The organism is Halosegnis longus, from assembly GCF_009663395.1.
GTDB classification, from domain to species: Archaea; Halobacteriota; Halobacteria; order Halobacteriales; family Haloarculaceae; genus Halosegnis; species Halosegnis longus.
The window spans coordinates 768,696-823,461 of sequence record NZ_QKNW01000001.1; the positions used below are offsets into that span (position 1 = coordinate 768,696).

Here is a 54,766-nt window from a genome sequence, read left to right on the forward strand (position 1 = left end):
CGTGTCTCTATATCGGCGAGGCGAAGTGGCTCATCAGTCGGCTGAACGACCACTACAACACCCGGACAGGTAGCCAAATCAAGGCGTTCGTGGAGAACGACGACGAGATCGACATCGATGCCTCGAACGTCTGGGAACGAACCGCCGTCAAGTACGTCAGCGGTATCGACGGCGGGCAGAAGGGCCGCAAGGAGGTCGAATCAGTACTTATCGAGGAGCTAAATCCTCGGTACAACACCCGGTAATCAGTCGGCGCCGACGCCGAACTTCGCCGGATTCTCACTGCCCGCCGGCGACGTGGCGAGACTCACGCCGACCGTGACGACGAGGGAAAGCAGCATACACCACAGCGCGTACTCCCACGTGAGATACGACGCCTTCAGCAGGGTGACGCCGGCGACGGTGACACCCTCCATGCCGAGCACGCTCAACACGCCGACGTGGGCGAGATAGACGACCTGAGAGACGATGATACCGGCGAGCATCCCCGCCTGAGTCGTCCCGCTCCAGTAGAGTGCGAGCAGGAGTGGGAGGGTGAGTTGCGCGTAGCCGCCGAAGGCGGTGTCACCGAGCGCGACAATCGCGCCGAGTCCACCACCCTGCGTCAGGAGTGCGCCGACGAGCGTGGCGGTCGCGAAGACGGCGACGCCGATGCGGGCGACTTTCCCCTCGCGCTCCTCGCTCGCGTCCGGGGCGACGAACGGCCGATAGATGTCCCGGGTGAAGTACGACGACCCCGACAGCAGCATCGAGTCGGAAGAGGACATCATCGCGGCCATCGCGCCGGCGACGACGAGCGCGGCGAACCACGCCGGCGTGTACTCGTTCAGGACGACGGGAATGACGTTCCCCCCCTCGGGAACCGTGACGCCGAGCCCCGACGCCCACGCGCCCAGCAGGAACGCCGGCACGAACAGCAACACGACGAGGACGGGCCACAGCGCGAAGGAGCGCTTGAGCGTCTCGACCCGCTTTGCCATGAAGAACCGCTGGTTCACCTGCGGGAAGGCGGCGACGCCAAAGGCGATGGTGATCGCCGTGCCGAGGATGTACTGGACGGAGTAGGCACCGCCGCCGAGCGCGCCGAACTCCGGATTGGTTGAGACCATCTGGTCGGTGAGCGCGCCGATGCCGCCGACGTTGGTGGCGAGCCACGCGACCGCGACCCACAGCACGCCGAGCATGAACACCCCCTGGAGGGTGTCGGTCCACGCGACCCCGCGCAGGCCCGCGAGGGTGACGTACAGAATCATGAAGGCGGTGATGAGCGCCGCGCCGGCCCAGTAGGGGACCGCGCCGTCGGTGAGACCGACGACCGCCTGTCCGGCACCCTGCTGTTGGAGCATCACGTACGGGAATAACCATAAGAGACCGACGCCGGCGACGAGACCGCGGAGCCGCTGGGAGCCGAACCGGTCGCCCAGCATCTCGCCCATCGTGACGTAGCCGTGTTTCTTCCCCACGAGCCACTGCTTGTAGCCGACGACGTACCAGAGGACGGCAAAGAGGATGCCGTCCATCAGCCCCATGACGAGCAGCCACTCGGGGCCGATGCTGAACGCGACGTTCGGCCCGCCGAAGAAGGTGAACGCCGACAGCAGGGTCGCGAACGTCGTGAACAGCAGGACACCGGTCCCGAGGGTCCGGCCCGCGAGGTAGTAGTCCTCGGCGTCGCTGTCGGTCGCGCGGTAGGCGACGAGCCCGATGCCCAGCGAGGCGACGAGATACACGCCGAGCACGCCGAGCTGGACGGCGAGACTCACAGCTCCACCCCCAGTCCCCACGCGCGGCGGCTGAAGCCGTAGAACACCAGCGAGGCGACGCCCATCCACGCGATGTGCCACCATATCCACGCCGGCAGGCCGGCGATGACCGTCGCGTCACGCCACAGAAACCACGGGACGGCGAGCGCCACGACGACAGCAACTGCGAGCACCCACAGGAGCTTCTCTGCGGTCGACACGTCGACGTTGGTTGCGTCTACCCCCATCTCTGCCACACAGAAGTCGATACGTAGAGGTAAGTGTTGCTCTCCACGCGTTCACACTCGCAAATTGAAGCCGAAATGTCTTCAACACCGGCCCAGGCCGGCAGGGTTTTCCCCACGACACGCGTATCCTTCGTGTTGCGGTCTCTCGCAACGATTCACCATCATTCGCCCCGCGAGGGGCAGTTCATCAATGCAAGACACAGCCAAATATCTCATCCACGCCGACATCACCGCAGACGGGGTGGTCGAGCGCTCCGACGTGGTCGGTGCCATCTTCGGCCAGACCGAGGGGTTGCTCGGCGACGACCTCGACTTGCGCGACCTGCAGGACTCCTCGAAGGTCGGGCGCATCGACGTGGATATCGACTCCGCACACGGACAGTCGTTCGGCGAAATCACCATCGCGACCTCACTGGACAAGGTCAAGACCGCCATCCTCGCGGCGGCGCTCGAAACTATCGACCGGGTCGGCCCGTGTCGCTCCACCATCGACGTGGAGACCATCGAGGACGTGCGCGCCGCAAAGCGCCGCGAGGTCGTCGACCGCGCGAAGGGGCTCCTCCAGGAGTCGTTCGACGGCTCCATCCTCTCCAGCGAGGAGCTGGTCGCCGAGGTGCGACAGGCGCTGCGCGTCGAGGACGTGACCGAGTACGAGGGGTATCCCGCCGGGCCGCGCGTACCCGACTCGGACGCCATCATCGTCGTCGAGGGGCGAGCCGACGTGCTCCAGCTGCTCACCTACGGCATCAAGAACGCCATCGCCGTCGAGGGGACGAACGTCCCCGACCCGATTGCGAGACTCACCAAAGAGCGCACCGTCACCACCTTCCTCGACGGGGACCGCGGGGGCGAACTCATCCTGAAGGAGCTCGCACAGGTCGGCAACATCGACTTCGTCGCGTTCGCGCCCTCCGGTGAGTCCGTCGAGGACCTCTCGCGGTCGGCCGTGATGGCCGCGCTCCGCGAGAAGGCCCCCTACGAGATGGTGGCCGACACCGACGAGGACGGCTCCGTCACCGTCGCGGACGACCCCGAGGCCGTCGCCGACGAGGCGACCATCGCGCCCAAGCGGAGCGACGGCGCGTCGACCGACCCCGACCGCGGCTTCCAGTCGGTGACCGACGACGAGTCCGACGATGAGACCGGCGAGGACACGGAATCAGTAGCGGCCTCGGCCGACGACGACGAGGCGAGCGAGGCGAGCGAGAAATCGACTGACGGCGAGACCGACGAGGAGTCGGACGAATCGCCAGACCAGCAGACGCCCCGCACGCTCGGGGGCCACGTCGACGCCGTCATCGACGGCGACACCGGGCTGGTGCGGCTCCTCGACGCCGATTTCGACGTACTCGAAGAAGGAGAGGCGGCCGACGCCTTCAGGCTCGTGCGCGACGCCGAGCCGGTGCCGGAGACGGTCGTCCTCGACGGGGAGGCGAGCCAGCGGCTGCTCGACGTGGCGGCCCAGCGCGGCGTCGCGGGCATCGTCGCCGCGACGACCGGCGAGTTCGTGAAACAGCCGGCGAACGTCCGCGTCCGGACGGCAGACGAGCTACGACAGCCGGCGGAGCAGTAGGAGGCCGTCCTCGCCGTCGAATCTGTTCTCGATGCGGTCTAACTCCCAGAAGCCACACGCCGTGTAGAAGGCGCGGGCCCCGTCGTCGTCGGCGGCGACCGTCACCCGAAGCTGGTCGAATCCGTCGTAGTTCTCCGACAGCGACGCGACCAGCCGGCGACCGTACCCCTCGCGTCTGACGCCGGGCGCGACCGCCAGCTCCGCGAGGTAGACGGCCTCGTCGCCGGGGACGGCAAGGGCGTAGCCGACGACCGCTCCCTCGTTCGTGGCGACGAGTACGTCGCCGGCACCGGCGTCGAAGGCGGCTTCGAGTAAGGCCGGGGCACGGTGGTCGAGCAGCGACTGGAGTGCGCGCACGGCGGGCTTCTCCGCCGGGCGAGCCGGCCGAATCACAGCAGGACGAAGAGAACGCCGGCGGTGACGCCACCCGAGAGGGTGGCGAGGAAGTTCACCGTCTGGTTGCCGACCCGACCGCCTTCGAGGGTCGCACCGAGCAGGCTGTCGGTCGTCATGCCGACGATACCGCCGAGCACGACCAGTCCCGTCGTCGGGGCGTCGAGCCCGAAGCCGAGCGCCGCGAGCCCGGCGATGAGACTCGCCCCGAGCAGGCCGAACAGCTCACCCTGCCACGTGACCGCGCCGTCGGTGCCGGGTTCCACCCGGCCGAGCGTCGTAATCAGTCGGGGGTTGTCGAACAGCCCGCCGAACTCCGAGGAGAAGGTGTCCGCGAGCGCGGTGGCGACGGAGCCGGCGAAGGCGAGCCGGAACGCGGCCGCGAGCGTCGCGTCGATCCCCATCGTGGCGGCGTAGCCGACGACGGCAGCCAGCGCGACGGCGGAGTTCGCGAGGACGTTCCCGCTGCCGCGGGCACCGTCGTTGGCCTCCGCGATACCGCGGTCCGCCTTGGCGTCGTAGCGATACTTCGAGGCGAGCGCGCCGAGTCCGAAGAAGGTGACGAGCAGCGCGAACCAGCCGTAGCCGCCGAGCACGACGGCAAACAGCGCGAGCAGAACCCCCGTCAGCATTCCGGCGATGCTCGCCGTTCCGAGCCCGTAGGCGACGTAGCCGAGGAGCGTGGTCGCGGCGACGCCGACGAGGAAGCGGACGAGCGGGACCGTCGGCTCGAGGTCGGCACACAGCCAGACGACGATGGCGACGGACACGAGGATGAGCGGGGCGTCGTGGCCGCCGAACATATCGCGCAAGAGCGCGGCGGTGACGGCGGCAGCGGCGGCGAGGAAGCCGACCTGCGTCGGGGCGAACGCGCCGAATGCCGTTCCCTCGGCGAGGAAGCTAGCGGCGACCGCGCCGACGGCTCCCCACGCGAGCGCGGCGGCGAGGAAGCCGAGCATCGAGGCGAACGCGCCTCGGCCGCGGTCGATGGCGACCGCCGCGCCGACCCGCCCGCCGGTGAGCGTGAAGATGGCGGTGACGGCGGCGACGACGGAAAGCGGGGTGCCGACGGCGAAGGCGACGATGGCGGCGGCCGCGAGCGCGAAGGAGCCGAGTCCGAACAGCTGGCCGGATTCGAACTCCTCCGAGCGAGCGAACAGCTCGAAGAACGGACCGTCCTCACCTAACAGGAGTGCGTAGCCGGCGACGAAGAGCAACGGCGACGCCGCGAGCACGGCAGCCGTCGCCGTCTGTCTGGGGTCGAGTTCGGGGGCGGCCAGCGCGAGCACGCCGACGACCGCGAAGGCGACCGCCCGCCTCAGTTCTGACACAGCCGCTCTTGCCGCGAGACGCACTTAACGGTCCCGAACAGCTATGTCCCCGACCGCACCGTCGCCGCCGGGAGATACCGCGAGGCAACGTCGGCTTTCGCCAGCAGGACGGCCGACAGCGTCGGTGGGTTGTCGATGCCCGCGGCGTCGAGCCCGGTCGCCGGCACGCTGAGTGTCCGCGCCGGCACGCCCGCCTCCCCGCGGACGGCGAGGTGCGTCTGTCCGAGCTTCACGACGAGCGGCTGTTGCTCGCCGTAGAGGTCCTCGGTGACGGACTCGTAGGTCCGTTGGCTGATGGTCGCGTGTGGCCCGTCGGTCGGCTCCACGTAGAGCCGGCCGAGGTAGTAGCCGCTGGAGAATCGTTCGAACATCGTTCGGTAGTGTGGTAGTCAATAACACACATAAGCCTTGCGTGCGTCTGTCACGCCCGCCGGTGTCGTTTTATCCTCCCGTGGCTAACGTCAGGTGAATGGACTCCGCCGTACTCCTCGATCTGCTGGGGAACGAGAACCGGCGGCGTATCCTTCGGCTGCTCGCGCGCCGCCCCTGTTACGTGACTGAGATATCGGAGTATCTCGGCGTCAGTCCCAAGGCCGTCATCGACCACCTGCGCAAGCTGGAGGACGCCGGGCTCGTCGAGTCCCGGGTGGACGAGCAACGCCGCAAGTACTTCTCTATCGCCCGGAACCTCCGACTAGAGGTGAACGTCTCCCCCTACGAGTTCGGCACCAAATCCGCGTACCCGGCCTCCCGCTCGCTGGACATGACCCGGTGTCGGTATCTCTCGCTCCACATCGAGCCGGAGGAGGTGGACGAACCGGACGACGACACCCCGACGGTGGAGCCGGTCGACGGCGATGCGGCCGACGGCGAGAATCCGGGTGGCGACGACGTGGACCCGGACGCGGACGAGTCGCTGTCGGACCTCACGGCGGAGTTGGCGCGGCTGGAGACGCTTGAAAACGAGCTGTCGATGGCCCAACGCTGGGTACAGGGGCGCTTGACCGACGTGATGGACTCGCTGTCTGCGGCGTTCGGTGAGCGCGACGGTCGGTTCTACGCGGAACTGCTGGCGGCGGTGGCGAACGGCGCACGGACGACGAGTGCAGTCGCCCGCCGCGTGGACGCGAGTCCGACGGTGACGGCAGACGGGCTTGCACAACTGGAAAGCGAAGGGCTGCTCGAACAGGTCGGCGAGGAGTGGCGGCTCACAGCGAGCGAGTGAGCCCGTCGCGCAGGTCGCGACCGAAGTAGTGGCCGACGACGCCGGAGATGATACCGGCGACGACACCGCCGCCCGCGACGGCGAGTCCGGCGTTGCCGGCCGCCGAGAACAGGAGGAGATTCGAGACGAGCGACAGCGCCGCGGCCGCGCCGCCGGCGATCGCCATCTCCAGATACGACGCCGCCGACCGGACGAGACCGAGGAGGAAGCCGGCGAGTCCGAGCCCGACGAGCGTCGCGACCGACCCCGGCACGAGCGGGACCGTCCCGACGAGCGCGGAGGCGGCGACGGTGACGACGACGGCGAGCAGGAGCGACCGGCCGGTCATCGACGGGGTGACCCGGCGTTTCACGCGCGCGAGCCGCCCGGGCGACTCCTCCGTCGTCGACTCCGGCTCGGACTCCTGTTCGCGTTCGAGGAGCGTCTCGCCGCTTCGTGACATACCCCGGCTTCGGCGTCCAACAGTAACGGTGTTTCGCCCGAATGGGGGTAATTGAAGACGGAGGCGGAGGTAGCGAGCGTATGAACGTAGGCGACCGCGTGCGGGTCGAACGCGACGCGGTGACACACGAAGGTGTACTGTTACCGTCCACCACGGACGAGGAACTCGTCGTCAAACTCGACGGCGGCTACAACGTCGGGCTCGACCGCGAGCAGGCGAGCGTCGAGGTGCTGGAGGAGAACGTCCACACCGTCGGCGAATCCGAAACGGGCGACTCGACCGTCGCCTTCGACGAGGACCTCCCGACGGTCGCGCTCGTCTCGACGGGCGGCACCATCGCCTCCACCGTCGACTACCGAACGGGGGCCGTCACCGCGCAGTTCGACGCCGAGGACGTGCTCCGTGCCGTGCCGGACCTCGCGGGTCGGGCGAACTACCGCGGGCGCGTCGTCGCCAACATCCTCTCGGAGAACATGGACGCGAGCATCTGGCAGGAGCTCGCCGACGCGGTCCACGAGGAAATCGCGAACGGTGCCGACGGCGTCGTCGTGATGCACGGCACCGACACGATGCAGTACACCGCCAGCGCGCTCGCCCTGATGCTCGATACCCCGGTGCCGGTCGTCTTCACCGGGAGCCAGCGCTCCGCCGACCGCCCCTCCTCTGACAACGTGATGAACGCCGTCTGTGCGGTCGAGGCGGCCAAGGCCGACTGCGCCGAGGTGCTCGTCTGTATGCACGCCAGCGAATCGGACGACGAGTGTGCGCTCCACCGCGGCACCCGCGTCCGGAAGGGCCACACCTCCCGGCGTGACGCCTTCGAGACCGTCGGCGCACCCGCGCTCGGCACCGTGGACTACGACACCGCGACCGGCGAGACCCCCGAGGACGCGGTCGAGTTCCGCGGCGACTACGTCGCCCGCGGCGAGCGTGACCTCGCGCTCGCGCCGGCGCTGAACGAGGACGTGGAACTGCTGAAGTTCCACCCGGGGATGGACCCCGCGCGACTCGAATCGCTCTCGGGCGCGGACGGCATCGTCATCGAGGGCACGGGACTGGGCCACGTCCACACCGACCTGATTCCGACGCTCGCGGAGTTCGTCGACGACGGCACGGTCGTCGCGATGAGTTCCGCCTGCATCGAGGGGCGGGTCTGTGACCGCGTCTACGATACGGGGCGTGACCTGCTCGACGCCGGCGTCGTCGAGGCCGAGGACACCCTCCCCGAGACGGCGTACGTGAAGCTGATGTGGGCGCTCGAGAACCACGACGACCCCGCCGCGGCGATGGGAACCGACCTCGCCGGCGAGGCGACCGACCGCTCGACACCATGGCAGGCATGACCGTCCGGCCGGCGACTCACGACGACCACGACGCCGTCGTCGCGTTCACCGAGAACACGTGGCCCGACCGCGAGGGTAGCGACTACATCCCCCGCGTCTACCACGACTGGCTCGACAACGAGGCCGCGGAGACGTTCGTCGTCGACCCGGAGGACGGCGACGACCTCGCGGGCATCTGTCAGGCCGTCATGCTCTCGCCCCACGAGGGGTGGGCACAGGGGATGCGCGTCAACCCCGACTACCGCGGCGACGGCATCGGCTCCACGCTGACGGAGGCGTGTTTCGACTGGTGTCGCGAGCAGGGCGCGACCGTCTGTCGCAACATGGTGTTCTCGTGGAACCAGGGTGGACTCGGCATCTCGCGGGCGGCCGGCTTCGAGCCGGCGGCGGAGTTCCGCTGGATGCAGCCCGAACCGAGCTACGAGGTCGAACCGACCCTCGACGTGTACAACGACCCCGACGCCGCGTGGTCGTGTTTCAAGCGCAGCGACGCGAACAAAGAGCTTCGCGGGCTGGCCCTCGACATCGACGAGACGTACGCGATGGCGGAGCTGACCCGCGAGCGACTCCACCGTGCTGCCGCCGAGACCCGCGTCTTCGCCGTCGGCGACGGCAACGGCACCCGCGCGATGGCCTACCGGACTCGCGTAGGCGAGGGTAGCGACGGTTCCTACGCCGAGTACGGTATCGGCGCGTGGGACGACGTGCCGGCGCTCCGGTCGCTGGTCGCAGCCATCGCCCGCGACGCCGCAGACCACGGTGTCGACTCGACCCGCGTCGCCATCCCCGAGACCGTCCGACACGTCAGCGACGCCTCGCTCGCGCGGGCCGGCATCTCCGACGACCCCGACTTCGTCCTCGAAGCCGACCTGACCGGTCGTTAACCCCCCGAAACGGGTGGGAACAGCGCCAGCGTCTCGTCCTCGCCGACCGGCTCATCGAATCCCCGACCGTCGAGAAACGGATTCGTCTCCCCGCACAGCAGCGTCATATGCTCGCGGAGGTCCCCTTCGTCGTCCAACACCACATCGCTGAGTTCGGGGTGGCGCTCGAATAACGCGTCCAGCGCGTCGCGAACGGTCGCCTCGTCCCCGAGGTCGAGCGTGAGTTCGCGCTCGCCGGCCGCATCCGCGACCGTCGCGAACAGCTTCCAGTGCACACCCGAGCAAGCGCCGCGACCGGCTTAGCGGTGTTCCTCGACGACGGCCGCGCCGAGCGCGTCCCGGTGGCCGGCGTTCGGCCCGCCGGCGATCGTTAACAGCTTGGCGTCCCGGAGATACCGCTCGACGGAGCGCTCGCGGGTGTAGCCGATGCCGCCGTGGAGCTGGAGCGCGTCGTTGGCGTTGTCGACGGCCGCCTCGGTCGCCTCCAGTTTCGCCGTCGCCATCGCCTGCCCGTAGTCGAGTCCGCGGTCGGCGCGGTCTGCCGCCCGGAGGGTCACGGCCCTGGCCGTCTCGACCCGCCGGGTGAGCGACGCCAGCTCCCAGCGGACGCCCTGTCGGTCGGCGAGCGGTGTCCCGCCCTGCTCGCGGTCGGTCGTGTGTGCCGCCGCGGCGTCGCGGGCGGCGCGGGCGATACCGACACCGCGTGCGGGGACGTTCACGCCGTTGGCGACGGTGCTCCGGTGGCGATACCCCTCCCCGACCGCGCCGAGTCGTCGGTCGTCCGAGACGACGGCGTCGTCGAGCGTGACCCGACAGGCCGGGACCGGGCGCGCGCCGAGGGTGTCCCACTCGCGGTCGAGGGTGAACGCCTCGGTGTCGACGAGGAAGGCGGTGATACCGCCCGGGAACGGCTCGTCGCCGGTGCGCGCGTACGTACACACGAGGTCGGCCTCGTGGAAGTTCGACACCCACCGCTTGTGGCCGGTGAGCCGCCACCCCTCCCCGTCGCGCTCTGCCGTCGTCTCGATGCCCGACTTGTCGCTGCCGGCGTTATCCTCGCTCAATCCGAGCGCGGCGACCGTCTCGAAGGTCGCCATCGAGTCGAGCCAGCGGTCGCGCTGGGCCGGCGTCCCGTGTTCTGCGATGAGTTGTGCGACGCCGAGATGGAGATTCAGCGCCGAGGCGACCGGCATCGACGCCGCCGCCAGCTCCTCGGTCACGAGCGCGAGCGCGACGTAGCCGCGGCCGAGGCCGCCGACGGACTCGGGGAGGGTCAGCCCCGTCCACCGGCGGTCCCCGAGGGCCGCCATGATGTCCGCGGGATACCGGGCCTCGCGGTCGAGTTCGTCCGCGACGGGGACGATTTGCTCGGCCGCGAACTCGCGGGCCTCGGTTCGGAGTGCCGTCTGTGCGTCGGTGGGGTGGAATGGCATGCCCCACTCTGGTCTCCGCCCCGGCTTGAACTTCCGGGTCCAGTCGGCGACACGAGAGCATGTGGTCGCGCGCACCGGCGACTAGTGTGTCATTCTCACCCAAACCGATATGTGACGACGGTACCTCTCTCCCCCATGCGCGCACTCGTCGTCGGGGCAACCGGATTCGTGGGGTCGCGACTCGTCGAAGCGCTGGCCGACGCGGGCCACGAGGTGGTGGCCTGCTCGCGGTCGGCGGCGAGCCGTGAGTTCCCCGAGGGCGTCGAGCCACGCGAGGCAGACTTCGCCGAGCCGTCGACGCTCGACGGCCTGTGTGAGGGCATCGACGTGGCCTACTACCTGCTCCACTCGCTGTCGGCGTCGGATTTCGTGGAGCGAGACCGCCGGTACGCCAAGCGGTTCAGACGACAGGCCGACGCCGGCGACGTTGACCGCGTCGTCTATCTCAGCGGCATCACCAGCGGCGAGAAGCAGTCGGCGCACCTCGACTCCAGACGCGAGGTGGAGGGGCTGCTCGCGGCCGGCAGTTACGATTTGACGGTGCTCCGGGCGGCCATCATCATCGGTTCGGGGAGTTCGAGCTTCCGCATCATCGACGATTTGACCGACCGACTCCCGGTGATGATCGTCCCCGAGTGGGTCCAGACGCCGTGTCAGCCCATCTACATCGACGACGCGATACAGTATCTGGTGGGCGTCCTCGACGTGCCGGCGACGCGAGAAGAGACCTACGAAATCGGCGGGCCGACGGTCCACACCTACGAGTCGATGCTGCGGCTGCTCGCCGCACTGAAGGAAAAACACATCATCCTCATCCCGGTGCCGGTGATGAGTCCGGAGCTGTCGGCCCACTGGCTCCGGATGGTGACGGACGTGGATTACAACATGGCGCGCCCGCTCATCGAGAGCATGCGCTACCCGGTGACGGTGAGCGACGAGGCGGATATCCAGTCGGTCATTCCAATCGACCGCACGTCGATTGGGGAGGCGATGGCGACGGCAAGCGGCATCAGGTAGCGTCGTGCACGTCGATCGTGACGCCGCCAGCGCCCCGGAGCACGGTCGCCGCGTCCTCGTCGAGAGTAAACTGGCCGTCGATATCCGCCGGCTTCGAGCCGTGGACGACACGGCCGAAGGAGTCGCCGCCCACGTCGTAGAGTCGCTCGGCGAGGACGGTGAGCCGCTCGCCCGCGCCGTAGCGTTCGAGCAGCTTCGAGATGGCCGTCCCGCCGGCGTAGACGCGGTCGCCCTCGACGAGCAGGAAAGCGAACGGTCGCTCGCCGAACTGCCGGTCTAAGAAGGCCGTGCCCGTCTCGCTTTCGAGCGGGACCAGCGCTAATCCGTCGGCGCGGCGCTCGACGGCGCGCGCGAGCCGTCGAAACAGCGGCCGACTCCCGTCGTACAACAGCACGGACTGCTCGCTCATACCGGAGGAAGGTGTCCCGGCGGCTTGAGTGTCCGGGCGATTGTGGTTTGTTTCTCGCTCGTCTGGAAGATTTAAACGCAGGGAGCCGTGGGAGCGGGTATGGGTTCGGTTCGCGCGCTCGCGCAGCAGGCGTATCCGCGGCGGGTCGCACACGCGCTGTTCGCCCGTCACGCGAGCGACTGGAGACGCGCGCGACGCAGTCGCGGGGAGAGCATCGAGAGATACGTCGTCCGCCTGTACGCCGGTGCGTGGCTCGCCGCGCTCGCCGTCGGAACGGTCGCGGGAGCGATTCGTGGGGGCGTGCTCTCGGGGCTGCTCGTCGGTGTCGCGACCGTAGCCGGCGTACGGCTGCTCCTCGTCCGGGCCGGCTTCGCGCGACTTCGGCTCGCGCGGTGGCGGCGAGCCAGACGGTTGGAGCGTGCACTGCCCCGCGCGTCGGCGACGCTCCGACGCTGTGTCGCGGGCACGACCGACCGGTCCCGACTGCTCGAGGCGGTCGCGAGCGCCGAGGAGGGACCGACGGCAGAGGCGTTCGCGTCGCTCCGGCATCGCGCCGAACTGGAGGGCACAGAGTCGGCGCTCGAAGCGACCGCGCGCACGACCGGGTCGCCCGCGTTCGCCGACTGCTGTCGGGCGCTGTGTGGTCCCGAGCAGACGCTTCCGGCGCGACTCGACGCGCTCGACGTGACGCGAGAGCGAGGACGCGTCGGGCGATTCGTCGAGGCGATGGCGAGGACACTTCGGACGCGAACCCGACCCCGGACGCGACGGAGACAGACCGGCGAGTGTGAGCAATTTCTCGATGCGGTCACAGCCAACCTTCGGGCGGGGGCGACCCTCTCGGACGCTGTCGGGCGGGCGGCGACGGGGGAACACGACGCGCTCGCGCGCGAGTTCGACCGACTGGCCGGCGGTGTCGCGGTCGACGGACCACGGGCGACCCGGCGCGCCTTCGAACAGTTCGCGGCGCGCGTCGACGCGCCGACGGCGAGTCGCGACCTCCGACGAGTCGCTGCCGCGCTGGCGTGTGACTGCCCGCCGGCGGTCGCGGTCGGCGGTGTGTCGGACGCTACCACGACTACATCTGTCGGGGAACGACAACGTTCATAACCGACTGACCAGTTAGTCAGTGTATCAGCAGTTCCGCGCCACGGCGAGCGGTTTCGCTCGCCACACGGGTGTTTCTCTCGGTCCTCGCGTCGCTGCGGGCCGTCGCCAGCGGCGTCGCTTCACGGCTTCCGAATCCGGTTCGCGGTGTCGTCCTCGTGGTCGGTCTCGCGCTCGCGCGGCTCGGACTCGCCGACGAGCGCCGCGTCCGCCAGACGACCGACCTCGCGTGGCCCCGCGTCGTCACCGGCATCGCCCGGATGTCGAAGAACGCGGTCGACGTGGCGATGGTCGGGACCGTGCTCGGCTCGACCGGCGTCGCGGGCGTCGGCTTCGCCGGCCCCTACTGGGGGTTGGCGTTCGCATTCGGCGGCGGAGCCGCCGCCGGCGCAATCGCGCTCGTCTCACAGCGGTTCGGCTCCGACGCCGACAACGACGGACTCGCACAGGCCGTCCGGTCGTCCGCGGCCGTCGCCCTGCTCGTCACGCTCCCGGTGATGGCCGTGCTCGCGACGCAGGCCGAACCGCTCATCCGACTCGTCAGCGACAACGCCGCCGCCGTCCAGTACGGCAGCGAGTATCTGCGCGTCGTCGCCTTCGGCGTCCCCTTCGCCGCCCTGAATCTGGTCGGGTCGCGCGTCTTCATCGGCGTGGACGACGCCCGAACGCCGATGCTCGTGCGCGGCGGCGCGGCCATCGCCAACATCGGGCTGAACGCGCTGTTCATCTTCGGGTTCGGCCTCGGCGCGGCGGGCGCGGGACTGGGAACCGTGCTCTCGAACGCAGCCGGCACCCTCGTGTTCGCGATTATCCTCCTTCACGGCCGGGTGCCGGGCGTCGGCTCCTTCCCCGTTCCCGTCGACGCGCGCGGCCCGTATCTCATCCGCGAGACGGTGCGCGACGTGATCGACATCGGGACGCCCGTCTTCGGCCGCTCGCTCGTCTGGACGGTCGCCGAGTTCCCGATGTTCATCATCCTCGACAGCTACTTCGGCGTCGAGGTGGCCGCGGCGTTCGTCATCGCGCGCCGCATCTGGGGCATCATGAACACGCCGGGGTGGGGGTTCGGGCTGGCGTCCTCCTCGCTCGTCGGGCGGTCGCTGGGCGCGAACGACGAGACGGAAGCCGAGGCGTACGGGCGTGAAATCATCCGCCACGCCGTCGGCGTCTATCTCGTCTCGGCGGTCATCGTCGCGGTCTTCGCCCGCCAGATTGTCGGCTTCTTCGCCGACTCGCCGACCGACCCCGCCATCCCCATCGCTGTCTCGCTGGTGTACGCGGCCTGTGTCGCCGTCATCATGCAGGGAGTCTCGGGCGGCGCGGCCGGTCCCCTCGACGCCAGCGGCGACACCCGGTGGCCCTTCGCCGCGCAGTTCCTCGGCATGTTCTGTTGTTCGATTCCGCTGGCGTACGTCGGCGGCGTCACCTCGCTCGGGATGTGGGGGCTGTATCTGGCCTTCGTCGCCGAGACGACGATTCCGGCGCTCCTGAACTACTACCGGTTCCGGTCGGGTATCTGGAAGCGCGTCAGCGAGCAGTACCGGCCCGACGCCGCGCCCGCAGACGACTGACCGCGCACACGCTTTTGCCCGCGCCCTGCGAGCAGTCCGTATGGACCCGTTCGTCGTCGTCGGTGGAGACGCCGCCGGCCTGAGTGCCGCGAGCAAGTGCAAGCGCGAAGACCCCGACCGCGAGGTCGTCGTCTTCGAGAAAGGCGCGTGGGTGTCGTACGCCCACTGCGGGACGCCCTACTACGTCAAAGGCGAGGTCGAGGAGCTGACCGACCTCATCTCGCTCACGCCCGAGGAAATCGAGGAACGCGACATCGCCCTCCACCGCGACCACGAGGTGACGGCAATCGACCCCGAGGCGAAGACCGTCACCGTCGTCGGTCCCGACGGCGAGCGCGAACAGGCGTACGGCGACCTGCTGCTCGGGACGGGTGCCCACGCGACCCAGCCGTTCGAGACCGGCGAGGACGTGTTCACCCTCCACGGGCTGCCGGACGCAGCGGCCATCCGCGCCCGCGTGGACCCGGACTTTTCCCCCGACAACGCTGCCCTCGGGCCGATGGACCCCGACACCATCCGGCCGTACGCCGAGCGTCCCGCGCCCGAGACGGTCGCTATCGTCGGCGGGGGCTACGTCGGCGTCGAGATGGCCGAGGCGTTCTCTGCGTACGGTATCGAGGTTCATCTGTTCCAGCGGGGCGACCTCCTCCCGCCGTTCGGCCCGGCCGTCGCCGAGAGCGTCGAATCGGCCCTCGACTCCGAAGGGGTCGTCGTCCACACCGGCACCGAGGTCGATGGGTTCGACACCGATGTGGACGGCGTGACGGCGATTCGGTACGGCGACGGCGAACAACTGGATATCGACATGGCCGTCGTCGGAGTCGGCATCGCACCGAACACCGATATCGCCGAGGCTGCCGGTATCGCAGTCGGCGAGACGGGCGCGGTCGCCGTGGACCGCTACGGTCGCACCGACACCGACGGGGTGTACGCCGCCGGCGACGTGGCTGAGTCGCGCCACACCGTCACCGGGGAGCCGACGTGGGTCCCCCTCGGGCTGACGGCGAACCGGGCGGGCAGAGCTATCGGGGAGACCATCGCCGGCGAGCCGACGCCGGTGGGTGACGTGGCGGGGACGGCCGTCGTGAAGGCGTTCGACCTCGGCGCTGGCCGGGCTGGCTTCGTCACCGAGTCCGAGGCGCGCGACGCCGGCTTCGAGCCGGTGTCCGAGACGATTACGGCGGGGTCGCGCTCGGGCTACTACCCCGGCGCGGCCGAGACGACGGTTACCCTCACCGCCGACCGCGGGACCGGGCGCGTCCTCGGGGGGAGCGTCGTCGGGACCGACCGCGCGGCAAAGCGCATCGACACCCTCGCGACCGCGCTCGACGCCGGCCACACCGTCGCCGAGCTCGAACGGCTGGATTTGGCGTACGCACCGCCCTTCTCGCCCGTCTGGGATCCGATTCTCGTCGCGGCGAAGGTGCTCGCTGACGAGGTGTAGCCCCTACACCTTTGGGTCGCGACGCCGTATCTACGGGCGATGATTCCATCATTCGACCCCGCGAAGAGTGCGGCATCCGCAGGCGCGAGCGTCGGAGCCAGCCTCGGAGCGCGGGCCGGCCCGGTCGGAGCCGGCGTCGGTGCGGGCTTCGGTGCGGCGAGTGGCTACATCGCCGGCGCGCTCGCGGTCCCGATTCCCGGCCGGAAGGTTCTGCCCGACGGCGGCGAAGTCGACGAAGACGAGTCGGGCGACGAGGCAGACGGCGTCGCGATTCCCGTCACCGAGGCGTAGACCGACTCGTCGGCCCAGAAGGACTATCATTCTCCACGGGGAGCATCGCGTATGACGCCCCTCCAGTTCGGGATTCCCGGCGGCCAGGAGTTGATCATCGTGAATCTCCTCGTCGTCGTCGCGCTCGTGTACATCGCCTACCGCGTGTTGATCGACTAGCCACCGGTGATTACGGTTCCAACGGCCCGGTGTCGACGTGTTCGCCGACGAGCCGCGCGGCCGCGTCGTACGGATTCGTCCCACCGGCATCGTCGGGCGGTCGCTCGACGCCCGCGGCGGCGAACACGCGGTCGAGAAACGCCGCTCTGACCGGTTCGTTCTCGAACAGCCCGTGGAGATAGGTGCCGAGCACGTCGCCCACACGGGCGCTGTCGGGACCGAGCGGCGCGGCCACGTCGGCCAGCCGTCGGGTGTCGCCGGCGTGAATCTCGTAGCCGGTCGCTTCGCCCGTCGCGCCGGCGAGTGGTCCCGCACCCTCGACCGTCACGGTCGTCTGGGTCACCCGTTTTTCGGGCGAGAATGTCGTCTCGACCGGAAGCAGGCCGAACCCCTCAATCGTCGTCGCCGCCCCGGTTCCCTCCACGTCCGCGCCGAGCAGTCGCTCGCCGAGCATCTGGTAGCCGCCACAGATGCCGAGAATCGGACCGTCGAACTCCGCCAGTCGGTCCCCGAAGCCGGCGGCGTGTAGCTCTTGGAGGTCGTCGACGGTGTTCTTGCTCCCCGGGAGGACGAGCGTGTCGCAGTCGAGCGGGGCGTCGGGGGCGAGATACCGGACCGACACGCCGGGCGCGCCGGCCAACGGCTCCACGTCGGTCGCGTTCGAGATGTGCGGCAGGCGGACGACCCCGACCGTGACGCCGGCGTCGGGGTCCGAGTCGTTCGCCGCATCCGGGATGCCGACGCTGTCTTCCTCGGGGAGACCGGGGTCGTCGTACGGAACTACGCCGAGCACCGGTATCCCGGTCCGGACTTCGAGGTCCTCGATACCGGGGGCGAGGAGGTCGCGCGAGCCGCGGAACTTCGTGATGACGACGCCGGCTACCCGAGAGGTGAGGTCGTCTGGCATGAGTTCGAGCGTCCCGACGACGTGGGCGAAGACGCCGCCGCGTTCGATGTCGGCGACCAGCAGGATGTCGGCGTCGCCGAACCGGGCGGTTTCGACGTTGGCGAGGTCGCGGTGGTGCAGATTTGGCTCGGCAATCGAGCCGGCTCCCTCCGCGACGACGAGGTCGTGGTCGCGCGCGAGGCGGTCGTGGGCGGCGACGGCGGCCTCGCGCGCCGCCTCCCAGTAGTCGTCGTAGTACGCCCCCGAGGCGACGTTCGCGACGGGACGACCGTTCACGACGAGTTGGCTCTCGCCGTCGCCCCGCGGCTTCAGGAGGACGGGATTGTGGTCGGTCGTCGGCGGAGTCTGGGCCGCGCGGGCCTGCACGTACTGGGAGACGCCGATTTCGCCGTACGGCTCCGTGCCGACGGCCGCGGTGACGGCGCGGGCGTTGTTCGACATGTTCTGGGCCTTGAACGGGGCCACGTCGTAGCGGTCGGCGAACAGCCGGCAGAGACCGGCGGCGACGGTGGACTTCCCGACGTGGCTCGCAGTGCCGGCCACGAGCAAGGTTCGGGTCACGCCGCCGAGATGCGCGTGTCGGGCGCGGGCGTGGTCTGGTGCATACCCCCTGTTCGGCCGGGTGGATTTAATCCCTCCCGCGTTGCCCCTCTGTGTATGTACGAGAAGCTACTCGTCCCGGTCGACGAGTCGAGCGTGGAGATGGCGCTGTTGCCACACGCCTGTGAGGTCGCGCTCCGATTCGACGCCGAGGTGCGACTGCTCCACGTCGCAGACACGGCCCGCGACAGCGTCACCGTCACCGACGACGGCCTGGTGGACGCCCTCGAAGCCGCCGGGCGCGACGTGGTCGACGCCGCCGGCGAGGTGCTCGACATCTTCGGCGTCGAGTACACGACCGACGTGGTCCAGGGGAGTCCCGCCGACACCATCGCCCAGTACGCGACCGAGTTCAACTACGACTGCATCGCGATGGCGACCCACGGCCGGACGGGTGTCGCCCGCGGACTGCTCGGCAGCGTGACCGAGAAGGTGGTCCGGCTGGCGGACGTACCGGTGCTCACGCTCCGGGGCGGTGACCACGACCCGCTCACCTTCCCCTACGAGCGGATTCTCGTCGCGACGGACGGGAGCGCGACCGCCGACCGCGCAGCGAGCCACGCGTTTCGCCTCGCAGAAACACTGAATGCATCGGTCCACGTCGTCACGGTCATCGACACGGCGGAACTCGGCCCGGACGTGCGGTCCGTGCTCGACACCAGCGGCGCGCGAGCCGCCGCGCGCGAAACCGTCGATGCCGTCGCCGAGGACGCGCCAGACGGCGTCGAGGTAACCACCGCAGTCGTCGACGGCAAGCCGTCGACCGCACTCGGCGACTACGTCGAAGAGAACGGGATGGACGCGGTCGTGCTCGGAACGACCGGCCGCCGCGGCGTCGACCGCATCCTGCTTGGCTCCGTCGCCGAACAGACCGTCCGCACCGCCTCGGTCCCGGTCATCACCGTCGGCGGGGAGTAGCTCAACAGTCGAACGCCCCGAGCGACTGCCGCTCGGGAGCCGACGGCTCGGGATACATCTCCTGGGTGACGTGAATCAATTCGACACTCGTGAGTTGTGAGTCGTGGTGCCCGTCCCACCGGTCACAGAGGTAGTCGGCGAAGCCGGGCCGGAGCGTCGGCGCGTCGGGGAGGCTGGTGAGATACAGATACCAACTGACGTTCGGATAGGTTTTCCCGCTGTCGTCGACGACAAACTGTGGTTCGCCGCCGCGGAACGCGTCGACGCGCTGGCCGTCGGTCGTCGTTCCGACCGGAACCGACCAGTTGTCCTCGGTCTTCGGGTAGGGCGCGAACATGTCCCACCGCCGCTCCTCGGGGTCGACGGGAGCCGCGGGCACCGTCAGAAACCCGACGCTCGCGAGCGACCACACGAGCACGAACGCGAGCGCGACGGCTGCAAGCGCCTGGGTCGCTGAGTGCGGAACGGTCGGCCAGTCGCCGGGCGTCGGGAGCGCGGCCGCGCGGTCGCGGAGGCGTGCGCGCACCCGTTCTGTCCGTCGCTTGACGCGGTCCCAGACCGACGGCGGGAGGAAGACGAGCAGGCTCGCCACGGAGACGAGCGGGAACACCCCGAGCCGGAGGGTCGCGAACATGAACAGGTGGCCGCCGGCGAGCGCGGCGACGAGGGCGGTCCGGACGCGACCGCGCGCGAGCACGAGCAGGGGTGAACAGACGAGTAACGCGAGCCACGCGTGGCTCCCGACCGAGAGCAGCGGCGTCCCCGCGACGAGGTTCCCGAGACCGACGGTGAGCGAGTCCACTCGATAGATGTACTGGACGGCGCTCCCCTCGACCCAGAGGTCGCCCCGAAGCTTGAGCACGGCGTTGACGGCGTAGACGACGACCACCTGCACGAGGACGCCGAGGGTCGCGACGGAGACGGCGCGGCCGCGGTCGTCGGCGACGCGCCGGGCGTCGAGCGCCCACCGGCGACCGAGCGGGAGGAACGCACACCACAACAGCAGCCGGCGCAGGAGCCAGTTGCCGGCGTTGGCGACGAGCAGATTCCGCGCGTGGAGCGAGAGCAGGAGGACGAACAGGACGAACGCGGCCAGCCGGCTCCGGTAGCCGACGACGAGCGCGACCGCCGCGAGCGCCGTCAGCCCGAACAGGAAGAGCGCCCACGCGAGCGACCCCGAGAGGGTGTACAGCGACAGGCGGCTGATGGTCGGATACGCCGCAGCCAGCAGTGACCGGGGGAGGACGCCGGCGTCGGTGTAGAACGCGGCGATGTCGGGGAGCCGGAGCGCGAGGTCACAGAGGACGAGCAGACCGAGCGCGATGCGGACGGCGGCGAGCCCGCGGGTGTCGATACCGACCCGAGCGGGAAGCGTCTCGCGCAGCGATGCGAGCAGGGACACGACACACGGTGGGGAGACGGCGAGCGCCGTAGCTCTTTGTATCTGTCACACCGGCGACGAAGTTGACGAACGTGCTGTTTTTCGACTGTCGCTACCGAAGGACTAACGCCGAGCGGGAGAAATACGGAGACAATGGACGGTTCACCGCGTGACGAGGCGGCCGTCGGCACCGACGACCGGTACCACCATCTCATCTCACACATCCAGGACGCGGTCGTCGAGTTCAAGTTCGTCGACGGAACGCCAATCGTCCGGGAGGTGAACGCCGCGTTCACCGAGCAGTTCGGCTACGAGGCGGCCGATATCGTCGGCGAACCGCTCAACGACTGGATCGTCCCCGAGTGGCTGGCGACCGAAGCCGAGACGCTCGACGAACAGACTCGGGCGGGCGAGGTGAACTACCAGCGGGTGCGCCGGGAGACGGCGACGGGGCTGCGGGAGTTTCTCTATCGCGGGATACCCTACGCCGACGAGACGGGGCGGCTGGACGGGTTCGCCGTCTACACGGACCTGACGGACGTGACGCGGAGCGAGCGCCGGATTCAGGTGATGAACCGCATCCTCAGACACAACCTCCGCAACCGAGCCAACGTCATCGCGGGCAACACCGCGCGGCTGCTTGCGGACGGCGAGCCGACCGCGGAACGGAGCGAAGCGGCCGCGACGGTCGAGCGAGCGGCCCGCGAACTGGAGACGCTGGCCGAAGAGAGCGCGGACATCCAGCGGATGCTCGACGAGCCGGAGGTAGAGGCGGCGGGTATCGACGCCGTCCCGCTCGTCCGGCAGGTGGCGAGCGAGACGCGCACGAACGCCCCGACCGCGACCGTCGAGACCGACCTCCCCGACGAGCTCGTCGTCTACGCGAACGACTACCTCCGGCGCGCGCTCGACAGCCTCGCGGACAACGCCGTCAGACACAACCCCGACCCGGAGCCGACGGTCAAACTGACCGCCCGCGTTGCTGGCGCCGACGGCTGGGCCGACATCACCGTCGAGGACGACGGACCGATGATTCCGGAAATCGAGCGCGCCGTCGTCGGCGAGGACGCCGATATCACCCCCGTCCGCCACGGCCGCGGGCTGGGGCTGTGGCTCGTCCGGTGGGCGGCGGAGACGTTCGGCGGGACGCTCAGCTTCGAGGAGAGCGACCTCGGTGGCAACCGCGTCCGCCTGCGGCTCCCCCGGCGTTAGAACGTCAACACCTCGATGCCGTCGGTGTCGTACGTCGACATCGCGGCGAGTCGCTCCGACACCGAGTCGAGCGACACCTCCCTCCCGACGAGCGACCCGGGGTCGAGGTGGCCGCTCTCGACCATCGAGAGCAGTTCGCCGAACCTGGTCGGGGGCATTCCGCGCGCGCCGAGCCAATCAATCTCCCACCGGGTCATCCAGTCGGTCGGCAGCGACACCGCGCCCTTCTCCGCCTCGGTCGTCAGCCCGACCTGTGCGTGGGTGCCGCGCTCGCGGAGACACCGGACGGAGTTTCGCGCCGTCTCCGCGCGCCCGAGCGCGTCGACGCTCACGTCGGCCCCGCCGTCGGTGATATCCCGAATCGCGTCGACCGGGTCGGCCTCGACGGTCGCGACCGCGCCCGCACGCTCGGCGCGGGCGAGCGCATCGGCGTCGACGTCGACGGCAATCGCTCGCGCGCCGAGCGCGTCGGCAATCTGGACGGCCGACAGCCCGACGCCGCCACAGCCGTGGACCGCGACCCAGTCGCCACCGGAGATGTCGGCCCGGTGTGCGAGGGTGTGGAAGGCCGTCATGTACCGACAGCCGACGGCGGCCACGTCCCGAAAGGAGACGCCGTCGGGAATCGGCTGGAGGTTGTACGAGGCGTTCGGGACGGCCACCCGCTCGGCGAACGCGCCGGGGACCGGCCGCTCGAAGCCGAGCGCCGACCCGTCGGGACAGGTGTTTCCGTGACCGGCGTAGCAGTGGGGACACGCGCCACAGCCGAGGCTGAACGGAACGACGACGCGGTCACCGACCGAGAAGCCGGTCACGTCGGGACCGGTCTCGATAACCCGACCGGCCGGCTCGTGGCCGAGCACGTAATCGAGAGGGGCCTGGTCGTCGGCCCACTCGCCGTGGCCCTGCCAGGCGTGCCAGTCGGACCGACAGATACCGCAGGCCTCGACTGCGACGACGGCCCCGTCGGCGTCGGGCGTCGGGTCGGGCCGCGTCGTCACGTCGAGCGGTTCGCCGTACTCGCGGAGGACGCCAGCGCGCATACGCGAGGTGTGCGCGAGACCGACAAAAGCGCTCGCCTCAGACGGCGGTGTACCGGTCGCCGCGCTGTTCGACCAGTTCCGCCTCGACCAGCCGGCGACACGCCGGCAACAGCCGGAGCAGTTGTTCGTCGAGGGCGGCCGACAGCTCGTCGGCCGTCGCCGCGCCGCGCTCGCTCAGGTACAGATACACCAGCTTCGCCGTCCGCGAGGACAGCCCTCGGACCGAATCCATACCGGCGGCTGATGACGACAGCTACTAAATGTATCTACGGCGTTTGTCGAACTCAGAAGCCGAGATGCGAACTCGACCCGGGCATGTCGTCGTCGCTGATGCCGCCGACGTGTTCGAACGTGAGGTCGTCGTCGGTGAGATACACGTCATCCCGGTTGACCGTGATGGCGACCTCGGCGAGTGTCGAACCGGCGGCTTTCCCGTTGTCGCAGTAGCCGGTCGACCCGTCGAAGATGGAGCCGTGTTTCGGACAGATGACGCCGCCGTCGCGGGTGGCTGCACCGTTGCCGCGGTCGAGCCGCTGGTCGATTTCGTGTTGACAGAAGTTCTTCCACGCCGCGATCTCCTCTTCGCTGTCGCGGATGAGGATGACCTCCTCCTCGCGGCCGTCGGACTCGGTGACGGTAAAGAGGAACGACCCCTGTTCGGGCACCTCGTCGGTCGTCGTGATGCGTTCCATACCGGGAGTTCACGGCCGAGCGAGGTGTGCGTTTCGCTCAGTCGGCGAGGGCCATCCCCGACAGTTCGACGCAGAGGCCGCCGGCCTCGCTCTCGGACAGCGAGACACCCCAGCCGTGCGCCTCAGCGATGCGGGCGACGATACCGAGTCCGAGTCCCGACCCCTCGCTGCTGGTGGTGTAGCCCGACTGGAGCACGTCCTCGCGCTCGTCGGCCGGGATGCCGGGACCGTCGTCACAGATGGACAGCGTCGCGGTGTCGCCGGTGACGGTCGCGCGCACGTCGATGTGGGGGTCGTCGGCGTGGTCGACGGCGTTGCGGAGCACGTTCTCGAGACACCGCTGGAGCCGCGGCTTGTCGGCCAACACCGTCAGCGACTCGTCGGGGAGCGACAGCGTGGCGTCGCCGGCGAGCACGCCGTGCCACGCGGTCTCGACCAGCGGCGTCAGCTCGACGGGCGACGGCGACTCGACGGTGCGGCCGTCGCGCGCGAGCGTCAGGGCGTCCTGGATGAGCGTCGTCATCCGGTCGAGCGCGTCCTCGGCGGCCCCGAGATGCGAGAGGTCCTCCGTCTCGCGGGCGAGTTCGATGCGACCGCTGGCGACGTTGAGCGGCGTCCGGAGGTCGTGGCTCACGACCGACGCGAACTCGTCGAGTCGCTCGTTTTGCCGGCGAAGCTCCTCCTCGCGGGCCTTCCGCTCGGAGATGTCGCGGGCCACGCCAAGCAGCATCGGCTCACCGTCGTGGACGATACGGCGCGTGTTCAGCTGGTAGGGAGTACACTCCCCGTCGTTGTTCACCTCGATTTCCCCGCGGAAGGAGCCGCCCGAGTCGAGGATCTCCTGCAGTTGGGTCGTGAAGTCGGCCTCGATGGTCTCGTTGGGTATCCCGGTGGCGGACATCGCTTCGAGCTGGTCGCGGTCGTACGGGACCGCCTCGACGAGCGCGTCGTTGACCGTATCGAACCGGAACGACGCATCGAGGATGTACACCGGGTCGGGGATGGAGTTGAGCACCTCCCGGAAAAACCGCTCCTGTTCGGCGATTTCGTCCTCGCGTTCGATACGCGAGAGCGTCTCGGCGAGGTGGTCACACAGCAGAACGGCCGCCTCGTAGTCCTCGGTCGTGAAGACGCCGACGCCGTCACCGACCGCTTGGAAGATGCCGTGTTCGCCGATGGGGACGCTGAGGAGTGCGACCTCGTTGTCGCTCTCGACGTGCGGGTACGCGGCCACGTCGTCGATGAGCAGCGCCTCGCCCGACTGGTACGAGAGCCCGGCGATACCCTCGTCGCTGGGAAGCACGTCGGCCTCGCCGTGTTCGTCGCCGCGCTCCTCGACGACCCGGAGCATCCCGTCGCGCTCGATACCGAAGGAACACCGGTCGAACGCCAGAATCTGCGTCGCGGCGTCTGCCGCCATCTCGATGGCCTCCAGTTCGTCGGTACAGGCGTGGAGGTCGCTGGTGAAGGCGGCGAGCGGTTGCATCCGGGTCGACACGCGGTCGACGGTCTCGCGGTCGTACCGGGTCACGCGACGCTCGATGCGGTCGAGCAGTCGGTCGTAGGCGTCCTCGGCCGTCGCCGAGACGTAGTCGGTCACGTCGGCGCGGATGGCCGCCTCGGCGAACGTCGCGGGGTCGCGGGCGGTGAACAACAGGACGGGTAACAGCGAGTCGTACTCGCGGACCACCTCGACGGTGTCGAAGTCGGTCGCCGCCGGGTCGACGACGAGACAGTCAACGTCGGAAAGCCGGTCGAGAACGTCGGTGGCGTCGGGTGAAGCGTCGAGCGGGATAGCCGACAGCGCGGGGGCCCGCCGGGAGAGTTCCGCCGCCACGCGCGAAGCAGTGTCGGCGACCACGAGAACTGTCGGTCCCGCCGATTCCCCCTTCGCGTTCATCTGTGAGTGAATTGCAGTCTCTGGTATATATACTTACATACACTCGCGTGTATCGCCGGCAAGCGTCCGGTCGCCGCCGGCCCGTCACAACAGCGGCTCGACGGCCGCCATCGTCGCCTCCTTCGCGTCGTCGTCAAGCCCGCTCGCGAAGCCGACCCTGACGGCGTCGACGCCGTCGATATCGCGGAACGTCGAGAGCCGCTCGCGCACCTCCCGCGGGGTGCCGGCGGCCGCAAGCGAATCGAGCAGTTCGTCGGGGAGCGCCGCGGCCATCGCGTCCGTGTCGCGGTCCGACTCCCACGCCTCGCGAATCTCGGCGACGACGTCCGGATACCCCTGTTTCGCGACCGAGTCGCCGTAGAAGGGACCGTACGCGCCGATGAGGAACGCGACCGCCGACCGGGCACTCGCGCGCGCCTGCTCGCGGTCCTCGCTCGCGACCGTTCGCACCAGCGGCGTCACCCGCACGTCATCGACGGTGCGCCCGCCGAGGTCGGCCCCGCGTTCGAGGTCGCCCAGCCGGTCTCGAAGCCCGTCGGCCGTGAACAGCTGTGGCACCCAGCCGTCGGCGAAGCGCCCGACGAGTTCGGTCGCCTTCGGGCCGAGCGCGGCCACGTCGATTGCCGGCGGGTCTTCCGGCACGGGACGGCTGTACCGCAGCCCGCCGACGTCGTAACACTCCCCGTCGTACTCGACGCTACCGCCCTCGTACACCTCCCGGATGATGTCGATACACTCCCGCAGTCGCCGGAGCGGGCGGTCGAACTTCCCCCCGTGCCACCCCTCCGCGATGGCCGGCGAGGACGTGCCCAGCCCGAGTCGGAAGCGCCCGTCCGTCGCGTCGTGCATCGTCAACGCGGTCTGAGCGAGCACGGTCGGGGCGCGCCCGTACGGCGAGAGCACGTCCGTCGACACGCCGATGTCCTCGGTTCGCTCGCCGACGACGGTGAACGCCGACACCATGTCCCAGCCGGTGGTTTCACCGGCCGAAACGCGCTCGAATCCAAGCCGTTCGGCGTGTTGGGCACGGGCAGCAAGCGAGTCCAGCGAGTCGTGGTCACCGGTCGACAAGACGAGTTCGTAGCTCATACGCCGGTAGCCGGGTGGGGATATGATAAACGTCGGGGCGGACGGGGGGAACCGCTCGCTGTCGCTCGCGGATTACTCCTCGTCTTCCTGTGCGTCCACGACCGCAACGCTCGCCAGATTCACGATGTCTTTCACTTCGTCGCCGCGCTGGAGGACGTGAACCGGCTTGTCCATCCCGACGAGCATCGGGCCGACGGCGTCGGCTCCCCCGAGCCGCTGGAGCAGCTTGTACGCGATGTTGCCCGCCTCCAGGTTCGGGAACACGAGCACGTTCGCCGGCTCGTCGAGTTCGGCAAACGAGTAGTCGGTCGTGAGAATGTCCTCGATGACGGCGGTGTCGGCCTGCATCTCCCCGTCGACCGGGAAGTCGACGGTCGGGTCGCTGCGGAGGCGGTCGGCGGCCTCGCGCGGCTTGCGCGTCCCCTCGTTGTCGACGGTCCCGAAGTCGGAGTACGACAGCAGAGCGACGCGGGGGTCGACGTTGAACTGTCGCGCGAGGTCGGCGGTGTGGCGGGCGACCTCCGCCAACACGTCTTCGTCGGGGGCCTGGTTCACGGTCGCGTCGGCACAGAAGACGACGCGGTCGTCGAAGGTGAGCATGTAGACGCCGGCGGCGTAGTTGGCGTCGGGAGCCGTGCCGACGACCTGCAGCGGCGGGCGAAGCGCGGTCGGGTAGTGGTGGGTCAGGCCGGTCAACATCACGTCGGCGTCGCCCATCTCCACGAGCGTCGAGGCGAGCCAGTCGCCGTCGCGGATGAGCGAGTCGGCCTCGTTGCGGGTGACGCCGTCGCGCTTGCGTAGCTCGTGGAGTCGCTCGGCGTAGGGGTCGAGGTGGTCGCTGGTCGGGTCGACGATTTCGGGGTCGAAGGCGAGTCCGAGTTCCGCCGCCGTGCGGTGAATCTGGTCGGCGTCGCCGACGAGTATCGGCTCGGCGATACCCTCGTCCTGAAGCTGGTAGGCGGCGCGGATGATTTTCCGGTCTGCGCCCTCGGAGAAGACGACGCGTTTCGGATTCGACTGCGCCTTCGTCAGGACGGTGCGCATCATCTCGCGGCCCTTTCCGAGACGGGCTTCGAGTTCGTCGCGGTAGCCGTCGAGGTCGCGCTCGGCGCGGGCGACGCCGGAGTCGATAGCCGCCTGCGCGACGGCCGCCGACACCTCGAACAACACCCGCGTGTCGAGCGGCTTCGGAATCAGGTACTCCGGCCCGAACTGGAGCGGTTCGTCGCCGTACGCCTTCACGACGGCGTCGGGCACGTCCTCCTTCGCGAGGTCGGCGAGCGCCTCGGCGGCGGCCTGTTTCATCGGCTCGTTGATGTCCGTCGCACGCACGTCGAGCGCGCCGCGGAACAGGAACGGGAAGCCGAGCACGTTGTTCACCTGATTCGGGTAATCCGACCGCCCCGTCGCCATAATCAGGTCGTCGCGGGCGGCCATCGCCTCCTCGTAGCCGATTTCCGGATTCGGATTCGCCATCGCGAACACGACCGGGTCGGGGGCCATCGACTGCACCATCTCCTCGGAGACGATGCCGCCGACGGAGAGGCCGACGAACACGTCGGCCCCCTCGATGGCGTCTTCGAGTTCGCCGCCCGACTCGGCGGCGAACGGCTCGGTGTACTCGTGTGGGTCGCCGGCGGCCGCCCGCTCTTCGGTGATGATGCCGTCGATATCGACCATCGTGATGTTGTCGGGGTCGACCCCGAGGTCGGTGTAGAAGCGGGCGGTGGCGGTGGCGGCCGCGCCGGCGCCCGAAAAGACGACAGAGAGGTCTTCGAAGGATTTGCCCGTCAGCTCACAGGCGTTCATCAGCGCCGCCCCGGAGATGATGGCGGTGCCGTGTTGGTCGTCGTGGAAGACGGGGATATCCATCGACTCGCGCAGGCGCGCCTCGATTTCGAAACACTCCGGGGCGGAGATATCTTCGAGGTTGATGCCGCCAAAGGTCGGCTCCATGCGCTCAACCGCGGCACAGAACCCGTCGGGGTCGGCGTCGTCGAGTTCGATGTCGAACACGTCGATATCGGCGAATCGCTTGAACAGGACGCCCTTCCCTTCCATGACGGGCTTGGACGCCTGTGCGCCGATGTCGCCGAGTCCGAGCACGGCGGTCCCGTTCGAGACGACCCCGACCATGTTCCCTTTCGTCGTGTAGCGGTAGGCGTCGGCCGGGTCGTCCGCGATTTTCTCACACGGCGCGGCGACGCCCGGCGAGTAGGCCAGCGAGAGGTCCCGCTGCGTGTTCGTCGGCTTCGTCGTCGAAATCTCCACCTTGCCGGGGGGCTTCGCCTCGTGATACTCCAGTGCGTCCTCGTCGAGTCCCATATCTCGTCTCTATCGTCGGACTACTAAACGGCTCTCGCTCGCTGTATTGTTCGTGATAAACCGTTATTCGAGGTCGGTGTCGGTCAGCGCGTCGCCGACGAACTGCCGGATGATGCTCCCCTCGGCGCGGTGGAGCGTCTCCGAGGCGGTGGATTTGGCCACGTCGGCCGCCTCGGCGAGTTCCGTCAGCGTGCAGTCGCGCGGGGTGTCGTAGTACCCCTCCTCGACGGCCGTGAGCACGAGGTCGCGCTGGCGGGGCGTGAGCAGCGTCTCCACGTCCAACTCCTGTCTGAGCGACTCCACCTCGAACCGGAGCCCGTACTCGCGGAAGTAGTCGGTCAGCGTCGAGATGGCGTCGTCGGGCGCGGTCGCCTGCAGCGAGGCGCGGCCGTCGCGGCAGGTGAGCGGCGGCTCGAACGGTATCGACGCCCGGCGCAGACAAAAGACCACGAGCGGCGTCTCCGAGCGGAACCGGACGACGGTCGCGCCCTCACCCTGCTGGACGACCGAGAAGCCCCGGAACCCGTTCGCGTTGCGCATGAACTCGACCGGCCGGTCCGGCTCGGTCGCGTCGACGCGCACGAGCTGGTGACACTCGGTCTCGCCGGGTTCGAGCGCCAGCAGCTCGAACTCGGCGTCGGGAAACTGCGTCGAGACGGTGTGTGCCCACTCCCCTTCCGAGAGCTGGACGACGAAGTTCGCGCGTGACACCCGTACATGTTCGCTCGGTTCGGCCTAAAATCTGCGGGTCACCCGGAGTCGAGTTGGTCCGACAGCCCCCACTCGTCGGCCTGTGCGGTGGCCTCGGCCCGCGCCTCCGCCTTCAGCGCGGCAATCTGGTCGGAGTCGTCAAGAAACGCGGCCACGGAGTCCGCCTCCGAGTCGTCGGGCGCACGCTCGCGGAGCCGAGCCGCGAGCGCGGGCGCGTCGGCGCGCTCGGCGAGCGCGCCGGGGTCGACGTGACACGCGGGGCGGTCGTGGAGCGCGGCGAGCGCCTCCACACTCGTCCGGGTGCGCTCGACCCGAAACGGTCCCGTGTCGGGGAGGGCGGCGACTGCATCCGCGCCCGTCAGGTCGCCCTCACGGACGACCGCCGCGGTCGGCACACCGTCGTCGAGAGTGACGAGAACGGGGTCGGCGTCGGCGACCGGCATCCCCGGCTCGACGCGGAGATAGCCGGTGAGCCGGTCCGCGAAACAGGTCTCCAGCGGGGTCGCGAGCGACTCGACGACCCGGGAGGCGACCAGCGTCCCCTCGGGCGTCATGGCGAGTCGGGGATGACCGCCGACTGGAACCGGTCGGCGACCGCCTCGCTGTCGCCGGCGCGTACGTCGAGCGCGTCGGCAGCCTGCCGGAAGGCGTCGGCGGCAGCCGACTCGGGCGCGTGTGCGAGTAAGGGTTCGCCCGCACTTCGGGCGGCGCGGGCAGCGTCGGCGTCGGGCACCTCGGCGAGCGTCGGTCCCTCGAAGTAGCGGTCGGCCTGCTGTGCGACGCCGTCGTCGCCGTCGTGGACCTTGTTGAACAGGACGCCCGCAACGTCGGTCCCGTACGAGAGCGCGTACTCCTGGACCTTCAGCCCGTCAGAGAGCGCGGGGACCGTCGGCTGGAGCACGACGATAGCGCGGTCGGCCAACACCACCGGGAGGACGGCGGCCTTCGAGCCGAGCGTCGCCGGCGAATCGAGCAGGAGCACGTCGGTGTCGCTCGCGAGGTCGGCCACCACGTCGCGCAGTCGGTCGGGGTCGGCCCGCTCGAACGCCGCGAGGGAGGTGCCACACGGGACGACCGACATCCCGAACCGCTCGTAGGTGGCCGCCTCGACGGACGGGCCGCCCTCGACGAGCACGTCGTGGAGGGTGGCGTCGGCGTCGGAAAGCCCGGCGTGAAAGAGCAGATTCGCCATCCCGGTGTCGGCGTCCACGACGGTCACGTCGTAGGAGTCGGCGAGCGCCATCCCGAGCGCGAGCGTGCTCGTCGTCTTACCCGTCCCGCCCTTGCCGGAGGCGACGGCGAACGCTTCGACCATCTGGTTTCGTTCGTCGGTTCGCGAACAAAAGTGTTCGGCCTCAGCGGACGACCGTGACGGGAGCGTGCGCCCGGCGCATCACCGACTCGGCGACGGAGCCGAGCAGGACGCGAGAGACGCCCGAGCGGCCGTGGCTCCCCATCACGATGTGGTCACAGTCGTTGTCCTCGGCGAACGCCACGATTTCGCGGCTGGGGTGACCGACGACGACCGCGGCGGTGGCGTCGTGGCCGGCGGCCCGCGCCTCGGAGGCGGCCGCCTCGACGCGCTCGGCCGCCGTCGTCTCCAGTTCGTCGAGCATCTCGGTTCCTGCTCCGGCGGTGCCGGCGGGCGACTCGTAGGCTCCGGTAATCGGCTCGGAGACGATGGCGTCGGCGGGGTCGACGACGGACAGCAGCGTCAGCTCCGCGTCCGGAAACCGCTCTCTGGCGTACTCGAGCGCATCGCGCGCTTGCTCGGAGCCGTCGAGCGGGACGAGTAGATGTTCCTGCACGAGAAATTTCTATCCGACGGAGCGAAAAAAGCGCCGGGACTCAGTACTCCGGCAGTCGGGCCGACCGCTCGGACCCCTCGACGAACGGGAGCGGTTCGTGGCTCGCCGCCACCTGCTCGCCGTCGACGCGGACGGTGAGGGTATCGAGGTCGTGGTTGAACCCGACGAACGCGAGCGCGACCGGCGAGTCACGCAGCGGCGGATGGCCGGCGCGGGTCACCTCGCCCGCGTGGCTGTCGCCGGCGAACACGGCCGCCCCGGCTTCGGGCACCGATTCGAGCGCGAGGCCGACCAGCCGGCGGGAGGGTCGCCCGCGGTTCTCGATTTTCGAGACGACCTCCTGGCCGACGTAACACCCCTTCGAGAAGTCGAGCGCGTTCCGGAGTCCGAGCACGTTCGGCACCGTTCCGTCGAGTTCCGTCTCAAACATCGGAGTGCCGGCTTCGAGCGTCAGCGACTCCCACGTCCGGTAGCCGAACGGGACGGCGTTGTTGCCGCGGGTGATGAGCGTTTCGAACGCCTCGTGGGCGTCGTCGGCTGCACACACCACCTCGTACCCCTCTTCGCCGGGGAGATTGTCGGTGCGGATGACGGTGACGCCGGCCTCGCCCATCGAGCCGCGGACGAAGGTGAGCTCCTCGTCGGGGGAGCCGACGCCGCCGTGGAGGACGCTCGCCACCTTCTCGGTGGCCGTCGGCCCGTGGACGCCGAAGACGGCGAGGTCCTCGGTGGCGTTCTCGATGGCGACGTCCTGGATGAAGATGTTCTCGCGCCACGACTCGGCGAGCGGCGCGGCCTCGCCGGGCGGGGTGAAACAGAGCAGGCGCTCGCCGGCGTTGTAGACGTAGAGGTCGGTCTCGATTTTCCCCTGCGGGTCGAGCAGGAGGGCGTAGACGCCGCGGCCGTTCTCGGTCGGGACGGCGTTGGTGACGGCGTTGTCGACGAACTCGACGCGGTCGTCGCCGGAAATCTGGAGAATGCCGTAGCGCGTCTCGATGACGCCGACGCCCTTGCGGACGGCGTGGTGGGTGCGGTCGGGTCGGCCGTAGGAGTCGACGACCCGGCGGCCGTCGTACTCGCGGAAGGTGGCCCCGTGGCGCTCGTGAACCTCGGGAAGGACGGTCATTACCTACCGAAGCGTACCGACGGTGAAAAACGGCTCGTCGTCGGAATCAAAACGGGAGCTTCTCGCGGAGCGCGTCGACCAGCGAGGGGTCGTCCGTTTCCGCCTCGTCGGGAATCACGCGGTCGTGGGGGTAGATGCGTGTCTCGCTGTCGGCGTTCGTGACGCGGATGAGGTCGTCGGCTTTCAGCGCGGCGAGCGCGTCCTCGATGTCGTCGATGGGAGCGTCGACGCTGGCGCGCACCTCGAAGATGGTGAGTCCCTCCTCGCGTGCGTCGACCAGCGCGTCGAGCACCGCGAGTTCGGTCTCGTCGCGGTCGCGGTAGGTCGACTTCGCCTGCATACTCGCGGCTACGTGACGGGGCGACATAACCGTTCGTAGGGCGCGCGTCAGACGCTTGCCGGGGGCGTCGGTAGCCTTATGCCCGCGACGACGGGAAGATGACCAATGGGAGTTACGTGTTCGCTGCTCGGGCACGCCTTCGAGGAGGCGGACACCGAGCGTGAACGGACCGAGCAGGGAAGCGAGGCGATTACCGTCGTCCGTGAAATCGAGGAGTGTCGCCGCTGTGGCGAGCGCCGCGTCACCTCCGAGAGCAAGGAGGTCACCTCAATCGTCGACCCGTCCGACGTGACCGTCGACGACGCGACCGATCCGGAGCCGAAGTCACCAGCCGCCGACACCGACCCGGAGTCGGAACCGCCAGCCGCCGACGTGGAGCCGGGACCGGGTGGCGACGAACCGCCGCTTGATTCCGACCCGGCGACGGACCCGGGGTTCGCGTCGGGCGAGGACGATGAACCGCCCGCAGACCCGAGCGAGGAGGACGCGGAGATTCTCGACGGCGAGCCGACGGAGACGCCGGAGTCGTCGATGCGGGACCCCGGCCAGTGGCCCGAGGAGACGGACCAGTTCGATCCCGACGCGCTGACGGACGGCGAGGCGACCGGGGAGTCGGCGTCCGCGGCGTCGACCGAGGGGTCGCCACAGTCGGAATCGAGCGGGGAGTCAGATGCTGACACGGACACGGAGCCGGAGCCGGCGGCGACGGGTATCCTCGACGGCGAGTACGTCTGTCCGGAGTGTGGATTCTCCGAGCAGATGGACGCCTCGTCGCTGCGGGACGGCGACGCGTGTCCGGCGTGTCACCAGGGGTATCTCGACGCCCGATAGCTCCGAAATCCGTAAACCATCGGGTGTCGAATCGGGCGTATGGAGGAGTATAAGATGCGGCGCGGGGAGTATCTCGAGGAGCGAATCCCCGACCTCGAATCGACCGTCGAGGAGTATTTCGGCGAGATATCGGACACCGAGGAGTACAACGGCTCTGACCTGTTCGTCATCGAAGAGCCGGAGAACCCGGTGTTCGAGCGCATCGTCGTCGGTGCGGTGACGTACGGGAGCAAGAAGGACACCCTCGCGGTCAACTTCGAGGAGCGCGAGCTTGAGGACCTGATGGAGACGGGCGACGTGGACGCCGCCGGCGACGCCAACGCCGCGAAAAACGAGTTCCTGCTCGAAGCGACGGGTCGCGACGCCAAGGCGCGGCGCGACTCGATGAAACGCGACGTCGAAGACGACGCACCCGACGACTTCTGAGTTCGCGGGGACGCTGTGTTTTTCCCTCCCGATACCCCACGTCCGGTATGGGCTACGCGTGTCCCGTCTGTGACGACCCGCAGGTCGACGCTCGCCACCTCGCGAACCACCTCGCCTTCACCGCCATTCTCGGCGACGACGACCACGAGGCGTGGCTCGACGACCACGTTCCGGAGTGGGCCGAGGAAGGCGAAGCGGAGCTCGCCGAGCGCGTCCGCGAGTTCGCCGACGAAGACGAGTACCCGCAGGTGTTCGAGGACACCACCGGCGAGCGACCAGACCGCGACGGCGGTCGCTCGGGCGAACTGTTCGAGAGCGAGGGGCACGGTCACGACCACGGCCAGGCTGGACACGCACACGACCAGGAGCTGCCGCCACAGGCGGACATGGAGATGGACGAGGACACGCAGGCGGTCATCGAGGAGGCACGCGAACTGACGAAGGAGATGCTAGCCGAGGACGAAGCCGAGGACGAGGACGACGAAGCCGAGAATTAGCGTCCGACCGCGGCCCGGATGCGGTCGCGTCGCCACCACAGTTCTGTCGTCCCCCACGCGAACAGCGTCAGCGCCAGCGCGAGCACGACGAGCAGTTCGGGGTACAGAATCCACGACGGCGAGACGTACAACAGCCCGTTGACGAGTAGCTGCGGGACGGCGGTCCGGAGGGTGTAGCCCGGATTCGCGAACAGTCCCGCGCTGGGGTCGATGCCGGGGTCGCCGGTGTCGACGGCCGGTCCGCCACCGGATTCGCTCGGCGTACCGAGCCGTTCGGCCTCGTACGGGAGCCGGACGGTCGCGGACCAGAGCACGGTACCGTCGGGCGCGACCTCGATGACGCGGTCGCCGTGGCTGTCGGTGACGAGCGTCGAGCCGTCGGGGAGTCGGTCGGCGTCGCGCGGCCACTGGAGGCGCGCGTCTGTCCACGCCCACGTCTGGACCCACTCGCCGCCCTGTCGCTGGTACTCGACGACGCGACGGTTCTCGGAGTCAGCGACGGGGACGCTCGGGCCGCCGTTCGCGGCGGGAATGTAGTCGGGGTTGTGCTGTTCGTACAGGATGGTGTGCGCGTCGTCGGAGCCGAGCGTCTGCTCGGCGACCAGCCCCTCGCCGGGCCGGACGAAGACGACGGAGTCCTGGTTCCGGAGGCTGGCTTGGAATCGGCCGTCGGGCGTCACCTCGACGTCGTTGACGTGGGTCCAGTCGCCGGGCGAGCCGCCGGACGAGCGGTCGTAGTCCTCGGCGGCGTTCCAGCGCCACACCTCCTCGCCGGTCGCGAGGTCGACGGTGTAGAGGGCGTCCTCGTAGATGTCGGCGACGGCGATGTGGCTCTCGTTGACCCGGTCGATGTCGTGGTACCGGTTCGACGGGATGCGCGGGGTGACCTTCGACCACAGGCGGGCGGTCTCGTCGGTGCGGAGGTTCACGCGCTCGTAGACGTTCCGCGAGCAGGTGTCGGTGGAGACGCCGGCACAGGCGTCGCCGGCAAGCTTCTCGGCACCGACGTACTCGACGACGTACGGCTCGTCGGGGACGGGGTCCACGTCGAAGTAGGTCTGGAGGGTGTCGTTGCGGTAGGCGACGCTCCCCTCGTCGGTGAGCGCGACGAGTTCACCCTCGGCGTCGGACTCGGGGACGCCCTGGGTGGCGACGACGGTGACGTTGGCAGCCGATTCGAGAGCAGCGGGGTCGTAGCCGCCGGCGTCGGTGGGTCGGAAGCCGTCGGTCGTCCCGGGGTCGTGCGGGCCGGTGAGATAGCCGGCGAGCAGACCGACGAGACAGACGACGACGACCGCGAGGAGGGCGCGGCGGAGAGTCGAACGGGCGGGCATCGACTCGCAGGTGTCCGGCGAGGTAGGATACTGTTTCGGTATATCTACCACCGACCGGCCCGTACGGCGGGTATGCACGAAGACGGGTGGCTCGCCCCGACGACGGCGACGGAGGCGCGGGAAGCGTACAGCGACCTCGCGCCGACGGCACAGACGGTCGTCCGGGAGACGGCCAAGGCGATGTCGTTCGACCGCGAGGAGTACGGCGACCGCGTCACGAGCGACGTGGTCGAGACGGCGCTTGACGCGCTGTTCGCCTCGCTGCTCGAAGTCACGGTCGGCACGCGCAGCGAGTTCGAGTCCGTCCGCGAGGACTCGGCGTTCGCCGTCGAGCTGGAAGGCAGCGACGAGGTTGACAACGTCGCGTGGCACGTCGCTCCCGCGGCAGACACCATCGTGGCGGCGACGTTCCACGCCGAGGAGGAAGCCGCCGTCGGCACGCTCCGCCGACAGGCGTACGGGAAGGTGTACAGAGACATCGTGAAAGACGGCGACGGAAGCGAGGAGCGCGAGGAGGGGGCCGCGTCGTGAGACGCATCACGCGCAACGTCACGCTCGGACTGCTCGTCGTGGTCGTCCTGCTGCTCGCGCTCGGGGCGGTCCCGTCGCTGCTCCAGAGCGGCGACCCCTACTACGCCGAGGCGACGGCCGCCGAGCCGCCGGCCGAGGTGACACCCATCGACGGCGCGAACCTCTCGGAGCGACGGTTCCCGTACACGTACGGCGCGGTGAGTGCAGCAGACGGCGACACGGCGCGCTCGACCGCCTACTACCGGGGTCCGTTCGGCATCAAGGAGACGTTCACCCACTCGGTGTTCGACGAGCGCGACGTGTTCAGACAGCGGTACGCGTCGAGCATGTCGGGGGACGCCGTCTTCGTCACCTTCGAGAACGTCACGTACCGCGTGACGGTGGTGCAGCCGTGAGCGACCACTCTGAGCACGACTGGCCGGTCGTCGAGTCGGTCGCCGAGTACGAGACCGGCTGGTACACCGGCGGCTACGACGAGGTGCGGCAACCCGACGCCACGACGAAGAAGTACTACTGGGCGGACCTCCCGCCGGCGGTCGTCGTCGTCGCACAGGACGGCGACGAGCTGGTGATGATAGAGCAGTTCCGGCCCGCCATCCGCGAGCGCTGTCTCGAACTCGTCGCCGGCATCGTGGAGGACGGGGAGACGTACGCCGAGGCCGGCGCGCGCGAACTGGAGGAAGAGACCGGCTTCGTTCCCGATTCGGTCACGCACGTCGAGGAGTTCTGGTGTTCGACGGGCGTGCTCCGCCACCGCCGGGGGATCGTCTACGCGGAGGGACTCACCGCCGGAAACCGCAAGCTCGACGGCAACGAGTTCATCGACGTGACACGCGTTCCGGTGGAGGAGGCGCTGGCCCGCGCCCGCGAGGAGCCGGCGAACGACGCCACCATCGAGGGGATTCTGCTCGCGCAGGCGGACGGGCTACTGTAACGAGCGCACCATCACGAACGCGTCCTCGCCGTCGTCGTAGTACCGGGGGAGCCGGCGGTGAATCTCGAAGCCGAACCGCTCGTACAGCCGCTTTGCGGTGTCGTTGGTCTCCCGCACTTCGAGTTTGACGCGGCCGACGCCCTGTCGCCGGCAGATGCTGAGGGCGGCACCGAGGAGGTTCGCGCCGAGCCCCTGGCCGCGGGCGTCGGGACGGACCGCGAGGTCCTTGACGTGGCCGAGCGGGGTACCGCCGTTCGGGACGGTGTCGGCGACGATGAAGCCGTCGACGGACTGGTCGCCCGCGACGAGGAACCCCGGCTGGCCGAGAAACTGCTCGAAGGCGGCGTAGGGCCACGGTTGGGGAAACGACGTGGTCTCGATGCGGTACACCGCGAGCAGGTCCGCCCGCGTCGCCTGCCGAATCGTCGGCTCGTCGGTCGACTCGCTCCCGGCTATCGTCACACCCACGCTACGGCGGTCAGCGAGTAAAGCCTTCGTCGCCAGCCAGTACCTTCTTATACACCTACCGTATACAATCGGATGCACCCAGTTTTGGGTGCATCCCCACCTCGCCCCCGTCGGGAGGGCTCTCCCCCACCCTCCTCCCTCCGGGGACGCTTTTCACTCCCCACAGCGGTCGCTGGTGAGCGCGAGCGACGCGAGTGCGAGACGCCGATTAGTTCGGCGTCCAGCCGCAGACCGTACACTCCGGGGCCGCCATCTCGTGGAGTCCGCCACACTCCGGACAGCGCTTTTTGTTATAGTCCTCCTCCCACGCCGGCGTCTCGGTTTCCGTCTCGTGGCCCCTGTCTGCGAGGAAGTCGTCGAAGATGTCGTTCGCGGTCGCCATACAAGCAGATAATTAGCCGCGGTGGAAATAAATGTGTGGTACGCTTTAGCACGGAACGGGGAGCAGCCGGGCCAGCGAAGCCACGCCCCTTATGCCCGATGGTCGTGTTCATGTCTCTATGACCGACGATACGCACCTGACGCGGCTGTTCGGTGGTCCCGGCAGCGGGAAGACCACCGCACTCCTCGACCGCGTCGACGAGATGCTCGAGGAGGGCGTCGACGTACGGGATATCCTCGTCGTCTCCTACACGCGGGCGGCCGCCGCCGAGATTCGCGAACGGCTGGCGGAGCGACTCGACCGCTCGCCGAAGTCGCTGAAGGGGAACGTCTCCACGATGCACGCGAAGGCGTACGAACTGCTCGACTTGTCTCGGGGCGACGTGGTCGGCGAAGACGAGAAAGAGGAGTTCTGCTCGGAGTACGGCATCGAGTTCGAAGGCGAGTACGACTCCAACCGGCGGCGCTCGTCGCGCTCGACCACCATCGGCAACAAGATTCTCGCCACCTCCGAGTGGCTCCAGCGGACCCGCCGCGACGTGGCCGACTGGTACGACGTTCCCTTCCAGTGGGACGTGGATGAGGTCCGACTCCCGCCGGAGGAGGACCCCAACTCACAGACCGGCAACAAGTACACCCCGACGTGGTCGTCGGACGACGACCGCATCGACGTGCCGGAGGTCATCCGCGCGTGGCGCGCGTACAAGGGTGAACACGGCGTCGTCGGCTTCGCCGACATGCTCGAACGCGTCACCCAGCGCTCGCTCGTCCCGAACGTCGACCACCTCGTCATCGACGAGTTCCAGGACATCACGACGCTTCAACACGACGCCTACGAGGAGTGGCGACCCCACATGGAGTCGGTGCTCATCGCGGGCGACGACGACCAGGTCGTCTACGCGTGGCAGGGAGCCGACCCCGCGCTCCTGCTTGAGGCCGACCCCGACGACGACGTCATCCTGCCCAACTCCTACCGGCTCCCGTCGAACGTGCTCAACGTCGTCAACCGCGAGATTCGCCACATCGACGAGCGCCAAGAGAAGGACCTGAACCCGCGCAAGGAGGGCGGCACCGTCGAGGGGATTCGCTCGCCGTCGATGTTCGACCTCACCCGGAACGTCCGCGACACCATCGAGGCGACCGAAGACGAGACCGTGATGGTGTTGTTCCGCGCCCGCTATCAGCTGTTCCAGTTCATGGAGGAGTTCACCTCGATGGGGATTCCGTACACCTCGCTGACGGACATCCGGATGTGGACCGACCGGCTCGAAGGGTACGTCCGCGCCGTCGAGAAGAAGACCGAGGAGGAACACATGACCGGCCTGGAGGCGCGGCGGCTCGCCGAGATGCTCGCCGACTCCGCGTTCGGCACGAAGGAGCGCGACGACCTCTTCGACGCGCTCGACGACCTGAAAGACCAGAACAACGCCCGGCTGGAGGATTTCGAGGTAAGTCCCGACTTCATCGAGGAGTACGCTCCGTTCACGCCCGGCGTCGCCGGTGCCTCCGACATGCTCACGCGCACCTCGAACTTCCAGGAGCGCTCCGTCGACGCCTACTTCGACGGCCCGTATCAGGGGATGGACGCCGACCGCGTCCGCGTCGGCACCATCCACTCCGCGAAGGGTCGCGAGGCCGACCACGTCTTCGTCTGTACCGACCTCACCGAGAAGGTGGTCGAGCAGATGGCGGCCACCGTCGACCGCGACCGACTCCCCGAGGACGTGGAGTTCCAGAAGGGAACCGACCCGGTCCCGGTGTTGACGGACAACGAGCGACGGGTCTTCTACGTCGGGATGTCGCGTGCCCGCGAACGGCTCGTCCTGATGGAGAATCTCATCGACGGCGCGCCGACGCTCCCGCTCGACGTGCTCATCGACAACGAGCCGAGCGAACTCCCGCTCGTGGAGTTCATCGAGCAGGCACAGGAGCCGCTCGAAGTCGCCGAGCCGGCCGACTGACCGCGGCAACCGCAGTCGTTTCGCCGCTGGCGACCCTACGTCGGACATGAGCGAACAAGCGACCGTACAGGTGTGGCTGGTCGAGCGGACCTACTCGGACGACGAACAGAACCTCATCATCCTCACGTACGCGACGCCCGACGGCGAGCGGTACTTCCGGAAGGAACGCGCGCTCACGACACCCGGCGACCGGCGGGCCACGACGGCCGCCGTTGAGGCCGAGCCGCAGAATCTCGGCGAGGTGACCGACCCCGACGAGCGCGAGCAGTACGCGGCCGAAGCACGGCGGATGGCCGCGGAACACGACCCCGGCGACGAGATCTAATCCTCGTCGGGTTCCTCGACGACCGCCCCGACCGTCTTCTCCGCGACGAGACCCGGAATGTCCGTCGGCGTCGTGAGATACTCCTCGATGAGCACCATCAGCGCCGCGATTGCGAGCACGATACCCCCGACCAGATGCTCGCCCGCGAGCAGTTGCTCGATGCCGAAGATGACGAGCGGGACCGCGAGCGCGACGGTCGCTGCTAGCCCGACGGTACTCATGATTGACCGCGCCATATCCTTCGTGGGTCGCGCGCGACCGAAAGCGCTCCGGCTTCTCCCAGTTTCGAGAATACTAACACATTTGCGTCGCGTCGCCGTAATGAGACCGTGTTCACCGGAATCATCGAGACGACGGGTGAGGTGCTCGCCCGCGAGCAGACCGCCGACGGGCTGCGGCTCCGACTGGCTGCACACTTCGCCGACGAGCTCACGCACGGCCAGTCGGTCGCCGTCTCCGGCGCGTGTCTCACCGTCGAGGAGCAGACCGACGACTCGTTTTCGGTCTTTCTGGCCGAGGAGACCGTCGAGGTGACGTATCTCGGCGACCTCGCCGTCGGCGACACCGTGAACCTCGAACGCGCGCTCCCCGCGGACGGCCGCTTCGACGGCCACATCGTGCAGGGGCACGTCGACGGCGTCGGCGAGGTGACGGGCATCGAGCAGGTCGAGGAAGATTGGTACTTCGAGTTCTCGCTGCCCGAGTCGATGGGCCAGTACGTCGTCTCGAAGGGGTCGATTACCATCGACGGCATCTCCCTGACCGTCGCCGACATCGACGCGGACGGCTTCGCGGTCGCCATCATCCCGGCGACCTACGAGATTACGACCCTCTCGGAGAAGTCGGTCGGCGACCCCGTCCACCTCGAGGTCGACGTCATCGCCAAGTACGTCGAATCCATCACCGAACAGTACGCCTGAGACGCGGTGACACGAGGCGCGCTTTTACAATGTTTATAAGTTCGCCCGCCCTCCCTCCTGTATGGATATTCTTCCGGACACGAGCGCGGTCATCGACGGCCGCGTGTCCGAACACGACGACGTGACCCACGTCTACGTGCCGAACGCTGTCGTCGCGGAGCTGGAGTCGCAGGCGAATCAGGGGCGCGACTCGGGGTGGGCCGGTCTCGAAGAGCTACAACGATTAGCCGAGGCTGCCGACGCCGGCGACCTCTCCGTCGAGTACATCGGCCGACGCCCGACCCACGACGAGACCGAGGGCGCGGGCGAGGGTGACATCGACGCGCTGATTCGCGACCTCGCGCGCGACCACGACGCGACGCTGCTCACCAGCGACCGCGTGCAGGCGGAGGTGGGCGAGGCGATGGGCGTCACCGTCGAGTACGTCGAGCCGAAGGTGGACACGACCGACGAGACGACCGACGACGGGCTCGACATCGAGCGCTACTTCGACGACAAGACGATGTCCGTCCACCTGAAGACGGGCGTCGCGCCGATGGCGAAGCGCGGCGATATCGGCGATATCTCGTACGGGCCAATCGCCGGCGAGCCGCTGTCGGAGTCGGAGATGCTGACGTTCGCGAACGATATCGAGTCGACGGCCCGCGCCTCCTCGCGCGGCTTCGTCGAGCTCGAGGAGCCGGGGATGAAGATCATCCAGTACGCCGACTACCGCATCGCCGTCGCTCGGCCACCGTTCGCCGACGGCATCGAGATTACGGCCGTCCGGCCCATCGCGTCGCCCACGCTCGACGAGTACGACCTGCCGGACGGGCTTCGCGACCGGTTCACCGAACACCAGCGCGGCATTCTGCTGTCGGGTTCGCCGGGGGCAGGGAAGTCCACGTTCGCGCAGGCGGTCGCGGAGTTCCTCGCCGACTCGGATTTCGCCGTCAAGACGATGGAGAAGCCGCGTGACCTCCAGGTCGGCGACCACATCACCCAGTACACCGAGCTTCGCGGGTCGATGGAGCGGACCGCCGACTCGCTGCTCATGGTCCGGCCCGACTACACCATCTACGACGAGGTGCGCAAGACCTCTGACTTCAACACCTTCGCCGACATGCGACTCGCCGGCGTCGGGATGATCGGCGTCGTCCACGCGACCCGGGCCATCGACGCGCTCCAGCGACTCGTCGGCCGTGTCGAACTCGGCATGATTCCGCAGGTCGTCGACACCGTCGTCTACATCGAGGCCGGCGAAATCGACACCGTCTACGAGGTCGAGACGAAAGTGAAGGTTCCCCACGGGCTGATGGAGGAGGACCTCACCCGCCCGGTCGTCGTCATCTCCGACTACGAGACGGGCGAGCCGGCATACGAGATTTACACGTTCAATCAGCAGGTCGTCACCGTTCCGCTCGAAGACGGCGACGAACAGGAGTCGGGCGTCAGTCGAATTGCGAAAAACGAAATCGAGCGCGAAATCAAGTCCATCGCCCACGGGCAGGTGGAAGTCGAGATTACGAGCGACAACGCCGCCACCGTCTACGTTTCCGAAAACGACATCTCCTCGGTTATCGGGAAGGGCGGCGGCCGCATCACCGACATCGAGAATCGGCTTGGCATGGAGTTGGACGTGCGGACGCTCGATGAGTACGCGGGCGGCTTCGGCGGCGGGAACAGTAGCTCCGGCAGCACAGACAGCAAGAGCAAGCAGGGAGAAATCGTCACGCCCGAAGTCACCTCCCGACACATCATCCTCCCCGTGGAGGGCCACGCGGGCGAGACGGTTGAGGTGCAGGCCGGCGGGCAGTATCTGTTCACCGCGACCGTCTCGCGGGGCGGTGAGGTGCAGATTTCCCGCGGGAGCGGGCTGGCCGACGAACTGGAGACGGCAGTCGACAGCGGACAACAGGTCACGGTCACGCCACAGTAGCCGAACGACGGCGGCGCTATCGGGGCGTAGTTCGCGGAGAAGACAACTGCGACGAGCGGAACGGACCTCTCAGTCGTCGGCGGCGGCGACGGTCTCGGCGGATTGGTCGTCGGCGTCGGTGAGCTGGTAGAGATTCTGTCGGGCGTCGGCGAAGTAGACGTCTTCGCTGACCACGTCGATGGCTTCGAGCCGTTCGAGGGCGTAGCGAACGGTTCGGGCCGACAGCATCGACTCCTCGACGATGCCCTTCTGGGTCATCGGCCCGTCGTACTCCAGTACCTTGTAGACGAGCTTGGCGCTCGGTGGGAGATCAGCGACTGTCTCTCCGTCAGAATCGCTCATGCTACCTGCATAGAGAGGTCCAGACGGCATAAACATGAAGGTGAGTTATTGCTAACCGCCCCGCAGCAGCCCCCGAGCGACGGATAAAACGGACGAACACGCCAGCGTAGCCCGCGGTTGTGGCTTCGAATCGCTTTTGCCGTCAGGGAGACGACGGAGGTACATGGCGACCGACACCGCTGGCCGCTTCTCCTCGCACATGCGGGGGGTCGTGGTCACATCACTGGCGTGTTCGATGGGGCTTGCCGCTGCGGTCGCGTCGTCGGTCGTGACGGCCGGCCTCCAAACGCCCGCAACGAGCAACCAGGCGCTGTACGTGCTGGTGGGGGCGATTCTGGTGCAGTTCCCCGTCCTGTCGGTCATGGGTATCGACGTTGGCGAGTTCTCGACGAAGGACTACCTCTACGTCGCGTTCATGACCTTCGCGCTCTGGTTCATCAGTTGGGGTATCCTGCTGACCACGGGGAGTAGCTTCTAATGGCCGGCGATTCCATCGCAGTCGTCGACTTAGACCGGTGTCAGCCCGACCGGTGTAACTACGAGTGCATGAACTACTGCCCGCCGAACCGGACGGGTAAGGAGTGTATCGTCGAGCGCGGCGACCACTTCGGCGAGGACGAACCCCACGAGGGCGGCGACGACCAGATACTCATCTCCGAGGAGATCTGTCTGGGCGAAAGCTGCGGTATCTGCGTCGAGAAATGCCCGTTCGACGCCATCGAGATTATCAATCTCCCGCAGGAACTCGACGAGAATCCGACTCACCGCTACGGCGAGAACGCGTTCGGGCTTTACGGGCTACCCGCGCCGGAATCGGGCACCGTCACCGGCATCCTCGGCCCGAACGGCATCGGGAAGACGACGGCCGTCCGCATCCTCGCGGGCGAAATCGAGCCGAACCTCGGTCGCCACGCCGACGCCCCGTCGTGGGACGAGGTGATGGACGCGTACCGCGGCACCGAACTCCAGTCGTATCTCGCCGAGCTGCGCGAGGGAGACGTGACCGTCGCGCGCAAGCCCCAGTACGTCGACAAGATTCCAAACAGCTTCTCGGGTATCACCCGAGAGCTCATCGAGGGCGTCGACGAGCGCGGCGTCGCCGACGAGATTACCGAGCGACTCGACATCCGGCCGGTGCTCGACCAGCCGATTGATACGCTCTCCGGCGGGGAGCTACAGCGAGTCGCGCTCGCGGCGACGCTCGTGCGCGATGCCGACTTCTACTTCCTCGATGAGATTACGCCGTATCTCGACATCGGCCAGCGCGTCACCGCCTCGCGGCTCATCCAAGACCTTGCGGCCGACGGCGACCGCTCCATGCTCGTCGTGGAACACGACCTCGCCGTGCTCGATCTGTTGGCGGACTCGATTCACGTCGCCTACGGCGAACCGTCCGCCTACGGTGTCATCACCGACCCCAAGAGCACGAAAAGCGGCATCAACGAGTATCTCTCCGGCTATCTCGACAACGAGAACATGCGAATCCGACAGGAGGCAATCGAGTTCGAGCAACACGCGCCACGCGTGGCCTCCAACACCGACACGCTCGTCGAGTATCCCGCCCTCTCGAAATCCTACGGCGAGGGCGAGTTCTCGCTCGACATCGAGGCCGGCGAGATTCGCAACAACGAGGTGTTGGGTATCGTCGGGCCGAACGGTATCGGGAAGTCGACGTTCGCGAAGATGCTCGCCGGCAAGCTCGACCCCGACGAGGGGAGTCTCGACACGACGCTCGACATCTCCTACAAGCCGCAGTACGTCGACATCGACCAGCCGATGCGCGTCGACGCGTTCCTGTCCTCGATTACCGACCAGTTCGGCTCCTCCTACTGGGAGACGGAAATCGCCCAGCCGCTCCAGCTCCAGCGGATTATGGAGCAGAACCTCACCGACCTCTCGGGCGGCGAGCGACAACGCGTCGCCATCGCGGCGTGTCTCTCGAAGGACGCCGACCTGTATCTGCTCGACGAGCCGTCGGCCCACCTCGACGTGGAACAGCGGGTGCTCGCCACCCGCGCAATCCGTCGGTACACGGAGAATCACAAGGCGACCGCGATGGTCATCGACCACGACATCTACATGATCGACCTGCTCGCCGACCGCCTGCAGGTGTTCGACGGCCAGCCGGCGGAACACGGCCACGCCGGCCAGCCGGTCGGGATGCGCGAGGGGATGAACGAGTTCCTCGCGAATCTCGACGTGACGTTCCGGCGCGACCAGCGCACCGGTCGCCCGCGCATCAACAAACCCGGCTCGCAGAAGGACCGCGAGCAGAAGAACGCCGGCGAGTACTACTACGCGCCGGCCGACGACGAGTAACGGACCCGAAGCTTCCTACCTCCGGCCCCCCTCCGTCGGGGTATGCGCTGTGATTATCACACTCACACGACCTACTCGGACGGCTCGTTCCTCGGGTGGATGGTCGGGGCCGCCGAGAACGCCGGGCTCGACGCGATCGGTATCGCCGACCACTGTATCGTCTCCACGCGCGAGGAGCCGCGCCACCAGCGCGAGAACATGGGCTTCAACCTCGACGTGACCTACGAGCGTCGCAAAGCCGCAATCGACGCGATGAACGAGCGCCGCGACATCGAAATCATCGACGGCGTCGAGATGGATTTCCACCCCGACGACGAGACGGAAATCGCGGCCTTCCTCGACGAGGTCGGCTTCGAGTACGCCGTCGGCAGCGTCCACGAGGTTGACGGCACGAACGTCCACTTCGAGGACCACTTCGCCGAGCAGTCGGCAGCCGCACGCCGCGACCACGTCGCCACCTACTTCGACCGGCTGGTCGCGCTCATCGAATCGGAGCTGTTCGACATCGCCGCCCACGTCGACCTCGTGGAGCGCAACAGCACGCTCCGCGGGCTGGCGACGGACGAGCAGTACCGGCGGGTGGCCGAGGCGTTCACCGACTCCCGGACTGTTCCGGAGTTGAACGCCGGGCGCGTCCTCTCGGAGTACGGCGAGGTCCACCCCACCCCGCAGTTCATGGAGGTGCTCCGGGAGGAAGGCGTCGAGTTCGTCTTCGGCACCGACGCACACGACCCGAGCGAGATCGAGCCGCGCAAGGAGGAACTGGAGAAGTTCGCCGCGACCCACGGCGTGGAGACGACGACGCTGTCGCTGTAAAGGGCAGACAGGTGGACCCCGCGAGTCGGTAGCAGGTGGCCCACGCGGTCACCGGAGACTGCTACCGTCGATCGACGGCGGATGCGGTCGCTGGCCGCGCCATCGCACAAAAGCTACCAGTTCTTGCAGTCGGCACAGACGAACTGCCCGTCGTCGTGCCAGCGCCGCACCACGACCGCACCGCACTTCTCGCAGGGTGTGCCGTCGGGCGAAAACTGAGCCGTCGCGAGGAGTTCCCCGGGAGTGTCGTCGACCGAATCAGCGTCGCCGTCGTCGCCACCCGCGTCCGACGCGTCCTGCTCGTCACCGTCGTCGGCGAACTCCGACAGCGAGCGGTCGTTCACGCCCGTAACTCGACACACAGCGGCAAGAACGTGGCGAACCCGCAACTGGGAAGTAGTCGCACACCAAGCGTGACACATGGCAGGCTTCATCCAGAACACGATACAGGGCGTAATCGAGTATTTCGGCGGGGTCATCATGCAGAGTCCCGAGCAGGCGCTTCTGGTCGCCGTCGGCGGACTCATCGTCGGCGGCGCGTCGGCGGTGTTCGGCGTGCTCTCGCTCGGTGCCGCCGTCAGCCTCGTCGGTCGCGCGCTCCCGACCGCCGGCCCGCCGGAGCAGTAAGCTACGACAGCGTCTCGCCCGCGAGGTCGATTGCCGTCTCCAACTCCGGCCCGAGCGGCGACCCGACGACCAGACTGTCTGCGTGTTCTAACACCTTCTCCGCCCGCGCAGCGACCGTCTCGGGAGTCCCTGCGATACAGAAGGCCTCGACCATCGGCTCGGTCACCTGCTCGAAGGCCGCCTCGAAGTTCCCCGCTGCAATCGCATCACCGATAGCGTCGGCCACCTCGGGGTCGATACCGTGTCGCTGGAGGACTGGCGGGGCGGCTCCGGAGGCGATGAACGCGACCGGCGGCCGGGCGGCGGCGCGTGCCGCGTCGGCGGCTTCTGCAACCGAAACGGAGGCGTACGCCGACAGCTCGAACGCGCCCCGCTCGTCGGGGCGGTCCGATTTCCCCTCCTCGACGCGGTCGCGTGCCCACGCGAGGTCGTCCGGGTGCGAGCCGTTGAACAGCAGACCGTCGGCGTGTTTGCCGGCCATCCGGCACATGTGCGGGCCTTCGCCGCCGACATAGACGGGAATATCGCCCCCCTGTGGCGGCTCGAAGTTCAGCCCCGCGTCGGCCGCGGTGTGGACCCCGTCACGAGAGACGCGCTCGCCCGCCCAGACCCGCTGGGCGTCCTTGAACGCCTGAATCGTCGCGGAGAGCCCCTGCTCGCGCTCGACGCCGAGGTTCCGGAGCGTCGACGGGTCACCGGGTCCGATACCGAACACGGCACGTCCGCCGGAAGACTCGTCCAGGGTGGCGACCTTCCCCGCGAGCGTGAGCGGATGCGTGTCGTAGGGGTTGGCGACGCCGGGCCCGACGCGGGCGGTGTCGGTCCGTCGGGCGATGCGGTCGAGCGCGACGAACGGGTCGCGGTTGTTGTAGTGCGACGAGCAGAATATCGTGTCGAAGCCGGCGGTTTCGGCGCGCGCGCCGAGGTCGCCCAGCCGCGAGACGGGGTGTTCGGGCGTGAGTTCGATACCGAGCATACCACCGCTTGGGTGGCAACTGCCTTTGTGTCACCGACCGCTCGGTGTGTTGCCGGTGGCGGTCGCTGGGCGGCGTGGAAAAACGGAGAACGGAGAGCGTCAGTCGTCGGCCGGTGCTGCGCCCTCGGCGTCGTACTGCGAGCGCGTGAGCGGCAGCTTGCCACCGGCGGAGAGAATCTCGCGTTCGCGCGTGGAGGCGTCGAGGTGGGCGGTGAGCTCCCAGTCGTCGTTGACGCGGACGGTGAACTCCTCCTGCCCGGAGTCGACGGCCTCGGCGACGTCGTCGACGATTTCGATGTCGTCGCCCTGCTCGATGTTCTCGTAGTCCGCCTTGTCGATGGTGAGCGGAACGAGACCGAAGTTGAACAGGTTCGCCTTGTGGATGCGGGCGAACGACTGTGCGAGGACGCCCTCGATGCCGAGATACATCGGACAAAGGGCCGCGTGTTCACGCGAGGAGCCCTGCCCGTAGTTCTCGCCGGCGACGAGGAAGCCGCCGTCGGACTCGAGTGCACGCTGTGCGAACGTGTCGTCGACGCGCGAGAGGGTGAACTCGGAGAGCTTCGGGATGTTCGACCGGTACATCAGGATGTCCTGCGTCGCAGGGATGATGTGGTCGGTCGTGATGTTGTCCTCCATCTTGAGCAGCGCCTCGCCCTCCAGCTTGGAGTCGAGGGGGTCTTTCAGCGGCACGTCGCCGATGTTCGGCCCCTTGACGAGTTCGTCGTCGACGGCCTCGTCGGGCGCGATGAGGTCGGTCTTCGAGCCGTTGTACTTGTCGGGCATCTGGACGCCCGGCGCGTCCAGCCCGAGCTCGTCGGCCAGGTCGCGGGGGTCGGTGAGCTCGCCCTTGATGGCGGCCGCGGCCGCGACCTCCGGCGAGGAGAGGAAGACGGAGTCGTCCTCGATACCGGAGCGACCCTCGAAGTTGCGGTTGAAGGTACGGACGGAGACGGAGTCGGAGGCCGGCACGTGGCCGATACCGATACAGGCACCACAGGTGGCCTCGGAGAAGTTCACGCCGGCGGCCATCATCTCTGCGGTCCAGCCCTCGCGAGCGAGAATCTCGGACGCCTGCTTGGAGCCGGGCGCGACGATCATCTCGGTCTTCATGTCGATCTCCTGGCCCTTCAGCATCTTCGCGGCGGGCAGGATGTCCTCGTAGCCACCGTTCGTACAGGAGCCGACGATGACCTGCTCGACGTCCTCACCGGCGACCTCGCGCACGGGCACGACGTTGTCCGGCATGGACGGCTTGGCGACGAGCGGCTCGATGTCGCTGAGGTCGACGACGATCTCGTCGTCGTACTCGGCGTCCTCGTCGGGACCGATCTCCTCGAAGGCGTCTTCGCGACCCTGTCGGGAGAGGTACTCGCGGGTCTCCTCGTCGGTCGGGAAGATGGAGGAGGTCGCGCCCAGTTCTGTCCCCATGTTGGTGATGGTCGTCCGCTCCGGCACGTTGAGCGTCTCGACGCCGGGACCGGTGTACTCGAAGATCTTGCCGACGCCGCCCTTCACGGAGAGCCGTCGGAGCATCTCGAGGATGACGTCCTTCGCCGAGGACCACTCCGGCAGTTCGCCTTCGAGTCGCACGTTGACGACCTCCGGCATCTCGATGTAGTACGGGCCACCGCCCATGGCGACGGCCACGTCGAGCCCACCGGAACCGATGGCGAGCTCGCCCAGTCCGCCCGGCGTGGGCGTGTGGGAGTCCGAACCGAGCATCGTCTTGCCCGGCGCGGCGAAGTTCTCCTTGTGGACGTTGTGACAGATACCGTTGCCCGGTCGCGAGAAGTGTGCGCCGAAGGTGCCTGCCGCAGAGCGGAGGAAGCGGTGGTCGTCGGTGTTCTTGAAGTCGAACTGGTAGGTCTGGTGGTCACAGTACTGTGCCGCGACCTCGGTCTGGACCTCGTCCAGCCCGAGCGCCTCGAACTGCAGCCAAACGAACGTGCCGGTGGTGTCCTGCGTGAGGACCTGATCGATCTCGATGCCGATTTCCTCTCCTGTCTCGAGCTCCCCTTCGACGAGGTGCTCCGAGAGGATTTTCTCCGTTAGCGTCTGTCCCATAACGTCAGTACATCCACCAGCCTGAACTATAAATCCGGCGTGTTTGCCCGATTTTGCGGCGAACAGCCCGCGAAACGGTCGGTGTCGGGTTCGTGAGAGCTTCCGTCTCTCCCTGCCTGCCGCGAGCGTCGCTCAGTGGGTCGTACATGGACGTTCACGACAGAGTGTGTTGACACGCCCCACGAACCAGTCGGGCATCGGTCATGTCGCGACGAGAGACCGCGTCGCTTTTTCGCTACTGAATCGACTGGACGGTATGCATCTGTTCGCTGTCGACGGGCTGCCCGAGATTACGGCCGGCGACGACCTCGCGGCGCTCATCGACGCGCGCGTCGACTTCGAGGACGGTGACGTGTTGTGTGTCGCCTCGACCGTCGTCTCGAAGGCCGAGGGCCGCAGCTACGACTACGCGGACTTCGAGGCCGGCGAACGCGCACAGGACATTGCCGCCCGCCTCGAATCCATCACCGGCGAGGAGAAGGACCCCCGGTTCGCGCAGGCCGTCATCGAGGAGAGCGAGGAACTCATCCTGGAGGCTCCGTTCATCCTCGCGGTCACGACGTTCGGCCACATCACCGTCAACGCGGGCATCGACCGCTCGAACGTCCCGGGCGGTGACCTCCTGTTACTTCCAGAGGACCCCTCGGCGTCGGCAGAGCGACTCTCGGAGGCACTCGGCGTACCCGTGGTCGTCACCGACACCTCCGGGCGGCCGTTCCGTTACGGCCAGCGCGGCGTCGCCGTCGGCTGGGCGGGAATACCGGCCTCCCGCGACTGGCGGGGCGAACACGACCGCGACGGCCGGGAACTCGGCGTCACGGTCCAGTCGGTCGTCGACGAACTCGCGGGCGCGGCGAATCTCGTCGCCGGCGAGGGGGACGGCGGGACCCCTGCCGTCGTCGTGCGCGACTGGGAGTTTGGTGACCACGGCGGTTCGGAGAATCTCTTCCGCGAGGAGGAAGACGACATCGTCCGCGAGGCGCTGCGCGACTGGGAGTTCTGATTACTCGATAATCCCGTAGCCGCGCCGGAACAGGAGCACGTCGACACCCACGACGACGACGGTGAGCCCGACGAGCACGGCCAAGGAGAGATTCGCGTTCACGTCCGTGTAGCCGAGGAAGCCGTATCGGACCCCGTTGACCATGTACACCATCGGATTCAGCAGGGAGACCTGCGCCCAGAAGTCGGGGAGCGTCTCCAGCGAGTAGAAGACGCCGCCGAAGAACGTGAGCGGCCGGAGAATGAACTGATTGAGCACGGTCAGGTAATCGAAGTCCCGCGCCCACAGGCCGCCGACGACCCCGAAGGCCGCAAACAGCGTCACGATTGTGAGCATGAACGCGGCGAGATACAGCGGCTTCCGGACCGGGACGCTCCCGCCCTCGATGGCGAAGGGGACGAACAGCAGGCCGACGACGACGATGATGACGCCGACGATTAACCCGCGCAGCGCGGAGGCGGCGACGTACGCCAGCACCTGACTGGAGTACGGGAGCGGCGATGTAAGCACCTCGTGGATGTACTCGTTCCAGCGGCCGTGGAAAATCGAGAAGGAGGCGTTCTCGAAGGCGTTGGAGATGGCTCCGAGCACGACCAACCCGGGGAGGATGAAGAGGATGTAGTCGTACCCCTGAATCTCGGCGATGCGGTCACCGAGGATGACGCCGAAGACGGCGAAGTAGAGGACGTTGGTGATGGCCGGCGGGATGAACGTGTTGCGGGGCCGGCGCACGAAGCGGAGAATCTCCCGTTTGAGCAGCGACCGAAACCCAGTCCCGAGAGCGCTCATTGGGTCACCTCTCTCTCAGTGTCGGCGCGCGTCATCCCGACGAACACCTCTTCGAGCGAGGCGCGCCGCAGGTCGAGATTCGTGACCTCGTGGCCGGCGCGGTCGAGCGCGCGAATCACGGCCGCCGCGCGCGACCCGGCGTCGTCGACGGTCACGGAGAGGTCGGTCCCGTCGAGCGTCGCGTCGTGAACGCCTTCGAGGTCGAATCCGGGGACGGTGTCGGGCGCACTCGCGAGCGTGACGACGAGCGTGTCCTCGCCGCGCCCGCGCAGGTCGTCCGGGGAGGCCACCTCCACCTTCCGCCCGGCGTCCATGATGGCGACCGTGTCACAGAGCCGTTCGGCCTCCTCGATGTAGTGGGTCGTGAGGAGGATGGTCGTGCCGTCGTCGTTGAGCTGCTGGACCAGCTCCCACAGTTCGCGGCGGAGTTCCACGTCGACGCCGGCGGTCGGCTCGTCGAGAATCAGGAGGTCCGGGTCGGTGACGAGTGCCCGCGCCAACAGAAATCGGCGTTTCATCCCGCCCGAGAGCCAGTCGAAGCGGGTGTCGCGCTTGTCGTAGATGCCGACGGTCTTGAGCGCCTCGTCGGCGCGGCGGGCGGCCTCCTCGGGTGCGACGCCGTGGTAGCCGGCCTTGTGTTCGAGCACCTCGTGAATCGGGAAGAATCGGTCGACGTTGAACTCCTGTGGCGCGAGACCGATGCGGTTGCGCGCCTGCTGGTAGTCGCTTTCGACATCGTGGCCGAACACCTCGGCGGAGCCGGCCGTCGAGCGCGCGAGGCCGACGAGGATGTTGATGAACGTCGTCTTGCCGGCACCGTTCGGGCCGAGTAAGCCGAAGAACTCGCCTTCCTCGACCTCGAAGGAGAGGCCGTCGAGCGCCCGCACGTCGCCGTACTCCTTGACGAGGCTGTCGGCGCGTATCGCAGTCATGCAGAAGCAAGCGGCGGCGCGGGGGTAAACGGCCCGTTTCTACTCCAGTCGCGAGCGGGCGACCGAGATGCCGCCCGGCGTGATGATGAGTTGGTCGTCGTCCTTCTGGATGATGTCGCCGCCGACCTCGTCGGCGACCTGTTTCAGCTCGTCGGAGATGTGCTCCATCGTGCGGTCGGTCGTCGTGTGGCGGGTGATATCCGCGATGACGATGTCGCCGTCGTAGATAGCATCCTTGATTGGTACCACGTCACCCTGCTCGCCGATCGTGGCGATGTGTACCTGCGTCCCCGAGTCCGACGGCGTGGCGTCGAAATCGTCGATGTCGAGTTCGACGTAGTCGTCGGTGCTCCGGTCACCACCCAACAGCCTGCTCATCAGTCCCATACTGGCGAAACGCGGCGTCGCGGGGCAAAACTCTTGCGTCAGACGCCAGGTGCCCCCGACCACAAGCATTTCCTCGCGAGCGTCGAACCCCCGTCCGTGACATTCAGCATCTGCGTCCGCGACCCGTACGAGACCGACGACGGCAGCGAGGAGACGCGCTTCGGCGTCGCCGTCACCACCCGGCTTGCGGCCGTCGGCACGCTGTGTCCCTTCGCCAACGAGCACGGTGCCGTCGCCACCCAGTCACTCGTCAACGTCGAACTCGGGGAGAAAGGCGTCGAGTATCTCGCCGACGGTCTCGCCGTCGACGACGCGCTCCAGTCCCTGCTCAACGCCGACGACGGTGCCTCGAACCGCCAACTCCACGGCGTCGACACCGAGGACACGTTCGCCTTCTCCGGCGACGACTGCAAGGAGTGGTACGGCCACGTCGAGCGCGAGGACTTCACCGTCGCCGGCAACCTCCTCACGGGCGAGTCGGTCGTGGAGGCGACCGCCGACGCCTACGCGGCGAGCGATTCGGACCTGCCGCTGGCCGAGCGACTCATCGACGCGCTCGAAGCCGGCCACGCCGAGGGCGGGGACAAGCGCGAGGAACTGGAGGTGCAGTCGGCCGCGCTCATCGTCACGACCACCGAGGACCGCGAGATGGAGCCGTACTACAACGACCTTCGTGTCGACGCCTCGAAGACGCCCATCGAGGACCTGCGTGAGACGTACGAACTCGCCGACGAGAGCTATCAGGCCGCACTGGAGAAGTACGAGGAGAGCTACGAGGAGGACGATATCGACGCCGGGGAGTAGCTGAGTCTGTCGTGTCGGCTATACGGCTGTTTCTGTGTTATTTGCTTTCGGCAGCACCCTGTACTTCAACAGCACCGCGACCACTCTCAGTGCTTGGCCTCGGGGAAACAGCACCGCACGCTCGCGTGTCGCTTCGCTCCCGCTCGCTGGCCCGTGGCCGTCGGCCACTCTCCCAACCCTCCCCCGGACCGCACACGCTCACTCCGTTCGCGGTGCGGTAGGCCACCGCCTCGGTTGCTCAATCAAGCGATGCGGTGGCGTGAGCCGGCGCGCCTCGGGCGCGCCCGTCGTCGCGAGGGACGAACGGCGAACGACCGTGAGCCGTGAGTCGGCTGGGGAGGCGTGTGGGCTGTGCTGCTGGGTGGGGATGAAATGGGCGGGCGTGTCGCGTTCACTCGGTCGGCTCCGTGACCCCTCTCGACGCGAACGAACGTGAGCAAGAGATGTCACGGGGAGACCGCGACACGCCCGGGGCTTTCCGGCTGGTCACACCAGAGCAGTTCCTGAACCACTC

Annotated in this window: 61 protein-coding genes and 2 pseudogenes (1 of these 63 running past the window's edge); 28 read left to right on the plus strand and 35 right to left on the minus strand. The window is 68.2% G+C overall.

Annotated elements, in window-relative coordinates; all coding sequences use genetic code 11:
- Positions 1–245, plus strand: the 3' portion of a protein-coding gene (locus tag DM818_RS04295; RefSeq protein ID WP_075937948.1) for a GIY-YIG nuclease family protein. Its footprint begins 127 nt before the window's first position; only the last 245 of its 372 coding nucleotides appear in the window; the start codon falls outside the window, past its left edge; the stop codon is at positions 243–245.
- Here DM818_RS04295 and DM818_RS04300 read toward each other — a convergent pair whose 3' ends face one another.
- The gene (locus DM818_RS04300) at positions 246–1,763 is read right to left on the minus strand and encodes a sodium:solute symporter family protein (RefSeq protein WP_075937947.1); all 1,518 of its coding nucleotides are present in this window, start codon (positions 1,761–1,763) and stop codon (positions 246–248) included.
- Positions 1,760–1,990, minus strand: a complete 231-nt coding sequence (locus DM818_RS04305) for a DUF3311 domain-containing protein (protein WP_075937946.1) — start codon at positions 1,988–1,990, stop codon at positions 1,760–1,762. Before DM818_RS04305 ends, DM818_RS04300 begins: the two co-directional genes overlap by 4 nt.
- Positions 1,991–2,180: 190 nt before the next feature.
- Between DM818_RS04305 and dnaG the strand changes: the two genes are divergently transcribed.
- The gene (gene dnaG / locus DM818_RS04310) at positions 2,181–3,563 is read left to right on the plus strand and encodes a DNA primase DnaG (RefSeq protein WP_123123765.1); all 1,383 of its coding nucleotides are present in this window, start codon (positions 2,181–2,183) and stop codon (positions 3,561–3,563) included.
- Here dnaG and DM818_RS04315 read toward each other — a convergent pair.
- Genes DM818_RS04315 through DM818_RS04325 form a run of 3 tightly spaced genes read right to left on the minus strand, consistent with a single transcriptional unit; the run spans position 3,540 to position 5,658 of the window.
- Positions 3,540–3,956, minus strand: a complete 417-nt coding sequence (locus DM818_RS04315; RefSeq protein ID WP_123123764.1) for a GNAT family N-acetyltransferase — start codon at positions 3,954–3,956, stop codon at positions 3,540–3,542. The genes dnaG and DM818_RS04315 overlap by 24 nt on opposite strands.
- A complete protein-coding gene (locus DM818_RS04320) occupies positions 3,953–5,287 on the minus strand; it encodes a DUF92 domain-containing protein (RefSeq protein ID WP_079988928.1) in 1,335 nt (444 codons plus the stop codon). Before DM818_RS04320 ends, DM818_RS04315 begins: the two co-directional genes overlap by 4 nt.
- Positions 5,288–5,328: 41 nt before the next feature.
- Entirely contained in the window at positions 5,329–5,658 is a 330-nt protein-coding gene (locus DM818_RS04325) for a DUF5802 family protein (RefSeq protein WP_075937943.1), read from the minus strand.
- 98 nt (positions 5,659–5,756) lie between these two features.
- Between DM818_RS04325 and DM818_RS04330 the strand changes: the two genes are divergently transcribed.
- On the plus strand, positions 5,757–6,512 hold the full coding sequence (locus DM818_RS04330) for an ArsR/SmtB family transcription factor (protein WP_075937942.1): 756 nt from the start codon (positions 5,757–5,759) through the stop codon (positions 6,510–6,512).
- On the opposite strand, the gene DM818_RS04335 is transcribed toward DM818_RS04330, so the two are convergent.
- The gene (locus DM818_RS04335; RefSeq protein ID WP_075937941.1) at positions 6,496–6,954 is read right to left on the minus strand and encodes a hypothetical protein; all 459 of its coding nucleotides are present in this window, start codon (positions 6,952–6,954) and stop codon (positions 6,496–6,498) included. The genes DM818_RS04330 and DM818_RS04335 overlap by 17 nt on opposite strands.
- Before the next feature lie 80 nt (positions 6,955–7,034).
- Here DM818_RS04335 and gatD point away from each other — a divergent pair, with 80 nt between their 5' ends.
- Positions 7,035–8,297, plus strand: coding sequence for a Glu-tRNA(Gln) amidotransferase subunit GatD (gatD, locus tag DM818_RS04340; protein WP_123123763.1), 1,263 nt, complete (start codon positions 7,035–7,037; stop codon positions 8,295–8,297).
- Complete coding sequence (locus tag DM818_RS04345; RefSeq protein ID WP_233571924.1) at positions 8,285–9,181, plus strand: GNAT family N-acetyltransferase; 897 nt, start codon at positions 8,285–8,287, stop codon at positions 9,179–9,181. Before gatD ends, DM818_RS04345 begins: the two co-directional genes overlap by 13 nt.
- On the opposite strand, the gene DM818_RS04350 is transcribed toward DM818_RS04345, so the two are convergent.
- Positions 9,178–9,456: a ubiquitin-like small modifier protein 1 gene (locus DM818_RS04350; protein WP_153952355.1), complete on the minus strand. Its 279-nt coding sequence runs from the start codon at positions 9,454–9,456 to the stop codon at positions 9,178–9,180. The genes DM818_RS04345 and DM818_RS04350 overlap by 4 nt on opposite strands.
- Positions 9,457–9,480: 24 nt before the next feature.
- Positions 9,481–10,614 carry an acyl-CoA dehydrogenase family protein gene (locus DM818_RS04355; RefSeq protein ID WP_153952356.1) on the minus strand — a complete coding sequence of 378 codons (1,134 nt, stop codon included), beginning with the start codon at positions 10,612–10,614 and terminating at the stop codon, positions 9,481–9,483.
- A gap of 135 nt (positions 10,615–10,749) precedes the next feature.
- Between DM818_RS04355 and DM818_RS04360 the strand changes: the two genes are divergently transcribed.
- Positions 10,750–11,631: an NAD(P)H-binding protein gene (locus tag DM818_RS04360; RefSeq protein WP_123123760.1), complete on the plus strand. Its 882-nt coding sequence runs from the start codon at positions 10,750–10,752 to the stop codon at positions 11,629–11,631.
- Here DM818_RS04360 and DM818_RS04365 read toward each other — a convergent pair.
- A complete protein-coding gene (locus DM818_RS04365; protein WP_075937935.1) occupies positions 11,624–12,040 on the minus strand; it encodes a hypothetical protein in 417 nt (138 codons plus the stop codon). The genes DM818_RS04360 and DM818_RS04365 overlap by 8 nt on opposite strands.
- A gap of 99 nt (positions 12,041–12,139) precedes the next feature.
- Here DM818_RS04365 and DM818_RS04370 point away from each other — a divergent pair, with 99 nt between their 5' ends.
- The 4 genes from DM818_RS04370 (at position 12,140) to DM818_RS04385 (ending at position 16,453) form a co-directional block, all read left to right on the plus strand.
- The gene (locus tag DM818_RS04370; protein WP_153952357.1) at positions 12,140–13,150 is read left to right on the plus strand and encodes a type II secretion system F family protein; all 1,011 of its coding nucleotides are present in this window, start codon (positions 12,140–12,142) and stop codon (positions 13,148–13,150) included.
- Positions 13,151–13,218: 68 nt separating this feature from the next.
- Positions 13,219–14,718: an MATE family efflux transporter gene (locus tag DM818_RS04375; RefSeq protein WP_123123758.1), complete on the plus strand. Its 1,500-nt coding sequence runs from the start codon at positions 13,219–13,221 to the stop codon at positions 14,716–14,718.
- A 40-nt stretch (positions 14,719–14,758) separates the two neighbouring features.
- Complete coding sequence (locus DM818_RS04380; protein WP_153952358.1) at positions 14,759–16,162, plus strand: FAD-dependent oxidoreductase; 1,404 nt, start codon at positions 14,759–14,761, stop codon at positions 16,160–16,162.
- Positions 16,163–16,201: 39 nt separating this feature from the next.
- Positions 16,202–16,453: a hypothetical protein gene (locus tag DM818_RS04385; RefSeq protein WP_075937933.1), complete on the plus strand. Its 252-nt coding sequence runs from the start codon at positions 16,202–16,204 to the stop codon at positions 16,451–16,453.
- A 169-nt stretch (positions 16,454–16,622) separates the two neighbouring features.
- On the opposite strand, the gene DM818_RS04390 is transcribed toward DM818_RS04385, so the two are convergent.
- Complete coding sequence (locus DM818_RS04390; RefSeq protein ID WP_153952359.1) at positions 16,623–18,080, minus strand: cobyric acid synthase; 1,458 nt, start codon at positions 18,078–18,080, stop codon at positions 16,623–16,625.
- A 96-nt stretch (positions 18,081–18,176) separates the two neighbouring features.
- Between DM818_RS04390 and DM818_RS04395 the strand changes: the two genes are divergently transcribed.
- Positions 18,177–19,037 (plus strand): universal stress protein, encoded by an 861-nt coding sequence (locus DM818_RS04395; protein ID WP_153952360.1) that lies wholly within the window; start codon positions 18,177–18,179, stop codon positions 19,035–19,037.
- Between the two features lies 1 nt (position 19,038).
- On the opposite strand, the gene DM818_RS04400 is transcribed toward DM818_RS04395, so the two are convergent.
- Complete coding sequence (locus DM818_RS04400) at positions 19,039–20,439, minus strand: HTTM domain-containing protein (protein WP_172977284.1); 1,401 nt, start codon at positions 20,437–20,439, stop codon at positions 19,039–19,041.
- 132 nt (positions 20,440–20,571) lie between these two features.
- On the opposite strand from DM818_RS04400, the gene DM818_RS04405 reads away from it, so the two are divergent.
- Entirely contained in the window at positions 20,572–21,630 is a 1,059-nt protein-coding gene (locus DM818_RS04405; protein ID WP_153952362.1) for a PAS domain-containing sensor histidine kinase, read from the plus strand.
- On the opposite strand, the gene DM818_RS04410 is transcribed toward DM818_RS04405, so the two are convergent.
- From DM818_RS04410 to DM818_RS04465, 12 genes are all read right to left on the minus strand, one after another.
- Positions 21,627–22,673: a zinc-dependent alcohol dehydrogenase family protein gene (locus DM818_RS04410; RefSeq protein ID WP_075937929.1), complete on the minus strand. Its 1,047-nt coding sequence runs from the start codon at positions 22,671–22,673 to the stop codon at positions 21,627–21,629. The genes DM818_RS04405 and DM818_RS04410 overlap by 4 nt on opposite strands.
- A 37-nt stretch (positions 22,674–22,710) precedes the next feature.
- A complete protein-coding gene (locus tag DM818_RS04415) occupies positions 22,711–22,905 on the minus strand; it encodes a hypothetical protein (protein ID WP_075937928.1) in 195 nt (64 codons plus the stop codon).
- 52 nt (positions 22,906–22,957) lie between these two features.
- The gene (locus DM818_RS04420) at positions 22,958–23,365 is read right to left on the minus strand and encodes a Rieske (2Fe-2S) protein (protein ID WP_075937927.1); all 408 of its coding nucleotides are present in this window, start codon (positions 23,363–23,365) and stop codon (positions 22,958–22,960) included.
- A 37-nt stretch (positions 23,366–23,402) separates the two neighbouring features.
- Positions 23,403–25,265 (minus strand): ATP-binding protein, encoded by a 1,863-nt coding sequence (locus DM818_RS04425; protein WP_153952363.1) that lies wholly within the window; start codon positions 25,263–25,265, stop codon positions 23,403–23,405.
- Positions 25,266–25,349: 84 nt separating this feature from the next.
- On the minus strand, positions 25,350–26,354 hold the full coding sequence (locus tag DM818_RS04430) for a TIGR04024 family LLM class F420-dependent oxidoreductase (RefSeq protein ID WP_153952364.1): 1,005 nt from the start codon (positions 26,352–26,354) through the stop codon (positions 25,350–25,352).
- Between the two features lie 72 nt (positions 26,355–26,426).
- On the minus strand, positions 26,427–28,679 hold the full coding sequence (locus tag DM818_RS04435) for an NADP-dependent malic enzyme (RefSeq protein ID WP_153952365.1): 2,253 nt from the start codon (positions 28,677–28,679) through the stop codon (positions 26,427–26,429).
- A 63-nt stretch (positions 28,680–28,742) separates the two neighbouring features.
- Positions 28,743–29,390 carry a helix-turn-helix domain-containing protein gene (locus DM818_RS04440; protein WP_075937923.1) on the minus strand — a complete coding sequence of 216 codons (648 nt, stop codon included), beginning with the start codon at positions 29,388–29,390 and terminating at the stop codon, positions 28,743–28,745.
- Between the two features lie 38 nt (positions 29,391–29,428).
- Positions 29,429–29,944: a hypothetical protein gene (locus DM818_RS04445; protein ID WP_075937922.1), complete on the minus strand. Its 516-nt coding sequence runs from the start codon at positions 29,942–29,944 to the stop codon at positions 29,429–29,431.
- Positions 29,941–30,705 (minus strand): nucleotide-binding protein, encoded by a 765-nt coding sequence (locus tag DM818_RS04450; RefSeq protein WP_075937921.1) that lies wholly within the window; start codon positions 30,703–30,705, stop codon positions 29,941–29,943. The genes DM818_RS04445 and DM818_RS04450 overlap by 4 nt, the downstream gene beginning before the upstream one ends.
- A gap of 40 nt (positions 30,706–30,745) precedes the next feature.
- Positions 30,746–31,198, minus strand: coding sequence for a universal stress protein (locus tag DM818_RS04455; RefSeq protein ID WP_075937920.1), 453 nt, complete (start codon positions 31,196–31,198; stop codon positions 30,746–30,748).
- 40 nt (positions 31,199–31,238) lie between these two features.
- A complete protein-coding gene (gene ygfZ / locus DM818_RS04460) occupies positions 31,239–32,324 on the minus strand; it encodes a CAF17-like 4Fe-4S cluster assembly/insertion protein YgfZ (protein ID WP_123123752.1) in 1,086 nt (361 codons plus the stop codon).
- Positions 32,325–32,370: 46 nt separating this feature from the next.
- A complete protein-coding gene (locus tag DM818_RS04465) occupies positions 32,371–32,664 on the minus strand; it encodes a DUF6432 family protein (protein WP_075937918.1) in 294 nt (97 codons plus the stop codon).
- A gap of 105 nt (positions 32,665–32,769) precedes the next feature.
- Between DM818_RS04465 and DM818_RS04470 the strand changes: the two genes are divergently transcribed.
- The 3 genes from DM818_RS04470 to DM818_RS04480 are packed head-to-tail and all read left to right on the plus strand — an operon-like array spanning position 32,770 to position 34,418.
- Positions 32,770–33,495 (plus strand): DUF7093 family protein, encoded by a 726-nt coding sequence (locus DM818_RS04470; RefSeq protein ID WP_075937917.1) that lies wholly within the window; start codon positions 32,770–32,772, stop codon positions 33,493–33,495.
- A 39-nt stretch (positions 33,496–33,534) separates the two neighbouring features.
- Complete coding sequence (locus DM818_RS04475) at positions 33,535–33,921, plus strand: DUF5611 family protein (RefSeq protein ID WP_075937916.1); 387 nt, start codon at positions 33,535–33,537, stop codon at positions 33,919–33,921.
- Between the two features lie 47 nt (positions 33,922–33,968).
- Positions 33,969–34,418 (plus strand): DUF5810 domain-containing protein, encoded by a 450-nt coding sequence (locus DM818_RS04480; RefSeq protein ID WP_123123751.1) that lies wholly within the window; start codon positions 33,969–33,971, stop codon positions 34,416–34,418.
- Here the strand turns inward: DM818_RS04480 and DM818_RS04485 are convergent.
- Complete coding sequence (locus DM818_RS04485) at positions 34,415–35,752, minus strand: aryl-sulfate sulfotransferase (protein ID WP_075937914.1); 1,338 nt, start codon at positions 35,750–35,752, stop codon at positions 34,415–34,417. The genes DM818_RS04480 and DM818_RS04485 overlap by 4 nt on opposite strands.
- Before the next feature lie 72 nt (positions 35,753–35,824).
- On the opposite strand from DM818_RS04485, the gene DM818_RS04490 reads away from it, so the two are divergent.
- Genes DM818_RS04490 through DM818_RS04500 form a run of 3 tightly spaced genes read left to right on the plus strand, consistent with a single transcriptional unit; the run spans position 35,825 to position 37,217 of the window.
- Complete coding sequence (locus DM818_RS04490; RefSeq protein WP_075937913.1) at positions 35,825–36,283, plus strand: DUF5809 family protein; 459 nt, start codon at positions 35,825–35,827, stop codon at positions 36,281–36,283.
- The gene (locus DM818_RS04495; protein ID WP_075937912.1) at positions 36,280–36,678 is read left to right on the plus strand and encodes a hypothetical protein; all 399 of its coding nucleotides are present in this window, start codon (positions 36,280–36,282) and stop codon (positions 36,676–36,678) included. The genes DM818_RS04490 and DM818_RS04495 overlap by 4 nt, the downstream gene beginning before the upstream one ends.
- On the plus strand, positions 36,675–37,217 hold the full coding sequence (locus DM818_RS04500; protein ID WP_123123750.1) for an NUDIX hydrolase: 543 nt from the start codon (positions 36,675–36,677) through the stop codon (positions 37,215–37,217). Before DM818_RS04495 ends, DM818_RS04500 begins: the two co-directional genes overlap by 4 nt.
- Here DM818_RS04500 and rimI read toward each other — a convergent pair.
- Together rimI and DM818_RS14895 are read right to left on the minus strand one after the other, a co-directional pair.
- Positions 37,209–37,679 (minus strand): ribosomal protein S18-alanine N-acetyltransferase, encoded by a 471-nt coding sequence (rimI, locus tag DM818_RS04505; RefSeq protein ID WP_197738601.1) that lies wholly within the window; start codon positions 37,677–37,679, stop codon positions 37,209–37,211. The genes DM818_RS04500 and rimI overlap by 9 nt on opposite strands.
- 214 nt (positions 37,680–37,893) lie before the next feature.
- Positions 37,894–38,067, minus strand: a complete 174-nt coding sequence (locus DM818_RS14895; RefSeq protein WP_172977285.1) for an HVO_0416 family zinc finger protein — start codon at positions 38,065–38,067, stop codon at positions 37,894–37,896.
- A 118-nt stretch (positions 38,068–38,185) separates the two neighbouring features.
- On the opposite strand from DM818_RS14895, the gene DM818_RS04510 reads away from it, so the two are divergent.
- Both DM818_RS04510 and DM818_RS04515 read left to right on the plus strand, forming a co-directional pair.
- Positions 38,186–40,027, plus strand: a complete 1,842-nt coding sequence (locus DM818_RS04510; RefSeq protein ID WP_123123749.1) for a UvrD-helicase domain-containing protein — start codon at positions 38,186–38,188, stop codon at positions 40,025–40,027.
- 46 nt (positions 40,028–40,073) lie between these two features.
- Positions 40,074–40,352: a hypothetical protein gene (locus DM818_RS04515; protein WP_123123748.1), complete on the plus strand. Its 279-nt coding sequence runs from the start codon at positions 40,074–40,076 to the stop codon at positions 40,350–40,352.
- Here DM818_RS04515 and DM818_RS04520 read toward each other — a convergent pair.
- On the minus strand, positions 40,349–40,588 hold the full coding sequence (locus DM818_RS04520) for a DUF7533 family protein (protein WP_075937908.1): 240 nt from the start codon (positions 40,586–40,588) through the stop codon (positions 40,349–40,351). The genes DM818_RS04515 and DM818_RS04520 overlap by 4 nt on opposite strands.
- 93 nt (positions 40,589–40,681) lie before the next feature.
- On the opposite strand from DM818_RS04520, the gene DM818_RS04525 reads away from it, so the two are divergent.
- A complete protein-coding gene (locus DM818_RS04525) occupies positions 40,682–41,272 on the plus strand; it encodes a riboflavin synthase (protein ID WP_153952366.1) in 591 nt (196 codons plus the stop codon).
- Between the two features lie 61 nt (positions 41,273–41,333).
- Complete coding sequence (locus DM818_RS04530) at positions 41,334–43,190, plus strand: PINc/VapC family ATPase (protein WP_153952367.1); 1,857 nt, start codon at positions 41,334–41,336, stop codon at positions 43,188–43,190.
- A 69-nt stretch (positions 43,191–43,259) separates the two neighbouring features.
- Here DM818_RS04530 and DM818_RS04535 read toward each other — a convergent pair whose 3' ends face one another.
- Positions 43,260–43,532 (minus strand): MarR family transcriptional regulator, encoded by a 273-nt coding sequence (locus DM818_RS04535; protein WP_075937905.1) that lies wholly within the window; start codon positions 43,530–43,532, stop codon positions 43,260–43,262.
- A 163-nt stretch (positions 43,533–43,695) separates the two neighbouring features.
- Between DM818_RS04535 and DM818_RS04540 the strand changes: the two genes are divergently transcribed.
- From DM818_RS04540 to DM818_RS04550, 3 genes are read left to right on the plus strand one after another with little or no spacing between them, the layout of a single operon-like run.
- Positions 43,696–44,010: an EMC6-like membrane protein gene (locus DM818_RS04540; protein WP_075937904.1), complete on the plus strand. Its 315-nt coding sequence runs from the start codon at positions 43,696–43,698 to the stop codon at positions 44,008–44,010.
- Positions 44,010–45,851, plus strand: coding sequence for a ribosome biogenesis/translation initiation ATPase RLI (locus tag DM818_RS04545; protein WP_153952368.1), 1,842 nt, complete (start codon positions 44,010–44,012; stop codon positions 45,849–45,851). The genes DM818_RS04540 and DM818_RS04545 overlap by 1 nt, the downstream gene beginning before the upstream one ends.
- Before the next feature lie 42 nt (positions 45,852–45,893).
- Positions 45,894–46,667, plus strand: coding sequence for a PHP domain-containing protein (locus DM818_RS04550; RefSeq protein ID WP_075937902.1), 774 nt, complete (start codon positions 45,894–45,896; stop codon positions 46,665–46,667).
- Positions 46,668–46,780: 113 nt separating this feature from the next.
- Here the strand turns inward: DM818_RS04550 and DM818_RS04555 are convergent, their stop codons facing one another.
- Positions 46,781–47,011, minus strand: coding sequence for a DUF7573 domain-containing protein (locus tag DM818_RS04555; RefSeq protein ID WP_075937901.1), 231 nt, complete (start codon positions 47,009–47,011; stop codon positions 46,781–46,783).
- 76 nt (positions 47,012–47,087) lie between these two features.
- Here DM818_RS04555 and DM818_RS04560 point away from each other — a divergent pair, with 76 nt between their 5' ends.
- Positions 47,088–47,294 (plus strand): hypothetical protein, encoded by a 207-nt coding sequence (locus DM818_RS04560; protein WP_075937900.1) that lies wholly within the window; start codon positions 47,088–47,090, stop codon positions 47,292–47,294.
- A 1-nt stretch (position 47,295) separates the two neighbouring features.
- On the opposite strand, the gene DM818_RS04565 is transcribed toward DM818_RS04560, so the two are convergent.
- From DM818_RS04565 to DM818_RS15345, 3 genes and pseudogenes are all read right to left on the minus strand, one after another.
- Entirely contained in the window at positions 47,296–48,270 is a 975-nt protein-coding gene (locus DM818_RS04565; RefSeq protein WP_075937899.1) for a 5,10-methylenetetrahydromethanopterin reductase, read from the minus strand.
- 99 nt (positions 48,271–48,369) lie between these two features.
- Positions 48,370–50,337, minus strand: a complete 1,968-nt coding sequence (locus DM818_RS04570; protein ID WP_075937898.1) for an aconitate hydratase — start codon at positions 50,335–50,337, stop codon at positions 48,370–48,372.
- Between the two features lie 201 nt (positions 50,338–50,538).
- A pseudogene (locus DM818_RS15345) lies at positions 50,539–50,667 on the minus strand (hypothetical protein); the annotation flags it as partial.
- On the opposite strand from DM818_RS15345, the pseudogene DM818_RS04575 reads away from it, so the two are divergent.
- Positions 50,606–51,340: pseudogene (locus tag DM818_RS04575) on the plus strand (coenzyme F420-0:L-glutamate ligase); the annotation flags it as partial. The pseudogenes DM818_RS15345 and DM818_RS04575 sit on opposite strands and share 62 nt — an antisense overlap.
- Here DM818_RS04575 and DM818_RS04580 read toward each other — a convergent pair.
- From DM818_RS04580 to DM818_RS04590, 3 genes are read right to left on the minus strand one after another with little or no spacing between them, the layout of a single operon-like run.
- Positions 51,341–52,129 carry an ABC transporter permease gene (locus DM818_RS04580; protein WP_075937896.1) on the minus strand — a complete coding sequence of 263 codons (789 nt, stop codon included), beginning with the start codon at positions 52,127–52,129 and terminating at the stop codon, positions 51,341–51,343.
- Positions 52,126–53,061 (minus strand): ABC transporter ATP-binding protein, encoded by a 936-nt coding sequence (locus DM818_RS04585; protein ID WP_075937895.1) that lies wholly within the window; start codon positions 53,059–53,061, stop codon positions 52,126–52,128. The genes DM818_RS04580 and DM818_RS04585 overlap by 4 nt, the downstream gene beginning before the upstream one ends.
- 39 nt (positions 53,062–53,100) lie before the next feature.
- Complete coding sequence (locus DM818_RS04590) at positions 53,101–53,448, minus strand: cell division protein SepF (protein ID WP_075937894.1); 348 nt, start codon at positions 53,446–53,448, stop codon at positions 53,101–53,103.
- A 96-nt stretch (positions 53,449–53,544) separates the two neighbouring features.
- Here DM818_RS04590 and DM818_RS04595 point away from each other — a divergent pair, with 96 nt between their 5' ends.
- On the plus strand, positions 53,545–54,252 hold the full coding sequence (locus DM818_RS04595; RefSeq protein ID WP_075937893.1) for a DUF1028 domain-containing protein: 708 nt from the start codon (positions 53,545–53,547) through the stop codon (positions 54,250–54,252).
- Positions 54,253–54,766: the final 514 nt, after the last annotated feature.

Coding starts and splice junctions, on each gene's coding strand:
- DM818_RS04480 (WP_123123751.1), top strand. CDS start 33,969: ATGGGCTACGCGTGTCCCGTCTGTGACGACCCGCAGGTCGACGCTCGC.
- DM818_RS04360 (WP_123123760.1), top strand. CDS start 10,750: ATGCGCGCACTCGTCGTCGGGGCAACCGGATTCGTGGGGTCGCGACTC.
- DM818_RS04485 (WP_075937914.1), bottom strand. CDS start 35,752: ATGCCCGCCCGTTCGACTCTCCGCCGCGCCCTCCTCGCGGTCGTCGTC.
- ygfZ (WP_123123752.1), bottom strand. CDS start 32,324: ATGACCGTCCTTCCCGAGGTTCACGAGCGCCACGGGGCCACCTTCCGC.
- DM818_RS04430 (WP_153952364.1), bottom strand. CDS start 26,354: ATGAGCTACGAACTCGTCTTGTCGACCGGTGACCACGACTCGCTGGAC.
- DM818_RS04530 (WP_153952367.1), top strand. CDS start 41,334: ATGGATATTCTTCCGGACACGAGCGCGGTCATCGACGGCCGCGTGTCC.
- DM818_RS04490 (WP_075937913.1), top strand. CDS start 35,825: ATGCACGAAGACGGGTGGCTCGCCCCGACGACGGCGACGGAGGCGCGG.
- DM818_RS04410 (WP_075937929.1), bottom strand. CDS start 22,673: ATGCGCGCTGGCGTCCTCCGCGAGTACGGCGAACCGCTCGACGTGACG.
- DM818_RS04570 (WP_075937898.1), bottom strand. CDS start 50,337: ATGGGACAGACGCTAACGGAGAAAATCCTCTCGGAGCACCTCGTCGAA.
- DM818_RS04305 (WP_075937946.1), bottom strand. CDS start 1,990: ATGGGGGTAGACGCAACCAACGTCGACGTGTCGACCGCAGAGAAGCTC.
- DM818_RS04450 (WP_075937921.1), bottom strand. CDS start 30,705: ATGGTCGAAGCGTTCGCCGTCGCCTCCGGCAAGGGCGGGACGGGTAAG.
- DM818_RS04385 (WP_075937933.1), top strand. CDS start 16,202: ATGATTCCATCATTCGACCCCGCGAAGAGTGCGGCATCCGCAGGCGCG.
- DM818_RS04335 (WP_075937941.1), bottom strand. CDS start 6,954: ATGTCACGAAGCGGCGAGACGCTCCTCGAACGCGAACAGGAGTCCGAG.
- DM818_RS04560 (WP_075937900.1), top strand. CDS start 47,088: ATGGCAGGCTTCATCCAGAACACGATACAGGGCGTAATCGAGTATTTC.
- DM818_RS04395 (WP_153952360.1), top strand. CDS start 18,177: ATGTACGAGAAGCTACTCGTCCCGGTCGACGAGTCGAGCGTGGAGATG.
- DM818_RS04515 (WP_123123748.1), top strand. CDS start 40,074: ATGAGCGAACAAGCGACCGTACAGGTGTGGCTGGTCGAGCGGACCTAC.
- DM818_RS04380 (WP_153952358.1), top strand. CDS start 14,759: ATGGACCCGTTCGTCGTCGTCGGTGGAGACGCCGCCGGCCTGAGTGCC.
- DM818_RS04445 (WP_075937922.1), bottom strand. CDS start 29,944: ATGACGCCCGAGGGGACGCTGGTCGCCTCCCGGGTCGTCGAGTCGCTC.
- dnaG (WP_123123765.1), top strand. CDS start 2,181: ATGCAAGACACAGCCAAATATCTCATCCACGCCGACATCACCGCAGAC.
- DM818_RS04540 (WP_075937904.1), top strand. CDS start 43,696: ATGGCGACCGACACCGCTGGCCGCTTCTCCTCGCACATGCGGGGGGTC.
- DM818_RS14895 (WP_172977285.1), bottom strand. CDS start 38,067: ATGGCGACCGCGAACGACATCTTCGACGACTTCCTCGCAGACAGGGGC.
- DM818_RS04545 (WP_153952368.1), top strand. CDS start 44,010: ATGGCCGGCGATTCCATCGCAGTCGTCGACTTAGACCGGTGTCAGCCC.
- DM818_RS04370 (WP_153952357.1), top strand. CDS start 12,140: ATGGGTTCGGTTCGCGCGCTCGCGCAGCAGGCGTATCCGCGGCGGGTC.
- DM818_RS04345 (WP_233571924.1), top strand. CDS start 8,285: ATGGCAGGCATGACCGTCCGGCCGGCGACTCACGACGACCACGACGCC.
- DM818_RS04415 (WP_075937928.1), bottom strand. CDS start 22,905: ATGGATTCGGTCCGAGGGCTGTCCTCGCGGACGGCGAAGCTGGTGTAT.
- DM818_RS04405 (WP_153952362.1), top strand. CDS start 20,572: ATGGACGGTTCACCGCGTGACGAGGCGGCCGTCGGCACCGACGACCGG.
- DM818_RS04535 (WP_075937905.1), bottom strand. CDS start 43,532: ATGAGCGATTCTGACGGAGAGACAGTCGCTGATCTCCCACCGAGCGCC.
- DM818_RS04355 (WP_153952356.1), bottom strand. CDS start 10,614: ATGCCATTCCACCCCACCGACGCACAGACGGCACTCCGAACCGAGGCC.
- DM818_RS04550 (WP_075937902.1), top strand. CDS start 45,894: ATGCGCTGTGATTATCACACTCACACGACCTACTCGGACGGCTCGTTC.
- DM818_RS04325 (WP_075937943.1), bottom strand. CDS start 5,658: ATGTTCGAACGATTCTCCAGCGGCTACTACCTCGGCCGGCTCTACGTG.
- DM818_RS04435 (WP_153952365.1), bottom strand. CDS start 28,679: ATGGGACTCGACGAGGACGCACTGGAGTATCACGAGGCGAAGCCCCCC.
- DM818_RS04520 (WP_075937908.1), bottom strand. CDS start 40,588: ATGGCGCGGTCAATCATGAGTACCGTCGGGCTAGCAGCGACCGTCGCG.
- DM818_RS04365 (WP_075937935.1), bottom strand. CDS start 12,040: ATGAGCGAGCAGTCCGTGCTGTTGTACGACGGGAGTCGGCCGCTGTTT.
- DM818_RS04470 (WP_075937917.1), top strand. CDS start 32,770: ATGGGAGTTACGTGTTCGCTGCTCGGGCACGCCTTCGAGGAGGCGGAC.
- gatD (WP_123123763.1), top strand. CDS start 7,035: ATGAACGTAGGCGACCGCGTGCGGGTCGAACGCGACGCGGTGACACAC.
- DM818_RS04425 (WP_153952363.1), bottom strand. CDS start 25,265: ATGAACGCGAAGGGGGAATCGGCGGGACCGACAGTTCTCGTGGTCGCC.
- DM818_RS04590 (WP_075937894.1), bottom strand. CDS start 53,448: ATGGGACTGATGAGCAGGCTGTTGGGTGGTGACCGGAGCACCGACGAC.
- DM818_RS04565 (WP_075937899.1), bottom strand. CDS start 48,270: ATGCTCGGTATCGAACTCACGCCCGAACACCCCGTCTCGCGGCTGGGC.
- DM818_RS04510 (WP_123123749.1), top strand. CDS start 38,186: ATGACCGACGATACGCACCTGACGCGGCTGTTCGGTGGTCCCGGCAGC.
- DM818_RS04330 (WP_075937942.1), top strand. CDS start 5,757: ATGGACTCCGCCGTACTCCTCGATCTGCTGGGGAACGAGAACCGGCGG.
- DM818_RS04465 (WP_075937918.1), bottom strand. CDS start 32,664: ATGCAGGCGAAGTCGACCTACCGCGACCGCGACGAGACCGAACTCGCG.
- DM818_RS04475 (WP_075937916.1), top strand. CDS start 33,535: ATGGAGGAGTATAAGATGCGGCGCGGGGAGTATCTCGAGGAGCGAATC.
- DM818_RS04580 (WP_075937896.1), bottom strand. CDS start 52,129: ATGAGCGCTCTCGGGACTGGGTTTCGGTCGCTGCTCAAACGGGAGATT.
- DM818_RS04420 (WP_075937927.1), bottom strand. CDS start 23,365: ATGGAACGCATCACGACGACCGACGAGGTGCCCGAACAGGGGTCGTTC.
- DM818_RS04585 (WP_075937895.1), bottom strand. CDS start 53,061: ATGACTGCGATACGCGCCGACAGCCTCGTCAAGGAGTACGGCGACGTG.